This window comes from Tessaracoccus yangjingae (genome assembly GCF_055326235.1).
Genome location: NZ_JBUZNN010000014.1, coordinates 1 through 57671 on the forward strand (window position 1 = coordinate 1; position 57671 = coordinate 57671).

The window sequence follows — 57671 nt, forward strand, 5'->3', positions numbered from 1 at the left end:
CTGGTTGAGCCGGGCCGCAAGGAGCGAAGCGACGCGCGCCCGCGTCGAAACCGACGCGAGTTCGCCAGCGACTTGGTGGGCGGGGTCCTCGAACCGGGGTCAGCCGGCGGGATGGGCGTAGACGCTGCCGCCGATGAACTCCCGCAGGATCGAGTTGAACGGCACCCGCTCGGAGCCGATCGGCTCGAAGAAGGTCAACAGGTTGAGCAGCCGGTCCCGGGTGTCCATGCTCGGGCTGCCGTCGGGGATGGTCCTCAGGGCCGCCTCGGCGAAGGGGCGCAGCGCGTTCAGCTCGTAGAGCATGCTCGAGTTGAACATCACGTCGGCGTCCTCCTGGAACAGGAAGACATGGGCGTACTCGCCGCGGCGCACGCTGTCCCACTGGCCGATCGTCACCTCGGGGGAGATGCCCCGGTCACGATGGTCCCGCACGATGCGCCGCAGCAACCGCACCTCCGTCGTCGGCACCCGGTTCATCAGATCGATGTTGAGGCCGCCCAGCGCGCTGACGTACACCTTGAACACCGCGTTGCGCTTGATCCGCTCCATCAGCCGCGGGTTGAGGGCGTGGATGCCCTCGATCAGCAGGATCTCGGCGGGCCCCACCTGCACCCGGGTGGTGGTCGCGAGGCGGGTGCCGGTGACGAAGTCGAACGTCGGCGCCGCGATGGGCCGCCCGTCCACGAGTTCCGCCAGGTGGTGGGTGAGGAGGGGGAGGTCGAGCGCGTCGGGGCTCTCGAAGTCGTAGCGGCCGTCCTCGTCGACCGGGGTGAACGCCCGGTCCAGGAAGTAGTTGTCCAGCGACAGCGCCACTGGCTTGAGTCCGTTGACCTCGAGCTGGGTGGCGAGGCGCTGTGTCGTGGTGGTCTTCCCCGACGACGACGGGCCCGAGATGGCCAACACCCGCAGTGCCCTGCGCTCGGCGAGGATGACGTCGGCGATGTCGGAGAGACGCTTCTCGTGCAGCGCCTCCGCGATGTTGATGAGCTTCGTCGACCGTCCCGAGACGATGAAGGCGTTGACGTCGGCCACCACCTCGACGTCGATGCGGTCCAGCCACTCCTGGCTCTCGGCGTAGGCGGCGGACAGCCGCGTCGGCGGGATCAGCGGAGCGCCGTCGCCCTTGTCCACGTCGCCGAAGTCGACGATGAAGCCGTGCGCGAAGGGGATGACCTCGAACGGCTCCACCTGCGCCGGATCCATGATCACGGGGTAGACCACGCGGGCGACGAGGTCGCCGACCTGGTAGACGTGGTAGCCGCCGTCGCGGCCCAGGGACGTGATGCTGCTCGCCGGATCCGTGGCCCACTCCTTGAGCCGGGTGTCGATGAGCCGAACTTCCCGCGTCGAGAGGGCCGAGCCGACGAGGTTGCAGTAGACGCCCTCCAGGATGGAGTAGGAGGTCTTGAGCCGCTCGTCGGGGAACAGGTCGTGGATCACCTTGATCAGGCCCACCTTGACCGTCTGTCGTCCCTGGCGCAGATGTGTCTCGCGCATGGTGTCTCCCGTCGCTACCTCCGACGGTACTCGCGCGAGGGTGCGTCGCGGGGGCTTCGGTCGAGTCCTCGGACGATGTGCGGGAGGCTTCGACACCGCTGCGGGCGCTGCGCGCCGCGTCGGGCTCTTCGGACGTCCTCGGAGGCGAGCGCCCTATTTCGCTGGCGAGGTGTGAGGAGCGCTAGCGACGAGCCTCGAAGCCTCGGACGAGTGACGTTGTCAGCTTGCGTTTCTTAGGCTTCGAGGCCGCTTCGCGGCACCTCAGCCAGCGGGAAGGGGCGCTTCGCGGCACCTGAGCCGGTGGGAAGGGGCGCTTCGCGGCACCTGAGCCGGTGGGAAGGGGCGCTTCGCGGCACCTGAGCCGGTGGGAAGGGGCGCTTCGCGGCACCTGAGCCAGCGGGAAGGGGCGCTCCGCGGCACCTCAGCCAGCGGGGGAGGGGAGGGTGGCGCGGAAGGCGGCCAGCTCGTCGGCGTTGATGCCGTAGCAGTGCTCGGGCCCGGGATAGGAGCCGTCGCGGACCTCGGCGGCGTAGCGGCGCAAACCCTCCACCACCCGGCCGTGCACGTCCGCGAAGCGCTTGACGAAGCGCGCCGAACCGCCCGACGACATGCCCAGCAGGTCATGGAACACCAGCACCTGCCCATCGGTCGACGGACCGGCGCCGATCCCGATCACCACCGCGTCCATCGTCGGCATGATCGCCTCCGCCAGGGCCGCGGGGATGGCCTCGAACACCATCGAGAAGCACCCCGCCTCCTGCAGGGCGAGGGCCTCGTCGGCCACCCGTCGCGCCCCGGACGCGGTGCGGCCCTGGGCCTTGAATCCGCCCAGCTCGGCGGCGGTCTGCGGGGTGAGGCCCACATGACCCATGACGGGGATGCCTGCCGCGACAATGGCGCGCACCCGCGACACCGACGCCTCGCCGCCCCCCTCCAGCTTCACCGCGTCGCAGCCCGCCTCGTCGACGAAGCGCCGCGCCGTGGCGACCGCCTGCTCGTCGCTGTCCTCGTAGGAGCCGAAGGGCAGGTCTCCCACCAGCATCGGCGCGCCCAGCCCGCGCCGCACCGCCGCGGTCAGCATCAGCATCTCGTCCACCGACACCTCGTTGGTGCTGGGGTAGCCGAGCACCGTCATGGCGCCCGAGTCCCCCACGAGCACCACGTCCACCCCGGCCTCCTCCGCCGCGAGGGCGCCCGGGTAGTCGTACGCGGTCACCATGACGATGGCCTCCCCGGCCCGCTTCATCTCAGCTAGGACCGACGGCGTGACGCGGGCATCGGCTGCGGGGGCGCCTCCGTGCCGGGGCCTGGCGGACATCCAGGGCTCAGCGGGCGCCGGTGAGCAGGGTGGCCACCTCTGCGTCTACGTCCACGATGGCGTTGCTGCCGGCCTCCACGTGCACGACGACGGGCTCGTAGGTGACGAGCTCGGCGCGGTCGTACTGGGCGTAGGAGATGACGATGATGGTGTCGCCGCGATGCACGAGGCGCGCGGCGGCGCCGTTGACCTTCATCTGACCGGAGCCGCGCTCGCCAGCGATGGTGTAGGTCTCGAAGCGGGCGCCGTTGTCGACGTTCACCACGGCGACCTGCTCGTGTTCGAGGATGTCGGCGGCCTCGAGGAGGTCCGGGTCCACCGTGATGGAGCCGACGTAGTGCAGGTCCGCGTCCGTCACGGTGGCGCGGTGGATCTTGGACTTCAACATGGTGCGGTACATCAGCGGGCCTCCTGGCTGGCGTTCACGGGCGGGATGGGGAGGTTGTCGATGAGCCGGACGGCGCCCACGTGGGCGGCGACGACGGCGAGCGAGGGACGGGTCAGGTCCTCGGCGGGAGTGAAGGTGTGGGGGTCCACGACGGCGAGGTACTCGGGCTCGACGCCTCGGCTTCGCATGGCGCCCATGCCGACGCGCTCGGCGGCCCGGGCGTCCGCGCCGTCGGCGACAGCGGCAGCTGCGGCCTCCAGCCCGGCCTTCAGAGCCAGCGCGCGGGGCCGGTCCTCGGGGCCGAGGCGGATGTTGCGGCTGGACATCGCCAGGCCGTCGGGCTCGCGGACGGTGGCGCAGACCTCGATGTCCACGGGCAGCCCCAGGTCCGCCACGAGGCGCCGGACCACGGCCACCTGCTGCGCGTCCTTCTGGCCGAAGAAGGCCACATGCGGCGCCACCGCGATGAGGAGCTTGGCCACCACGGTGGCCACCCCGTCGAAGTGCGAGGCGCCGCGGTGCGCGCCCTCCAGCGGCTCGCTGACGCCCCGCACGCTGACGGTGGTGGCGTAGCCCGCCGGGTACATCTCCTCGACGGCGGGGACGAACAGCAGGTCCGCGCCGGCCCCCTCGGCGAGGTGGGCGTCGCGGGCCTCGTCGCGAGGGTAGGCCGCGAGGTCTGCCGTGTCGTTGAACTGCGTGGGGTTGACGAAGACCGAGGCCACCACCGTGTCGCAGGCGCCTCTGGCGGCGGAGATCAGCGTCAGGTGCCCCTCGTGGAGGGCGCCCATGGTGGGCACCAGACCAACCCGCCCGGCGTCGGCCAGCGCCTCGCGCAGCTCTGCGACACTCCGTACGATCCTCATGCGCGTGCCCTCTCAGCGAGCCGCCCCGTGGCGGCGACCATGGCGTCGAACAGGTCCAGATCCGCCGGGCTGAGCCGCTCGACGGCGGCGCGCTGCCTGGCGACGGTGTGGTGGTCGCCGCGTGCCACGGGCCCCGTCAGCACGGGTGCCGCGCCGTGGGCCGCCCAGTTGTCGACGGTGGCGCGGACCATCGGCACCAGGCGCTCGCGAGGTACGCCCGCCGAGGCGGCGAGGCGCTCCGCGAGGTCCTCGAGCGTGAGGAGGAAGTTGGACGCCACGGACGCCGCGGCGTGGTAGGCCGGGCGGGCATCGTCGTCCACCTCGACGGGGGACATCCCCAGCGACCTGGCAAGGGCTCCGGCCGCCACGAGCGCCCGCGTGCTGGTGCCGGCGACCGCGGCCGTCGCGCCTTCGAACGAGGTGGGGCCGCCCGCGGGGACAGTCATGAGTGGGTGCAGGCCGAAGGCCTCATGCGGTGCGAGGGGAGCAAGGGTGGTGGCCCCTGAGCAGTGGCCGATCAGGAGGCCGGGACGTGGGCTGATCGCGGCGGCGGCGACGCCGATCTGGGAGTCCGGCACGCACAGCAGCACCACATCGCAGTCCCGAGGGTCCGCGCCCCTGCCGAGCGGGCCGAGGAGGTCCCACCCGGCCCCTTGGAGCGCCTCGCTCAGGGCCGTGCCCAGACGGCCGCCACCCACGACGGCGACGCGCGGGCGCGTCGGGGCATCGTGCATCGGGGCTCCTCGGGCAGGTGGCGGTATGGGTGCAGCAACTGTAGACGAGGTTGCCGGAAAGCCCGCTGCCGTGCCCGGGTGCTGGGCCCCGAAACCGGGCATAAGTACGACGGAGTGTAGTACATGGTTGGACTGCATTTTGGCTCACCAAGAAACATCATCGGAGCGCTTGAGTGCCGCTCCGGCCTTGACACGCCGCCCGGGGGCGGGCCGTCGCCCAGTCATCATGCCTAGTCAGCGAGATTCGACGAAGGGTGAAGAGGCCGGCCCGGGGTCCACGGCGGTCATTCAGAAGTCCTGCCGAAAGTGAGCCTTGTGGACCCCAACGGGCCAGGCCTAGCGTCCGAAGCGTTCGTCCTCGCCCGATTCGCCCAGCCAAGGGGGTGCCATGGACGCGGAGCGCTCTGCTTCGACCACCCATCCGGGTGATCGTCGCGGCTCCGCCACGGCCTGGAGCCGGGGACATCGCGCCATCGGGCTGGCGACCTCGCTGACACTCGTCTTCGGCCTTACGGTCTTCATGCCGCAGCAGGCCGCCGCCGAGCCGCCCGCGCCCCCACCGCCGGTCACCGAACCGGCCACCGAATCAGGATCCGCGTCACCGCTATCTGACGCCCCCCGCAGGGTGACGCGGATCCTCAGGCTCCCCGACTCCACCACCGTCGTGGTCCTCCCCGCCGACGAAGCCCGGGCGCGGCTCGACGAGGCACTCGCCGAACTCGAGGCGCAGGTGGAGCAGGCCAGGAGGGTTGAGCAGGAACAGCGGGCCCGCCAGATCCAGGTCCAGCAGCAGGTGGTCCGCCAGCAGCAGGCCCAGCAACAGGTGCGGGCCCAGGCCCAGGCGATCTCGAAGGCGGAGGCCGCCAAGGCCGAGGCCGACGCCAGGCTCCAGGAGGCGCTCGCCGCGCTTGCCAAGGCGCTCTCCACCAGCCAGTGCACCACCGTCGGCGGCACGAACGGACAACAGGCGTCCATCTCCTGCCCCATGGCGGACGGCAGCGAAGCCACCGTCTCGGGTGACGACAACGTCCAGGTGACCGTCCCCAGCGCGTCGCCCCAACCCACGAACTCCGCCCCGCCGGCACCCGCCCCTGACCCGGCCGACGCCGGCGACGCGGCCGAGGAGCCCGAGGGGATGACCGCCTCCAGCCTGCCCAGTGACCCCGTCACGGAGTCGCTGAGCTCGGGTGAGCTCGCGTCTGCGCTGTCCCAGGCCAAGTCCGAATGGGAGTCCGCCGGAGCGGACACGTCGGGCATCTCCGCCTCGGTGGGGGACCTGTCGGGGCAGGGGCTGGGATCGGCGTCCGGCAGCTCGATCACGGTCGACGCCGACGCCGCCGGATGGGGCTGGTCGCGGATGAGCCTGATCACCGTGGTGCGCCACGAGGTGGGCCACGCGCTGGGCCTCGGTCACAGCTCGGGCCTGATGGACGACACCCTGGAGCCGGGCGAGAGCCACGGTGTGAGCGCCTCGTACCTCCCCGAGCCCGAGCCGGAACCCGCGCCCGAACCCGCCCCCGAGCCTGCGCCCGCTCCTGAACCCGCCCCGGCCCCTGAGCCTGAGCCCGCCCCGGCCCCTGAGCCTGAGCCCGCCCCGGCCCCTGCGCCTGAGCCCGCCCCGGCCCCTGAGCCTGAGCCCGCCCCGGCCCCTGAGCCTGAGCCCGCCCCGGCCCCTGCGCCTGAGCCCGCCCCGGCCCCTGCGCCTGAGGCTCCCGGCGATCCCGCGGTGGAGGCCCCGGCCGACCCCGTCGCGGATGCGGCGGCCACCGACGCGGCCGCCACTGACGCCCCGTCCGCCGACGACGCAGCTGCGGTCGGCGACCCCACAGAGCCCACCGCCGTCGAGGGCGGCACCGTGACTCCGGCCGAGGCCGTCGAGTCCGGAGAACCCACCGGCCCCACCCTCGCCTCGGAGACCGCCGCCGACGAGACCACCGCCGACGAGACCACTGCGACGGCTGCCGCATCCCCGGCCGCCGGCTGGAGCGTCACCGGCACCACCGCGACCCTCGAGGGCTCCGGCGGCACACTCGGCGTCGATGCCGAGACGGGTCACCTGCTCTTCATCGACGAGGACGGCACCGCGCACGCGGTCCCCACCGCCGGGCTGGTCACCATCATCGTCAACGCGGCCGGCGGCACCGTCGTCATCACGGGCGAGATCCGGATGACCGACTCCGGCGCCGAACTGACCATCCGGGCGCGGCAGATCACCGTCACGCCCGGCACCGTCGTGGACACCGGCTCCGGCGCCATCACCCTGAGCGCCTCCGACGAGCGCGAGTCGGGGGCCACCGCCTCCGTCCTGGTCACCGACGCGACACTCTCCGGCGGCGCGATCATGCTCGAGGCGCACGCCCGGGCGCTCGGCGCGCTGGTGGCCTCGTCGTCCGCTGCCGTCCTGGTCCGCGACTCGCGCCTCCTCGCCGACGGCGACGTGACCCTCTCGGTCTCCTCGGACGCCCGGGTGGTCTCCGCGACCACCGACGGCTCGCGCCGAGAGGTGGATGCTTCCCTCATGGCCGCGTCCAGCTCGGCCCGCGCGGGCATCGACGGCGGCTCGGTGCAGACCCTCGGGCAGCTCGCGCTGCTCGCCCGCAACAACGCCGAGCTGGCCGGTGCCGCCGTCGCGGCCGCCGGACGCATCGACCGCGACACCTCCGCCTGGGTGGACGGCGCCGACGTCGACGCCGCCGGCGTGACGGTGGACGCCCTCGCCACCGGGACCCTCTCGGTGGACGCCATGCCCGGCCTGCCCACCGCCGCCAGCCTGTCCGCGGCCGGCCTGTCCGCCGCCCAGATCGCCGCGCTCACCAGGGCCGCGCAGGGCCCGGGCGCCGTCGCCCTCGGCCTCCTCCGGAGCCTCACCCAGGCATCCGTCGCCCGCGGCACCTGGAACCTGGCCGGCAACCTCGCCGTCGGCGCCACCTCATCCGATCGTTCCTCCGTCCGGGCCGACGGCGGCACCAACCGGGGGATCGCGGTCCTGCTCGCGGACTCCAGCACCCAGGCCGAGCTATCCGACGCCACCGTCAACGGCGCCGTCGACGTGAGCGTGGAGGCCGGAAGCACCGAGACCCGGGCCGTCACCGTCCTCGGCGCCGGTGGGCTCGCCCTGCTGGTGTCCAACGCCGCCACCGCGTCGACGATCGGCGCCGGCGCCCCGCTGTCGGCCACCGGCGACGTGCTGGTCGCGGCACGCCAGGCCATCGACGCCTCGGCGACGGCAGACGGCATGGCCCTGATCCTCGGCGCCCACACGGTCGACGCCCGGGTGCTGCGGGCACTCCTCGCCGGCTCGATCGACATCAGCGCCCTCGACGGCTCCGTGGTGCGCGCCACCTCCCGCCCCGTCGTGCTCGTCACGGTCCCCACGCTCATCGACGCGCTGACGCTGGCGGGCGCGCCCGCGGCCGCGACGGCAGGCCTGGCTGTCGCAGTCGGCGCAGTGCCGCTGTCCTCGTTCGCGGCGACGGTGCTCGTCACCCGCGTCGACACCGTCGTCCCCCCGGCCGCCCCCCTGACCTCCGACGGCCCCATCAGCGTGACCGCCGTCACAGCGGGCAGCGCCTCGGCCACCGTCCACAGCGTCGAGAAGGCAGCCACCGGCCCGGTGCTCTCGCTCACCTTCGCCCGCCTCACCGCCGCCGTGCGCGTGCGCTCCACCGTCATCACCGACGAAGACCTCGAGGTCTACGCGGGCCGCGGACCCCCGGCCGCATACGCGACCTCAAGCACCTCCATCGCCCCCAGCCTCCGCGGCACCGCAGTCGATCTCGTCACCTACACCGCCACCGTCGAGCAGACGGACGCAGCTCCGGTCATCACCGTCGAGCAGCCCGCAGCTCCGGTCACCCCCACCACCGTCGAAGCCCCGGCCGGCGCGGTCCTCGTCACCGCAGCCCTGGGCGGCACCCTCACCGCGGGAGCCGCGACCCTCACCTTCGCCCCCGGCTCCCTCCGCGCAGACGCCTGGGTCACCATCACCCCCCGCAGCGCCGCCGTCGCCGGCCTCCGCACCGCATCGCTGGTCTACGACCTGCGCGCCATCGACGCCCGCACCGGCGAGGAGATCACCACCTTCCTGATCCACCCAGTGCTCACCGTGGCCGTCGCCGACGACGCGGCCCGCATCTGGTACGTCGCCCCCGACGGCTCCGTGCAGGCCATCGCCACCACCCGGAACGCGGCCACCGGCACCATCACCGCGGAGCTCCCGCACTTCTCCGACTATGTCGCTGGGTCGCCGTTGGCCACCGTGGTGGACCACATCGCCGCGATCCTCCAGCAGTACCTCGCAGACGCCGGCCCCATCAACCACGTGTTCGGCGACCTCGTGCTCGGCGACGCTCTTAAGCTCACCGGGTGGACGCTCAGCTTCACCGTCCCCACCATCGCGGGCGCGGGCGTCTACGACGGCTCGGTGTCCCTGACCGGAGCGCTGGCGCTGGACCTCACCGTCGGCTCCTGGCGGATCACCGCGTCCGCGACGCTGGCCGGCACCTACGTCCTCACGGCCGACGCCCTCGACGCCGGCGCCCTGACGCTCGCCGTCACGGGCCTCGCCGTCACCGTCTACTCCGGCGGCACCGAGGTGGCCTCCTTCGCCGCCGCCGCCGCGACCGTCAGTCAGTCGGGCGCGGACGTCACCATCACCGCCAGCACCATCACCGGCAGCTTCGGTGGGGGCGACGAGCTGACCATCGCCGCGACCTCCCTCGCCGTGATCTCGCACGACGACACCGGCGACGTGTCCCTCAGCCTCACCGGCGCCTCCGTCACCGTCGGCGGCAGCACCGGCGTCAGCCTCACCAACGCCAGCGTCGCCTACGACGGGACCTCCGGGCTGACGGTCGACGCCGACCTGGCCGTCGCCGTCGGCGCCCTGAACCTCACCGGCTCCGTCCGGATCACCCACGCCGACGACGTCCTCACCCTGGCCGTCACCGACCTGGCCGCGAGCATCGTCACCACCGGCCAGAGCGTGGTCGTCTCCGGCGGGTCCGGCACCCTCGTCCTCGGCACCGAGGTGAGCGGCACCCTCACCGCGACCCTCGTGGCCTCCGGCTACATCGACGCCAGCCTCGCCGGCACCGTCACCTTCGGCGGCGGCACGGTCCGCGCCGTGCTGGCCGCCCGCAACCTGGTGCTCGACCTCGACGGTGGGCTCACCGTCAGCGACGCCGTCGTCGGCCTGGTCCTCGAGGTCACCGACACCGACACCGCCTACGCGCTCGACGCCCGCGGCACCGTGGCGCTGACCGGCTACGCCGACGTGGCCCTCGCCGGCGCCTTCACCGTGCGCGTCAACTCCTTCGAGGCCGCCGTCGAGGAGACGGTCGCGTTCGCCGACGGCTCCGGCGACGTCACCATCGAGTTCGCCGCCCCCGACGAGGTGAGCGACGGGACCGACCCGTACCTGGCGTTCAGCGGCATCGGGCTCACCATCAGCGTGCTGGGCCAGCAGCTCACCGCCGACCTGGCATTCACCGAGACCTCCACTGGGTTCACCGTCACGGTGGCCAACCTGAGCCTGCTCTTCACCGACGGCGGCGCCCCGATCGCGTCCTTCACGGGCGGCGCGGGGTCGCTCACCTTCGTCGAGACCAGCAGCTCGATGACCGCCACCCTGTCCGGCAACCTCAGCATCACGGTGCCTGGGCTCGCCTTCTCCGGCGCCCTGAGCCTGGGGCTGAGCACGGTGGCCGGCAGCGAGTACGTCCGGGTCACCGGCGGCCCGCTCAGCCTCACCGTCGGGGGCCAGTCGGTCAGCTTCACCAGCATCGAGGTGGCCCGGGTCACCGTCGACGGCGTGACCTCCACCCGCATCCAGGCCTCCGGCGGCACGCTCGCCCTCACGGCGTCCGGCCCGACGAACCTCCTGACCGCCACCGGCATCTCGGGCGATCTCACCATCACCGCTGCCGGCGTGGCCGGGCGCCTCGAGGTCACCACCCTGACCACCGCCATCACCGGGCTGGCGTTCAGCGGAACGCTGCGCCTCGCCGTCAACACCGGCGCGGCCGCCGTCGGCGACCTGCCCGCCGGGCCGTACCTGCGCGTCGAGGCAGGCGCCACCCTCACCGTCGCCGGGCAGAGCCTCTCCGCCGCCGTGACGTTCGAGCGCGGCGTCGACTCCACCGGGGCCGTCGTGGTCCGCGCCGGCCTGGCGAACGGGTCGCTCACCTTCGTCGCCGGCACCACCACGGTGCTGGCCGTCAGCAACGCGAGCGGCGCGCTGCTGGTGACCTCCGCCGGCTTCGCGGCCAGCCTCGCCGGCACCGTCGCCGTCGGCCTCACCGGCGTGTCGCTCACCGGCACCCTCAGCGTGCAGATCAAGAACTTCGCCGCCGCCGTCGACACCACCGTCTCCGTGGGCGGCACCGACCAGTCGATCGTCCTTCCCACCGGCACCTACCTGCGGGTCCGCGGCGAGAACGTCGTCCTCGAGGTGGCCGGGCAGAAGATCTCCGGCACCATCACCGTCACCCGCGCCACGGACGTCACCGTCGCCGTCGAGGGCGGATCGCTCAACTTCGGCGACGGCGCCGTCACCCTCACCGGCATCACCGCGACGCTCACCGCCGGGCAGACCGGCATCTGGGGCAGCTTCACCGGCACCCCGTCGCTGAACCTCCCAGGCCTCTCCATCACGGCCACCTCGCTGACCGTCGAGTTGAACACCGACACCCTCACCACGCAGGGCGGCATCGCGCCGGACACCGTGCGCGTGGGCGCCACCGGTCTCGCGGTCGCGTTCGCCGGCGTCAGCATCACCGGCGGCATCTGGGTGGAGAGCAGCGCCGGCGTGCTCACCGTCGAGATCAGCGGCGGCACGGCCTCCCTCGGGCCCGTGACGCTGGCCTCGGTCAACGGCTCCCTCGTCGTGGCCCCCGACGGCGTCGCGGGCGTGCTCAGCGCCACCGTCACGCTGCCCACCATCACGGGGATCACCTTCGGCACCCCGAGCTTCACCGTCCAGGTCAACACCGCGCCGTCGCCGCGCAGCGTCGCCGCCGTGGATCTTCCCGCCGGCCCGTACCTGCGCGCGTACATGACCGGGCTCGTGGTCACCGTCGGCTCCGAGGGGTCGTTCACCGCCGACGTCGCGATCACCCGCTCCGGCACAGGCCCCACGGCGGAGACCGTCATCGCGGCCACCAACGTGACCGCGACCATCGGCGGCGACGGGCTCTACGAGGGCCAGGGCGCCCTGATCATCCGCGCTGCCGGCATCGCGGGCTTCGTGTCCGGCCAGGCATCGGCCGGCGGCTCCGGGGTCAGCATCGAGGGCTCCGTCCTCCTCCAGATCAACACCATGACCACCGCGATCGACACCGTCGTCGACGTCGGCGGCACCGACGTGGTGATCAAGATCGCCGCAGCCCCCGCGGCCAACGACCCGTTCTTCAGCCTGACGGCCTCCGACGTCACCGTCACCATCGGCGACTTCATCACCATCGAGGGCAGCGTCACCTACAGCGACGCCGTCGTGGGCGGCGCCCCCGCGCAGGTGTTCGCCGGCAGCGGCCTCTCGATCTTCCTCGGCCGCGGCCCCGCCTACACCGCCGACGGCGCCATCAACCCGCTCGCCGTCGGCGTGCTGCTCACCGACGCGACCATCGGCGTCGTCTCGATCGGCACCGGCCACGCGTTCGTGGCCACCGGCACCGTCAGCCTCATCGGCGTCCCCGGCGTGACCGTCACCGGCACCACCAGCGTCCGGATCAACACCACCGGCCAGGCCGTCAACCACATCATCGAGATCCCCGGCAGCACGGAGCCCGGCGTGGCCGTGGTCTTCGCCACCGCGGCCGAGGTCAAGCAGTTCCAGGTCTCGAACGCGACCCTCGCGTTCGCGGGCCAGTCGCTCACCGGCACCTTCTCCTTCGGGCGCACCCCCGAGGAGATCACCCTCGGCGTGACCGGGGGCGCCATCGCGCTCGGCGATGCCGTCACCCTCGGCGCCATCAGCGGCGGCCTCGTCATCCGTCCCGGCGGCATCGCCGGCACGCTCAGCGCCAGCCTCAGCGTCCCCGCCGTCGGCCTCACCGTCGCCTCCGCCGGCGTCGCGGTCAACACCACCGCCGCCGAGGCACTCGTGGACGGCGTCACTCTGCCGGCCGGCCCGTACCTGCGCGTCGCGCTCACCGGCGTGACCCTCACCATCGCCGGCCAGAGCCTCCAGGCCGACGTCGCGCTCGAGCGCCGCACCTCCGGCGGCGTGGCCACCACGGTCATCGGCCTCGCCAACGTGGCCCTGTTCCTCGGTGACGACCGCGGCACCACCAGCGGCAGCCAGGCGGACCTCGACGACGACCGGGGCGTCCGGCTGACCGAGGGCTCCGGCCTCATCGTGCTCACCGGCACCGGCGTCGCGGCCCGCATCGAGGGCACGCTCGATGTCCAGCTCGGGGACGTCGCGGAGCTCGACGGCACCCTCAGCCTCGCCATCAACACCACCAACGCCCGGGTCACCGCCTCCGTGCTGGTGGGCACCGAGACCCGCACCCTCGACGTGGCCGCCGGGCCGTACTTCCGCTTCGAGGGCACCGGGCTCGCGCTCACCGTCCTCGACGACTACGTGATCAGCGGCAACGTCTCGATCGAGCGCGTCACCCCGCTCAACGCCTCCGGCGTGCCGGACACGGCACGCCCGATGCTGCGGATCGCGGCCACGGACGTCTCGCTGGACCTCGACGGCGTCGCCACCCTCTCGGGCGGCACCGCCCTCCTGCTGCTCAGCTCGGCCGGGTTCGCCGGCCGAATCAGCGGCACCATCGCGCTCGACGTGCCGCAAGTGAGCCTCTCGGGCGGCATCGCCGTCGAGATCAACACCACCGCGGCCGCAGTCGACGAGTCCTTCACCATCGGCGGCGAGACCCTCACCCTCGAGCTCCCCGAAGGCGGCGCCACCGGCTACGTGCGCCTCGCCGGCACCGGCATCACGCTCACGATCGCAGGCCAGAGCCTCACCGCCGACGTCATCGTCGTGAAGAACGGAAGCACCACCCAGCTCGAGGTCCGCAACGCCGGCCTCGTCCTCGGCGGCGACACCCCGCTGGTCACGCTTGCGCAGCCCACCGCCGGCAACCCCGGGGCCCTGGCCCAGATCACCCTCACCTCCGCCGGCATGTACGGGGCCATCGCCGTCAACGTCACGGTCGCGGTCCCCGGCGTGTCGATCACGGGCACCGTCACCATCGCCTTCAACACCACCGCCTCGGCACAGGCCGTCGACGGCTGGGCGTCGCTGCCGGCCGGCCTGCTCCGCCTCGGCGGCCAGAACCTCACCGTCTCCGTGCTCGGCCAGAGCCTCACCGCCGATGTCACCCTCGAGCGCCGCACCACCGCAGCCGGTGCCGTCGTCACCCGGATCGGCATCGACAACGTGGAACTGGTCCTCGGCCCACTCACGGTCACCGACGGCAGCGGCCTGTTCATCGTCACCGACGCGGGCGTCGCGGGCACGCTCACCCTCACCATCCAAGCGATCAGCACGCCGTTCAGCCTCTCGGGCACCCTCGACCTGCTGGTCAACACCACCGCCTCCCGTGTCACCGAGACGCTGGCCGTGGGCGCCGGGACCGTCTCCATCGACGTGCCCGCCGGCCCCTACCTGCGGATCGCGGGTACCGGAGTCACGGTCGGCATCCTGGGGCAGAGCCTCCGCGGCGACATCGCCATCGAGCGCGTCACCGCCGCCAGCGGCACCATCACCCGCATCGCGGTGGCCAACGCCGAGCTGGCCATCGCGGCCGGCAGCGCCCGTCTGGCCCTGACCGGCGGCACCGCGCTCTTCGTCCTGCCGGCCGCCGGTGGCATGGCCGGCCGCGTCTCCGGCACGGTCGCCTTCAGCGGCGTCCCCGGTGTCGCGGTCTCCGGGGCACTCGCGCTGGAGATCAACACCACCGCCGGGCCGATCACGGAGACCATGGGCGTGGGCGCCGGCAGCGTCACGGTCAGCCTCCCCGCCGGGGGAACGGGCGGCTACCTCCGCTTCGTGGGCACCGGCATCTCCATCGTGATCGCCGGGCAGAGCCTCGCCGCCGATCTCACCATCGTGAAGGCAGACACCACCCTCACCGTGACGGTGGCCAACGGATCCCTCTCCTTCGGACCTGCCGGATCCCCGCTGGTCAGCGCCACCGGCATCAACGGCACCCTCACGGCCGCCCCCACCGGCCTCACCGGGTCCCTCGCCGCGACGCTCCAGGTCACCATCCCCAGCGTCTCCCTGACGGGGACTGTCGCTGTCGCGGTGGACTCCGCGGCGGGCACCCTCGCCGTCGACCTGACGGCAGTGAACCTCACCATCGCCGGCCAGTCGCTCGGCGCCACCCGGGTCAGCGTCCGGAAGGCCGCCAACGGCGACGTGTCGCTGGTCGTCGACAACCTGACCCTCAGCCTGGGCACCTTCGTCTCGGTCACCACCTCGCACAACTGGGACGGCGCGCTGCTCGTCACCGCACAGGGCGTCGCGGGCTCCTTCAGCGGCAGCATCACCGGCGTGTTCGACCTTCCGGGCATCACCGTCGCCGGGAACGTCCGGTTCGCCGTCAACACCATCCCGTCGGCCGTCCGCCGCCCGGACCTCGGCATCGACGTGCCCGCCGGCACCTTCCTGCACGTCGAGATCGCCGGAGGTTCGCTGACGATCGCCGGCGGCCCGGTCTTCTCGGGCAGCTTCCTGATCAGCCGCACCGGCACCGACACCGTCATCGCCTTCACCGGCGTCTCGGTGACACTCGGCAGCGGCAACGACGGCTTCAGCGTCACCGACGGCCAGGGCGCCTTCCTGCTGCTGGCCGGCACCGGGCTCACCGGTGGCATCGCGGGCCTCTTCACGGGCGCCGTCGCGGTATCCGGGGGCGCGTTTGAGGCCGGCGCGGAGATCAGCGTTCGCTACAACGGCACCAATCAGGCCATCAACCGGACCATCACGGTGGCCGGCGTCGACATCCCGATCGTCTTCACCGCCGCCCAGGTGGCGGACGCCGCCGGCCCGTACGTCAACGCCGCCATTTCCGGGGCCCTGAAGATCGGCGACTTCGTCGAGATCTCCGGCACCGTCGAGTTCGACTCCGCCGGTGGCACCGTCTCGGTGTCGAACCTCACCGTCTTCGTCGGCCAAGGCCCCGGCTTCATGGAGGACGGCACCACGCTCAACCCGCTGGCCAAGGGCCTGCTGCTCACCGGCGTGAGCGGCCTCATCAAGGGCAACGCCACCACCGGGCGCGTCATCGCGATCAGCGGCACCGTGCAGCTGATCGGCTTCACCGGCCTCACGCTCGCGGGCACGCTTCAGGTCCTGTACAACGAGACCACCACAGAGCAGGTTCTCGGGTCCGGCGACGACGCCGTCACCCTCGCCGAGGGCACCGCGCTCGCGCCCTTCATCCTCGTGGTCGGCGACCTCGACCTCGGCATCGCCGGGCAGACGCTCACGGGCTCGTTCGCGTTCGAGACCTTCACCGGCGGCGGGCTGCGGATGAAGTTCGGCACCTCCGCGCGCGACGGCGGCACCCCGCTCACCCTCAGCCTCGGCGACGGCGTCGTCGTGGCCACCGTGGCCTCCGGCGAGCTGGAGCTCACCCCGGCCGGCGTGGCCACCGTCCTCGTGGCCACCCTCGCCCTCAACGCGGGCGACGCGTTCGAGCTCACCGGCACCATCGGCCTGCAGATCAACACCACCACGGCCGTGCGCACCATCGGCGGCGTGGCGCTGGCGCCCAGCTCCCTGCGCGTCCAGGTCGGCACCCTCGCCACCCCCGCTGTGCTCACGGTCAGCGGCCAGGAGCTCAGCGGCGTGTTCCTGTTCACCCAGATCCTCGGCCCCGTCGCCCCCGGAGCTCCCGCTGGCACCGTCCCGCCGAGCAAGGCCATCATTGTGGCCTCCGCCCTGACCCTGACCATCGGCACCCCGACGGCCGGCGTGCAACTCACCGACGGCTCGGCGTTCTTCGTGGTCACGGAGGCCGGCGTGGCAGGGCGCGTCAGCGGCACCGTCACGTTCCTCATCCCCGCAGGGATCGTGAAGTTCAGCGGCACCTTCACGGTGGCCGTGAACTCGGGTGCCGCCGTCGACGAGACCATTACCCTCGACGGCACCACCGTCGTCCTCGACCTCCCCATCGGCCCGTACCTGCGCGTCGAGGGCACCGGGGTCGCGCTCGAGGTGGCCGGGCAGCGGATCACCGGCGACTTCACCTTCACGCGGCAGGGCACCTCGCCCAACTTCACCACGCAGATCACGCTCGCCAACGCCCGCGCCGCGTTCGGCGACGGCACCACCGAGTTCGCAGTGTTCACCATCACGGCCGGCTCGTTCACCATCGACGCCTCCGGCGTCACCGGGTCCGTCACCGGGACCGCCGCGCTCACAGTGCCCGGCGTCGACCTCACCGGCAACTTCACCATCACGCTGGCCGCGGCGACGAGCAGCCTCTCGGTGACCGTCACCTCGCTGCAGCTCACCGTCGGCGGGTTCGTGCTCAGCGGCGGCAGCCTGACCTTCTCGCAGACGACGGTCGGCGGCGCCAAGGTCATCAACGTGGCCGTCACCGGCCTCACCGCGAGCTTCGGCGCCCCCATCGGCACGCTCACCTTCAACGGCGCGTTCCTCATCGGGCCCGCAGGATTCGCCGGAAAGCTCTCGCTGACCGACACCAACATCCAGCTGGGCGGCGGCTACTCCGTGGCCGCGGCGAACCTGCGCCTCGAGATCAACCGCGCCACGCAGGCCGTGACGCTGGCAGACGGCAGCACGCTCCAGGCCGGCCCGTACCTCCGCATCGTCGGCGAGGGCATCGTCGTGCAGCTCGGCGACATCAGGCTCACCGCCTCCCTGGCCTTCCAGCAGGCCACGAACTCGGCGGGCCTCACCCGCACGGTCGTCGCGGTGGCCGGCGGCAGCGTGCAGCTGGGCGAGGACGCCGCGATCCTCACCGGCGTCGACGGCCTCATCGTGCTGACCTCCGCCGGCATGGCCATGAGCCTCGCGGGAACGCTGAACCTCGGCTCGCTGCTGCCCTCGGGCGTGACGGTCTCGGGCGCGTTCTTCCTCCAGATGAACCAGGCGACGGTGCGGGTGACGGAATCCGTCACGCTGGGGGGCCGCACCGTCGCCCTCGACCTCAAGGCCGGCCCGTACGTGCGCGTCGGCGGCACCGGCATCACGCTGGCGATCGCCGGCCAGTCCCTCACGGGCGACGTGGCGTTCGAGCGCTCCGGCACCACCACCACGATCGTCCTCGCCAACATCGGCCTGAGCCTCGGCGACGGCGTCCTCACCCTGAGCGGCGGCGCGGGCACCCTCACCCTGGCCCCCGGAGGCATGTCGACGACTGCCGCGGGCATCGTGGGCACCGTCTCCCTCAACGTGCCCGGCGTCGCGCTGACCGCCGAGATGAAGCTCGTCATCAACACCGCCACGTCCACGCTCGAGATCAGCGCCAACGCGCTCACCCTGGACATCGCCGGCCAGCGGCTGAGCGGCAACTTCACCTTCGCCCAGACCGGCGTCGGCGCCGCCCGCGTGGTCAAGGTGACGGCCTCCAACGTCGCGCTCTTCCTGGGCGACAACAAGGGCACCACGGCCCCCGACGACGACACCGGCCTGCGCCTCACTGGCGGCTCCGGCGTGCTCCTGCTGACGTCCGCGGGGATGGCCGTCGACATCGAGGCGACCGTCAACCTCGTGGGCCTCGGCGACATCCCGATCAGCCTCGGCACCGGCCTGACCTTCCGGCTGCAGATCAACACCGCCCCCACGCCCGTGAGCACCACGCTCGGCGCCACCGTCATCGCGCTGCCAGCCGGCCGCTTCGTGCGCGTCTCGGTGACCGGCGACATCACGGTGTTCGGCCAGGAGATCGGCGGCACCTTCCAGTTCGAGCAGGTCGCCAGCGCCGGAGCCGACCGCCGCCTCGGCACCACCGACGACGTGTCCAGCCTCAAGATCGCCGCGACCGGCGTGCACCTGTTCGTCGGCGACGACGGCGGCACCGAGGTCGAGACCGACGACGTCGGGCTCAGGCTCAGCGGCGGCACCGCCCTGCTGCTGCTCACCCGCGAGGGCATCGCAGGCTCCATCTCCGCCACCGCCGCGATCCGGCTCGGCGAAGGCATCGAGGCGTCGGCCACGGTGGCCGTCGAGATCAGCGACATGCGCCGCACCGTCGCCGCCAAGGTCGTCGGCGTCGCCGTCGACGAGACCTTCGAGGTGGCGGGGGAGACCCTCCAGCTCAGTCTGCCCGCCGGGCCGTATCTCAAGGTCTCCGCGACCGCCGTCACCCTGTCCATCGCCGGCCAGGTGCTCACCGCCGACCTCTCCTTCGAGAAGTCCACCACCCCGGGCGCCGACGGCACCCTCAGCACCACCGGCGACAACATCACCTCCACCAAGATCCGCTTCGCCAACGTGGGCCTCCGGCTCGGCACCCCCGACCGCGACATCGTCGTGGTGCGCGACGGCTCCGGCGCCTTCGACATCGTCTCGGCGGCCCAGGCCACCGCGGCCGGCGCCGGCACCAAGGCGGGCATCGCGGGCATGATCTCGGCCACCGTCGAGCTCTACATTCCGGGCGTGTCCTTCTCCGGCACCCTCGGGGTCCGGGTCAACACCCTCACCGGCAGCTGGGACGTCGACGGCGTGACGCTGACCCCCGGCATCGCGGTGGCGGCCGACGACATCTCGCTCGAGGTCATGGGCCAGAAGCTCACCGGCGACTTCGCCTTCCAGAAGAACGGGACCACCGGCGAGATCACCCTGGCGCTCAACGACGTGTCCCTGCAGCTGGGCGACGGCACCACCACCTTCGTCACCGCCACCGTGGCCACCGGCATCATCATCGTCACCCGCACCGGCATCGCCGGCGCGCTCGTGGCCGGCATCACCGTCAACCCCGACGCGGTGCCGGGCGCGGTCATCGATGTCGACGCCGTGATCCAGATCAACAACACGCCCACCCAGGTCACCCGGCCGAACGTCATCGTGGGCGGCGTCTCCCGGACCATCGACCTGGCACCCATGAGCCTGCTCGTGCAGGTGGGCCTGCCCGGCGACCCGTTCGAGATCGAGATCTTCGGCCAGAAGCTCTCCGGCGTCGCCGTCTTCGAGCAGCGCAGGACCGCGGCCGGCGCCAAGATCGTCCGCATCGCGTTCACCGAGGTCTCCCTCTTCATCGGCGACGACGGCGGCACCGATGCCGACACCACCGACGACACGGGCCTCGTGCTCACCGACGGCCAGGGCGCGTTCATCATCACCCCCAACGGCACCGCGGGCGAGGTCTCCGGCACCGTCGAGCTCGTCGGGCTGCCGCTGCGGATCGAGGCCCAGCTCACGCTGCAGCTGAACTCCATCCAGGTGGGCGGCCAGGGCGTCGTCGTCACCGAGGTGTTCCAGTTCGCCGGCGTCAACGTGCTGACCACCGTGCAGGGCACGGGCCTGCTCAACGAGGTCCAGCGGATCGACGTGCAGGCGCCGTCGGGCACCTTCACGCTGGCCATCGACGTGAACCTCAACGGCCGCATCGACACCGCCGAGATCAGCGCCCCCATCGCGGTGGGCGCGGCGGGCAGCGTGGTGGAGGCCGCACTGGACGCGCTGATCGGCGGCGCCGGCGTCGATGTCGCCGAGATCCCCGACGGCACCGACGTCGTCGGCTACACCGTCACCTGGGCGAGCACCGGCAACAAGGCTGCGATCCAGGCCAACGTGCGGCTGCTCACCCTGCCGAAGGGCCCGTTCCTGAGGGTCGCGGCCGAGAACATCGAGATCGAGTTCGTCATCGATGAGGCGCCCGACCCCGACGACACGTTCCTCATCACCGCGGACTTCGTGTTCGAGCGCCTCGGCAGCGGCCCCACCGCCATCACCCGCATCGCGCTGGCCAACCTCACCATGGGCGAGGGCCAGGCGATCGGTGACGTCGACGCGGCCGACAATCCGGGCATCGTGTCGGGCAGCGGCTTCATCGTGATCTTCCCTGCCGGGGCCGTCACCAAGCCGGCGACCACCAGCCCCGTGGCACCTGCGGTCACCACCGCCACCGGCGGCGTGGCGGGCATCATCACCGGCCAGGCCAAGATCACCGTCCCGGGCTTCACCGGCGGCGCGTCCATCGGCTTCAAGTTCAACACCACCGGCGAGGTCGTGTCCCAGTCCATCGTGGTCGACGGCGAGACCATCAGCCTCGACGTGCGCGCCCCCAGCGCCAGCGAACTCACCGGCGTGTTCGAGTTCGTCGTGCAGGACCTCGACTTCAGCTTCGGCGATCCGCCCGTCCTGGAGATCCGCGCCGGCGAGTTCAGCATCTCCGGCGGCGCGTTCGACGGCACCGGCCTCGAGATCTTCGTCGGCTCCGGCCCCTCGAAGGTCGGCGGCGCCGTCAACCCCAAGGCCATCGGCGTGCTGATCAGCAACGCCTCCGTCTCCTTCCGCACCGACGCCAGCGGCTGGGCCATGCGCGTCAGCGGCACCTTCGGCCTGCTCGGCCTCGACGGCCTCAGCCTCACCGGCCTGGTCCAGTTCCAGGTCAACACCTCGAGCACCAACCGCTTCACCAGCCTGCAGAGCGTCGGCACCATGACCGGCGTCAACGGCGTGGATCCCGACACCTTCAACTTCGCCGTCAACAACGCCGTGCTCACCGCCGGCGACATCGTCACCCTCGGCGGCAGCCTCCGCATCACCCGCCAGTCCACCGGCGCCCTCGACGTGTCGCTGTGGAACGCCACCGCGCTGATCACCGTCGGCGGCACCGATGTGGTGCGGCTGCGCGGCTTCGCCACCTTCTCGATCTCGCCCGCGACAGGCTTCCAGCTCGGCGTCTTCAAGGTCACCGACTTCAGCATCTTCCCCCAGGACGCCACCACCCTGCCGACCCCTGCCGACCCGCCCGCGATCATCACCGGCGACCTGGTGACCCCGCGCGCCAACATCGTCTACCAGGCCACCGGGCTGGCGACGCTCGAGGTGGCCTTCCGCACCACCGAGGGCACCATCAACGCGCTGAGCGTCACGGACTCCGACGCGGAGTTCACGGTCACCATCGGCGGCGTCGAGTGGACCCCGTCCAACCCCGTCGCGGTCTCCGGGAAGGTCAACACCTGGAGCTACACCCTCACCGCGCCCAGCGGCGCGAACCTGCCGAGCTCCGGCATCGTCGTGGTCCGGTTCATAGACGGCCGGGTCACCGCGACCACCTCCGGCGCCGACGCTCTGCTGCAGGCCGAGGAGGAGCGCTTCTACCTCTTCCGTCCCGCCACCGGCGGCCAGCTGCCCGGACCGGTGGCCACCATGACAGTGACCACCATCAGCCTCGCGCAACTCAACGCCCAGGGCTACGTGGACATCACCTACACCTCGCTGCCCGCCACCACGGGCGCCACCCCGCTGCCCATCAACAAGTCCTCGATCGAGTCCGCGACGGTGGCGCCGTTCACGATCAGCGGCCAGATCGGCGACCTCGAGGTCATCGCGGGCGTGCCGACACTCATCGGCGCCCCCCTGCTGATCAGCGGCAAGGCCGCCGACGCCACCTCCGTCACCTACCGCTACTACCTCAAGGACAAGAACCGGAACAACACGCTCGGCCTGTTCACCGGCACCGGCCCCGTCCTCTTCCAGCTTCAGGCCGACAAGGTAAGCAGCGGGTCCGGGATCACGCTCGCCAACAACACCGCGCAGACGCTGACCCTCAACGTCAGCGCCAGCCCCATCGGTGAGGCCACCACCGGTGGGTCCATCGCGCTCGGCCCGCTGACGCTCCAGGGTCCCACCGTCGGGCTCGGCGGCTTCGGCTTCGCCGACGGCAAGCTCGTGCTGTCCGTCATCCTCGGCGTGCAGCGCGCCTCGCTGGCCTTCGGCGGCAATCCCACCACCGGCGCCCAGTCCGCGGCCCAGACCGATTCCGGCGTCACCGTCGACCTCATCGGCCTGATCGGTTCCTTCGAGCTGGCCGTCGACGTGTTCGGTCTGCTCGGCGGCAACGTCGACATCCAGGCCACCGGCAAGTGGGGCATCCAGATCGCGTCGCTGGACGCGCAGATCCCGAACGTCGCCCGGATCCAGGCCACCGGCATCCGGTTCGGCTACGACCCCAAGGGCGCGGCCGACCAGGAGATCATGCGGATCAACACCGCCACCATCACCTTCCCGTCGTTCGGTGTCACGGGCAGCCTCCGGCCCTACGACCCGGCGCTCAGCTCCAACATCACGCGCAACAACGACCAGGCGCTCAGCACCGGCCAGATCCCGGGCCTCACTATCTACGGCAACGGCTTCCGGCTCGGCACCGCCGAGCTGGCCTACGGCCTGCCGCCCACCGCCGGCCCCGTCGACCCCGGCAACGCCATCACCGCCACCGCCGCCGACAAGAAGATCACGCTCGGCAGCATCCTCGAACTCGACGACATCCGCATCGGCATCTCCGGTCTCGACGTCCGCTTCCCCGTGGCCGGACTCCCCACCCCCGGCGGCCTCGCGGGCTTCACCGGCCAGATCTACATCGCCACCGGCGGCGCGAAGCTGTTCCCCGGGAAGTCCTTCGGCGCCACGCTGAGCGACCGCGTCACCGCGGACGACAAGCGGCCCGACGGCACCATGGACGACGAGGCCTTCCGCATCGCCCTGACGTTCGCCGGCGGCAAGGTCCAGGCCTTCCAGCTCACCGTCGACACCCTGGAGATCCGCCTCGGCACCTTCGTCACCCTCACCGCGCGCGACTTCCGCCTCGACACCGGCGCAACCGGGTCGGCCCTCATGGCCAGCTTCGGCGCCGTCGGCGCCAAGGTGACCATCGGCTCGCTGGTCCTGGCCGGCGAGGGCCGCAACTTCGCCATCACCGGCGACGGCTCCTTCAAGGCCCTGCCCGGGTTCGGCGTATTCCTGTCCATCGGCTCCGCCACCGGCGACAGCTTCAAGTGGCCCTCCTTCCTGCCCGTGCGCATCGACGCCATCGGCATCCAGTGGGACGACGTGGAGAACGCGCCCGAGGACTTCGTGCTCATCCTGTCCGCCAGCGTCACCGGCATCCAGGGCCTCCAGGGCCTGCAGATCACCGGCTCCATCCAGGGGATCCGGATCCAGCCGTCGCTGCTGGCCGAGGGCAAGTTCCCGATCATCGGCCTCGACGCCCTGGGCGTCAGCGTCAAGGGCAAGATGTTCGGCGGCGAGGTGTCCGCCAGCCTCGTGGGCGGCATCCTCAAGCTCGACTCGGCCTACGACATCATCGGCGTGTTCGACACGACGACCCCGGTGGAAAGGCGCGTCTTCTACTTCGGCCTCGAGGGCACCATCTCCATCGCCGGGCTCGCCGGCTTCGGCATCCGCCTCGGTCTCTCCGAACTCGGCCCGCTCCAGGTCTTCCTGTCCGCCAACGTGCCGGGCGGCATCCTGCTCGAGCCCAACTCCGGCCTGTCCATCAACGACTTCTTCGGCGGCGTCGAGTTCTTCACCACCCTCCCGACGATCGATGACCCCTTCGCGCTGCGCTCGTCGGCCTTCCAGCTGCCCACCACTCTGACGGCAGACCAGTGGCTGGCCCAGCTTCAGACGCAGGTGGCCAACCAGGTCAAGGCCATCGCGGCGGACCCCGGCAAGAGTGGCTTCGCGGCCGCGTTCACCTCCCCGATGGTGATCACCGGCTCGGCCAAGATCTTCTCGATCTACACCTCGCAGGCCGTGTTCAACGGCCAGGTGATCGTCAAGATCTCCACCGACGGCAAGATCCTCATCATCGGCAAGCTCAACTTCGCCGCGGACAACATCTCCATCAGCGGCCGCCTGTACGCAGACCTGTCGAAGGTGGCCACCGGCAACGTCACCATCCTGTTCCTGGCCGACATCCCGGACCAGGTGCGCCTGCTCACCCTCTACGGCAAGCTCAAGATGGGCTTCAAGAACTCCTCCGGCCAGGAGGTCACCTTCGACGTGGCCGACCTGCCAGATCCGGCGGCCACCGCCACCGCGCCCACCGTCACCCTCGGCGCCCCCAGCTCGTCCGGCGGAACCGTGCAGTCCACCGTCATCAACCAGACCGGCACCAAGTACGTCGACGTGGTCTACACCCCGCCGCCGGGTGCAAGCCTGGACCTCACCACCATCCTCGGGGCCACCGGCGAGTTCACCCTCACCGGCCCCGGCGCCGCCCGCACCGTCGGCGCGCCCGTGCCGATCCTCGCGATCACCACCGAGACCGGCATCGAGTTCCTCGCCATCACCATGCTGGTCGACGCCACCGGCGCGTACTACATGAGGGGCGGCACCCGCGTCGACGTCCTCCCGAAGACCGACGGGATGACCGACGATCAGCTCAAGCTCGCCGCGCTCCGCGCCCTGGGCATCACCAGGTTCCGCTACGACATCGGCGCCGCGGACCTCGCCATGGGCACCTGGACGCTGACCTTCGCCGCCGACGCGGTGAAGAACGCCTCCGTCACCACCGACGCCGGCACCACTCCAGGCGCCGGCAACGCGCCCACCGCGCTGACCTTCACGGTGGTCGGCACCACCGCCACGGTCTCCAACCCCACGCCCGGCGCCTCCATCGACATCAACGTGCTCAACGGCCGCGGCTGGATCGACGTCACCTTCACCAAGCCCACCTTCTACTCCATCGATCCGGCCTCCATCACGGACCTTGCGGCCGAGTTCTCCCTCGGCGGCGCGGGCCTCGGCACCGTGCAGCTCGAGGGCGCGCTCGCCCCCTCGCTCGTGACCAGCACCTCCACCACCATGACCTACCGCTACTGGCTGACCGGCCGGTTCGCGGCCAGTGGCGCGGTGACCGTCACGTTCCTCGCCGGCTCCTGGTCCTACCTGCTCAGCGTCACCGCACCGCTCGTGGTCACCGACGCGCCCACCGAGCGCGGCGCGGGCAGCGTCGCCGTCGTGTTCCCGACCGGCGGCCAGTACGGCATCCCGGCCGGCTTCACCGTCGACCCCGACTCGGTGATCAGGCGGCTGAGCGGCCTCACCTTCAGCGCCGGCGCCTGGACCGTCGTGATCGACACCACCTCCCCGATCACCGCCACCGGCGCCCCGGGCGAGTTCCGGATCCCGGTACTGGTCACGGGCTCCACCGACACCCCGCAGACCGTCACCGCCAACCTCACCGCGGCCCCTCTCGGCTTCATCGGCGCCGTCTCGGCCGGCACCCAGACCGGCGTGGTCACCATCACCCCGCGGTCCTTCATCGACGTCGACTTCACCCTCCCCACCGCCTCCGGCGTGACGCTCGACATCGCCTCGATCCTCGACCTGGCGGCCGAGTTCGAGCTCTACGGCGAGGGCCTGGGCTCCATCCAGCTCGACGCCACCCGCGCGCCCGTCCAGCTCACCTCCGGGGTGCCGTCCACGGTGCTGCGGTTCCGCTACTGGCTCACCGGCCAGTACGAGGCGGGCCTCCTGGTGACCCTCACCGCGATCGCGGGCAGCTGGTCCTACCGCCTCGCGGTGGGTGCGCTCACCACCACCTCCGGGGTGAACCTGGCCATCAACGTGGGCAGCGTCACCACGACACTGACCGTGACCCTGCCGTCGATCCCGGCCGGGTACAGCCTGGACGAGGCCGCCGTCGAGAGCGCCGCCTTCCTCAGCGGCCTGACCTTCACCGCCGGGGCCGGGTGGACCGTCATCGTCGATCCGAGCCGTTCCATCACCGTGGGCGCCACCACGCTCGAGATCCCGGTGCACGTCTTCCGCGACACCGCCGACGCCGCCGGCTCCACCACCGTTCAGCTCGGCGCCTTCAGCCTGCCGCTGCTGGCCACCGGCACCGGTGACCTGCCCACCAGCACGTTCACCGCCCCCGCGCGCACATTCGTCGACGTGCCGCTCAGCGCCCCCACCGGCCTCACCATCGACCCCGCCAGCATCGGCACCGACGACATCACGCTCACGATCAACGGCGTCGCGGTCACCATCACCGGCTTCCAGATCCTCGCCACCGTCGACGGCGTCACCTGGGTGCGCTACACGTTCGCCACCGCGATCGTGGCCGGCGACACCGTCGTGGTCACCGCCACCGGCGACTGGACCCTGCTCACCTCCACCGGCACCACCTACACCGGTGAGCCCGGCGTCGGCACCGAGCCGGGCGTCGAGGTGGGCGTCACGTTCGGCGCCGGCCCCGGCACCGCCGTCGTCGCCAGCCGGACGCAGAGCTACCTCGACGTCACCTACATCCCGCCGGTCAACCCCGACACCTCACCCGGGCAGCTCCCGTTCGGCATCAACTCCGGCTCGATCGACCTCGACGAGTTCACGCTCAGCGGCGCCGGCACAGGCTCGGGCATCCAGATCCTCCAGGCTGTGTTCATGGGGGGCACCACCTGGCGCTACCTGCTCTCCGGATCCTTCGTGGCCGGCGCGGTGGTGATCACGTTCGACCTGCACAACGTCACCGACACCTCCGGGCGTGGACCTCCGCCGGCAGGGACGCTGCTCGCCCAGACCTTCACGGTCGTCGGCGCCACCGCCGACGTGGTCCTCACCGTCCCCGTCGCCGACGATCCCGGGACCCCGCTCGACGAGACCGGCGAGGCCATCGTTCCCCTGTCCGGCGCCACCGTCGGCCGCGACCTCCTCAACCAGCTCAAGTACCTCGAGATCCGCTTCACCGGCACCTCGGGCTTCGGCATCGACCACACCACCATCGGCGGCGGAGAGATCGAGTTCCGCGGCCCCGACGGCACCCTGATCGCCCTCGGCGCCCCCGTCCGGGTGGGCACCTCCGACATCTACCGCTTCAGCTTCACCGCGACCCTGGCCGCCGGCACCTACACCATCACGTTCCTCGCCGGCCGCTTCGCGGACCTGGGCGGCAACCTCAACGCCGCCGAGACCGAGACCCTGTACGTCACCTCGCCCACCTCGTCGATCACCAACCCGGGCGCCGGCTCCGTCGTCGACGCCAAGGAGTTCACGGGTCGCGGCTGGATCGACATCACGTTCGCCGACTTCGGCGCCGCCGGGCTGCTGCTCGACCGCACCTCCATCACCGACGCGGGCGCCGAGTTCACCCTCAGCGACGGCGTGGGCGAGCTCGTCGTCATCGGCTCCGGCGTGCTGGTCAGCGGCAACGTCTACCGCTACTACTTCTCCGGCTACACCTCCGGCACGCTGACGATCGCCTTCCTCGACGGCAGCTGGCAGAGCGCCAACGGCACGCTCTTCGTCGCCGCCACCCACGGCCTGCCCGGTGCCGAGACGCTCACCGAGACCGTCATCAAGCAGCGCACCTGGCTGGCCGTCCGGCTCACCCCCACCTTCGGGTCCTCCGTCAACACCGGCACCCTCGGCTCCAACGACCTCGCCCTCACCGGAGCCGGCGCCGAGAGCCTCACCTGGAACCACGTCCGGTTCGTGGCTGACGGCGCCAACGGCAGCGGCATCGCGTTCTACGGCTACACGTTCCCCTCCGGCGGGCAGCTCACCGCCGGCACCCTCACCGTCACCTTCGCCGCCGGCGGTTGGGCCGACACCGCGGGCAACCTCTCCGCGGCCGGCACCCAGGCCGTGCGCGTCATCGTGCAGGGCACCTCGTTCTACATCGAGCTCTCCGGCGGCATCATGCTGAGCGCCGGCGACTTCCTCCCCGAGCCGCTGCTGCATATCACCGCCGAGGTGGTCCTCGAGATCGACTTCGCGCGCACCGCGTTCATCCTCACCTTCCAGGGCCAGATCCAGGTTTACGGCCTGGGGACCATCGGCGCCACCGCCGGCCGCTTCGTGCTGGTCATGGGCGACGAGAACACCAACCCGATGTACCCCGTGCCGCAGCTGTGGGGCGTGGCGTCCATCGAGACCAACTTCGAGGCCCTCGAGGAGTACGGCCTCTACCTGAGCGGCTCCGCCCAGCTGCGGATCAACCTCACCAACGAGGTCAAGACCGAGACCCTGACCCTCAAGGGCGTGGGCCCCGGCGGCACCGACCTGACCGACACCTTCGTGCTGCAGCCCTTCAGCTTCGGCTTCCAGATCGTCGGCCAGGCAGTCGTCGCGCCCGGAGGCACCGAGCTCATGCGGGTCCAGGGCGGCCTGTACCTCAACATCTCCATGAACCCGCCCACGCCGTCGATGGACCTGTTCCTCACCGGCACCCTGTCCTTCGGCTCCGGCTCCGCGCGCCTCGAGTACGGCTCGGTCACCGGCGTGCTGATGATCTCCACCGAGACCACCGGCGGCGCCATCCCGGGCGTGGCGGGCAGCATCCGCGTGTCCACCGGCGTCGGCATCGGCCTGCCGAACATCGGCTCCCTGTTCTCCGCCACCGGTTCGGTCTCGGTGATCTTCAACACCACGCTGGTCGAGCAGTCCTTCACCGTGCCGACGGCGTTCCTGCCGCTGCTGCTGCCCGGCCAGTCGCCCACGTTCGTCATCCCCGCCTCGGCACCCGGCATCGACGGCTCCCCGATCCCCGGCGCGCTGCCCGCCATCTACATCACCGCGGTGATCGAGGCCGAGCTGACCATCGGCGGCGCGTTCACGCTCACCGGCATGCTCAGCATCACAGCCGGCGTGGACGTGGGCGGCACCGCGTTCCTGCAGGTCAACGGCATCGTCGGCACCACCATCCCGTTCCTCGGCGCGCTCACCGGCAGCCTCAACCTCGCGGTCTACGTGGGCGCCCAGACGGGCGTCGTCGGCCGCGTGCAGCTCACTCTCGGCGCCAACTCCATCCCGGGCGTCAGCCTCAACGGCCAGTTCCTGCTCGAGATCAACACGTTCGCCAGCGTCAAGACCGTCCAGACCTATAAGGTCAACATGGCCAAGGTGTTCGAGGATACCTCCAACGAGCGTCAGGTATTCGGCGGCTTCGCGCGCGACGGCCAGAACCGGCTCATCGTCGAGAACGCCCCGATCAACGTCGTCGCGGGCTTCCGGCTGGAGATGTACGGCTCGCTGGTGGTCAGCAACGTGCTGGACATCTTCGGCCATGTGGTGCTCTCCATCGGTGCTGACGGCATCACGCTGGTGGTCAACGGCCGCGCCGCGCTGGATCCCTTCGGCGAGGTCACCATCGTCGACTCCGGCTTCTCCATCACCAGCGCCGGCCTGGTGGCCCGGATCGACATCGGCCTGGACGCCAACTTCGGCGGCGACATCGGCCTCAGCTTCAACGCCTCCGCGCTGCTCGAGCTCAACACCACCGGCGCCAACGCCGTGCTCGGCTCCACCACGGTGACGCCCGGCTTCAAGCTGCGCATCGACGGCTCGATCAGCTTCCTCGGCTTCGCCAAGGGCAGCGGCTACGCCGAGATCCGCATCGGCGGCGGTGCGTTCGTCATGAAGTTCGGCGTCTCCTTCGACCTGGCCGGCCTGAAGTTCATGGCCGACGGCGTGGCCGGGATCTACGACGACGGCCTGGTCATGCGCGTGAGCGTCAGCGTGTCCGCCGACGCGTTCGTGTTCAGCCTCAGCGCCACCGGTCTGCTCTCGCTCAACACCACCCCCGAGGTGCGCGAGGGCGTGGACCGCGGCTTCAAGCTGCAGCTCACCGGCTCCGTCACGCTGCTGAAGCTGTTCAGCTTCAACGCCGGCTTCACCATCGAGGTGGGCAAGGCCAACCCGAACGCCAGCGGCTTCACCGAGGGCGACTGGTACCTGGACGCGTACGCCAGCCTCAGCTTCTTCGGCTTCAACCTCAGCGGCGACATCTTCTTGAGCTCCGACGGCAGCTTCAGCCTCAAGCTGTCGGGCCGGATGCAGCTCGGCGGCAGCTTCATGGGCATCCGCGGCAGCTTCAGCCTGGAGGTCTCGTTCCTCAAGAACACCGACGCGTGGGGCATCACGTACTACACGCTGTTCATCGGCGGCTCCGCGAGCGTCGAGGTGTACTTCGACTTCAAGCTGTTCGAGATCAGCCTCGGCGTGGGCCTGGCGCTGTCGGTCTCCGCCGACTCCCGCGACGCGGACATCAACGGCGACGTGCCGCTGAAGTTCCGGATCACCGTGCGGTTCAAGGTGCTGGGCAGTTGGTACTCGCGCAGCGACACCTTCACCATCGGCACCGTCCGGTTCCCGGTGATCCCCTACCTGGCGAGCAACGGCCGCACCGACTATGCGAACGACCCCAACACCTCCGGCACCTACCGCAACCTGCGCGCCTGGGAGCCCACGGACACGCAGCTGTTCCTCAACGTCGGCGCCCTGCCGCAGCGCACCGCCCGCAACGTCTCCGGCACGGTGGAGAACGAAACCGTCCTGATCGAGCAGATCGGCCCGCTGGACGGCAACGGTCGCGCCACCATCAAGGTCACCGCGTTCGGCCACGTCAACACCTATGAGCATGTGGCGCGCATCTACGGCTACTTCGGCAGCAACGTCGACACGGTGACCGTGGACCCGAGCGTCAAGATCCCCGTGGTGCTCGACGGCGGCGCCGGCAACGACCGGATCACCCTCGAGGGCTCCCCGGCCGCCCTCCCGGTCGCCACCGATTCGACGCTCTGCACCGCCTACAGCCCGGCCAGCCCCGCCACCTTCTCCGGGAGCATCCTCTGCGGTGGCGACAACGACGACACCATCCTCGTCACCAACGCGGCCTCCGCGGTGGTGCATGGCGGCGGCGGCGCGGACACCATCCGGCACACCGGCAGCGGCACCGTGCGGTTCTACGGCGGCACCGGCAACGACCTGCTCGTCGGCAACGCTGCCAACGCCAAGCTGTACGGCGAGGGCGACAACGACACCCTCCAGGGCCCCGCGGCGCTGTACGACGGCGGCTCCGGCGACGACCTGATCCGCGCCACGTCGGCCATCTTCCTCAGCCCCGAGGCCACCCCCGTGGTCGGCGGCGGCGGCACCGACACCCTCGAGCTGATCCTCACCGGCGACGGCGACGACTACACCGTCAGCAACCCGTCCGCCGGCGTGCTCACCCACCTCCTCGGATCGGCGTCGAAGAACTCCTCCGGCATCGAGAAGCTCGTCGTCGACGCGGCCGCCGGCTCCGACCGGATCACGCTGGACCACATCACCGGCAACGGCTCCGGCCTCACCGACATCGACATCGCGCTCGGCACCGGCGGCACCGACGTGGTCACCGTCCTCGGCTCGCTCACCGGCGCCGACACGTTCACCGTCGCCACCATCGCCTCGCCCACCCGCACCACCGTCACCAGGGCCGGACCCACCGGCGGCTACACCGTCCGGATCGCCGGCGGCGTGCGCATCCAGGGCGACGCACTGTTCATCAACGGCCGCGGCGGCGCCGACACGATCGACGCGTCCGCCACCACCGCGGACCAGCTCGCGCTCACCCTCATCGGCGGCGACGGCGCCGACCGGATCATCGGCTCCCGCTACGACGACATCCTCGACCTCGGCGCGGGCGACGACACCGCCACCGGCGGCCTCGGCCGCGACACCTTCATCGACGACGGCGGCACCAACACGCTGGTGGAGTCGTTCGAGGGCGTGGACTTCGGCCTCTACGACAACCTGTTCGTCGTCGGGTTGGCCGTCGGGCTCAACTTCGGCGTCGGCTCCGTCGCCGAGAACCTGCTCGACATCTTCGCCATCGCGCGCCTCACCTCCACCGGCAACCGGGCCACCACCATGCTCGTCGGCGACTTCGACGGCACTGTCATGGTGGCCGGGCTGACGCTCGCCGCGGACCCCTGGACCGGCACCGCCTACCTCGACGCCGGCCCCGGCGACGACCTGGTGCGCGTCGAGCTCACCCGCTCCACCGGCATCGCCGTCCACGTCCTCGACACCTCCGGCAGCGACAAGCTCGTCGTCCAGGGCAGCACCGCGCCCGACGACCTGATCCTCGACACCGTCGCCTCCCCGCCCACCGACACGGGCGCCAACCGGATCCGTCGCGTCTCCTTCACGTCCGCAGGCGCCATGACGTTGCTCGGCACCGTCACCCACTCCGGTGTGGAGCTCGTGGAGATCAACACGCTCACCGGCGGCGACCGGATCGCCGTGCGCGCCCTCCAGGTGGAGACCCGCATCGCCACCGGCGAGCACACCGACCGCATCGCGGTTGGCTCCAACGCCGCGGACACCGGCACCACCGACACCGTCTGGACGAACACCGGCGGCACCGTCAACGCCATCGCCGCCAAGCTCACCGTCGTGGGCGGCACCGGTCCCGGCGCGATCACCGGCAACGACCTGCTCGCCGTCGACGACACCGGCGACGCCTCGGCCAACACCGGCGAGCTCACCTTCGACTGGCTCACCGGCCTCGGCATGGGCGTGGGCATCACCTACAGCGGGTTCGAGTTCCTCACCATCGACACGGGTTCCGGTGCCGACACCTTCACCATCCACAGCACTCACGCCGGCAACACCGCGCTCACCACCCACGCCGTCAACACGCCGGCCGCGGCCACCGACGGCGCCGACACCGTCATCGTGCGCAGCATCTCCGGCGTCACCTCCGTGGCCACCGGCGCCGGGAACGACACCGTGCGGATCTCCTCGACCCTCACCGGCATCGGCGGCACCCTCGTCGGCATCGCTGCCCCGCTCAGCATCACCGGCGGTGCGGGCACCGACGTCCTGTACCTCGACGACGCCGCCACTGTCCTCGACCGCATCGGCGTGGTCACCGGCACCAGCGTCTCCGGCCTCGGCATGACCGGCGGCGCGCCCAAGCCCAGCCTCGTCCAGGTGGTCACTGTGCTCGGCGCCACCGATGGCCGATTCGCGCTCGCGGTCTCCGGGCTCGGCACCACCGGCCAGCTCGCCTTCGACACCTCGGCCGCCCGCATGCAGCAGCTGCTCGAGGTGCTCGTGGGCGTCGGGAATGTCCTGGTGACCAAGGCCGGCGGGCGCTGGACCGTCGCGTGGACCGGGGCGCTCGCCGGTGCCGCCGGCTGGGCCCGCACCCTGAGCATCGTCGCGGTGCCCGGCTACGCGCTCACCGGCTCCGGCGTCACCACCGACGTCCTCGCCATGACCGACGGGCGGGTCGACTACACGCTCTTCGAGACCCTCGACCTCATCCTCGGCTCTGGCGACGACGTGCTCAACATCGACTCGACGCACACCGGGCTCACCGCGGTCCACGCGGCCGACGGCGACGACCGCGTCAACGTCGAGGCGCTGTCCGGCACCACCACCATCGAGGGCCAGGCCGGCAACGACTGGCTCCTGGTCAACCCGATCCCGGGCCCGGCCTCCAACGCCATGGACGGCCAGCGCCTCACCCTCGACGGCGGCGCGAACTCCGACACCTACGTCGTCGAGATGTTCGGCGTCGGCAACAGCCGCATCGACATCGTCGACGTGACCGACGGTGGCACCAACGTGCTCGGCGTGGGCGGATCGGCCGGCGACGACACCTTCCTGCTGCGCCGCGGCATGATCGCCCAGCTCTCCGACAAGGCGCCGTCCGGGCTGTTCCAGGACGCCGAGGTGGTCACCTACGGGCCCACCATCACCGGTGGCGTGATCCTCGACGGCCGTGCGGGCAACGACACCTTCGCCTTCGACGACACCTCGTCGATCGTCACCGTGCTCGGCGGCACCGGCGACGACGCCTTCCGCTTCGGCCAGCTCTACACCGCCTACACGGCCCCCGCCCCGGCCGCCGGCAGCGTGCAGGAGCATCTGGGCTTCGGTGACTTCGCGCTGCCCACCTCCGAGGCCGATCCCGACTTCCCCGGCGCCTTCTTCGACTCCAGCCGCGGCTGGCTCACCAACGGCGTCTCCTACACCGCCTACATCTACGGCGGCGAGGGCAACGACCGGTTCGACGTGTTCCGCAACGTGGCCACGCTCCACCTGTTCGGCGAGGCCGGCGACGACACGTTCATCGTGCGCTCGTTCATCGCCGAGTCCCAGGTGGCCCTCCTCAACGCCGGCACCGGCAGCGACTACATCGAGTACGCCGCCAACGCGCCCGTCAACATCGACGGCGGCGACGGCAACGACATCGTCATCGTCATCGGCACCGAGGCCCCCGACACCTACGTCATCACCGCCGACGGCGTCTTCGGCGCAGGCCGCGTGGTCCGCTACGTCAACGTCGAGAACGTGTCCCTCTACGGGATGGAGGGCGACGACGTCTTCCACGTGCTCTCCACCAACCCCGCCATCCAGCTCAACATCTACGGCGGCCTCGGCTCCGACCGCGTCGAGGTGGGCGGCCAGGCGCCGTTCGTCCAGGCCAACGACCTGCTCGGCCACACCGGCCTCGCCCGCCACTCCGTCGAGAGCACCGTCGGCGCCTGGGACGGCGTGCCCGTCGACGGCATCGCCGCCGAGATCATGGACGACGACGAGCCCACCGTCGTGCTCGCCCCCGTAGGCGGCTCGCTCGTGCTCCTCGAGGGAGGAGCGTCCGGCCAGGTGTCCGTGCGACTGACCTTCGCTCCCACCACCACCGTGACGGTGACGCTCACCGGCCCGCCGGCCAACCCGCTCTCCGGCAGCCGCGCGGCCGCCCTTGAGTTCTGGAACGGCAGCACGTGGGAGACCTCCATCACGCTCACGTTCCTCGCCGGCGACACCGCCCAGCGCCTCGTCACCGTGCGCGCCGCGGCCGACCTCGCTGCAGAGGGTGAGCGGATGCACGGCATCGACGCCATCGTGGCGGGCGGCACCTACGAGCGCGCGCTCGTGGCCACCCTGTTCGTCCGCGTCCTCGACGACGAGGCCCCCGCGGTCAACGTCGTCGTGCCCGACGGCGGCGTCAGCGTGGTCGAGCCGAGCACCGGCGGCGGCACCACTGCCACCTTCACCGTCAGCCTCACCCGCGCCCCCGCGGGCACCGTCAGCGTCCTCGTCACGGCGCCCACCGGCCTGCTGCTGTCCGTCAACGGGACCGACTGGCACCAGTCGCTGACCATCCAGTTCAACGGCGCCACCTCGCGGACCCTCTACGTCTCCGCCGTCGACGACTCCGCCGTCGAGGGCCAGCAGGTGGCCAGGATCACCGCCCGCATCACGACTGCGGACGCCATCTCCGGCACCGTCACAGGTCCGGGCGGGCTGCCCACCGAGTTCGCCGTCTCCACGCCGCTCACGCCCGGTGCCCTCAAGGGCCACCTCGTCGCGGTCACCGACGGCTTCGGCGACGTGCAGATCCGGCGCATCTGGAACAACACCGCCACCATGATCGAGATCGAGGGGGAGTGGAACACCGCTCCGGTGGCCGGCAACGCGTTCGTCGTGCTCGGCTACACCGACGTCTCGGTCAACGCAGCCGGAATCGCGGTCGCGCCGGTCACCGTGCTCGTGCACGACGGCGACACCCCCGCCGTGGTCATCGCCCCCGTCGGCGGCCCCATCCGCCTCGTCGAGGGCGCCGCCGCAGGCCAGTTCGGCACCAGCGGCCAGTACACCGTGCGCCTCACCCAGGCGCCGACGGCGGACGTCCACGTGGTCCTCACCGCGCTGGTCACCCGCACCCTCAGCGCCACCGGCACCTGCGGCTACGCCGCGGGCGGCTGCAACACCTTCCCGCAGGTGGAGTTCTGGAACGGGTCCGCGTGGGTCGCTTCGCTGACGCTGACCTTCACCGCCGCGCACTGGAGCACGGCGCAGACCGTGACCATCCGCGCCATCCAGGACGGACGGATCGACGGCAGCCTGGTGCAGGAGTTCGCCGACTCGGCGCGCCGCACCCACCTCATCCAGGGCCCGCTGTTCGTCTCCGGCGGCGAGGACGAGGACCCGCCCGAGGCCATCTACCTCGACGAGTACCTGCCCATCGCCATGCCCGGCGAGACCTCCGGGCATCCGCTGGGCGTCACCGCCACCACCTCCGAGGCCATCGAGTCCGCGCAGATCGACACCCTCATCGTCCACAACGAGGACAGCCCCGCCAACGAGACCGGCACCCTGACCTCCACCCGGATCACGGGCCTCGGCATGGCGCCCACCGGCATCGAGTACGCGCTGTTCGAGGACCTGCAGATTCTGCTCGGCTACGGCAACGACACGTTCACCGTCGAGACCACGCACGCCGGCACCACGACGATCAACGCCGGGCTGGGCAGCGACACGGTCACCGTCCTGACCATCGACGGGCACACGCGGGTCATCGGCGGGCCCGATGCGCTCGGCCTCGGCCGGCCCGACAATGACACGTTCATCGTCGGCACCGCTGACGGCCTGCTCGATCTGCTGCGCGCGCTGCTCGTCCTCGAGGGTGGCGTCGGCACCGACGTGGCCACCCTGCGCGACTTCGGCGACGACAACCACAACCTCGGCTGGCTCACCCAGGACTCCGTCACCGGCCTCGACATGACCCCGCGCACCGACGTCGACGAGGTGGGCCGCCCGCTCGACCGCCTGTACTCGGTCACCCCGCTCGCCGGCGCCACCCAGTTCACGATCATGCTGTCGCAGGTCGTGGGCGGCGTCGCCGAGGGCATCGGCGCGGTGACGTTCGCCGTCACCGCCACCGCCGAGCAGGTCCGCGCGGCGCTCCAGACGCTGCTGTTCCCGCCGAAGGCCGGGTTCGCGGGTCGATGCGGTGAGGACGACGAGACCGCATGCGCGCTGAGCGTCTACGTCTGGAAGGTCGGAGGCACGTTCCTCATCGGCTTCCGCGGCGAGGTCAACGAGTCCACCACCTTGCCGGTCACCATCCAGCTCACGGCCCTCGGCGCCGGCGCGGCCGCCGTCGACGCCGATTCCCGCGCGGGCATCCGCTACCTCGGGCTTGAGACGCTGAACCTGCAGCTCGGCTCCGGCGACGACGTGCTGAACATCCGCGGCACGCTGCCCATCACCAACGTCTCGTTCGGCAGCGGCGACGACCGCGTCTACATCTCGTCTCGCGCCGACGTCGGCCTCACCGAGAAGCCCGAGTTCCTGGCGGGTCACCTCGACGACATCGACGGCACCCTCAACCTCGACCTCGGCACAGGCCGCCACACGCTGCTGCTGAGCGACGAGGACGCGGGCACCGGCGACGGCACCGTCGCCACGCCGGTCCTCATCACCGACGCAGTCGCCGCCGCCCAGGCGCGCGACGCGGCGCTTGCCGCCAACGGCGAGATCTTCGTCGTCGGCCTGGCCCCGGCGGGCATCTCCTGGCGCGCCTCCAGCACGGGCACCTTCGCCGACGGCATCCGGATCTGGACCTCCGGGTTCGCCGACCGGATCGTCATCGACGGCACCCACGAGCGCGCGGGTGTGCGCACCACCACCTGGCTCAACACCGGCCTCGGCAACGACCACGTGACGGTCAACCTGACCGCGGGCCAGGACGGCTTCTTCGTCCTCAACACGCAGGGCCAGAACGACAACCTGCTCGATCTCGCCGCAGATCTCGACGATGGCGACGGCGTGGTGGATGACCACGTCGAGTCCACGGAGGATCGGGACATCGGCGAGGATCGGGTCTTCAGCGTGTTCGTCAACGGCCAGGAAGTTGATCCGGCCCGCTACAGCGTCAGCTCGCGCCTCGACCTCATCGGCCTGTTCGACTCGCTGGTGCCCGGTGACTCCGTCGTGGTGACCCTGCACCTGGCCTCGTGGACCGTCCAGAGCAGCGGCTCGTTCGACCTCGTCAACGACTCCGACGTCGAGGGCTACCGCGTCTGGGTCAACGGTCGCCTGCTGGATCCCAGCGAGATCACGAAGGTCGGGACGCTGCTCACGTTCGCCACTCCGAACCAGCGCGCGAGCGAGGGCGTCGTGGTGCCCGCGCACGTCGTCGTCGAGGTGACCCGCGAGTCCACCCAGACCTTCGTGATGCCCGCCTCCGGCGCCATCCTGCCGATCGGCGTGACCGACGACGACACCGTCATCGGCACCGGCTCCACGCTGCCGCTCATCGTCTTCGGCGGCTACGGCAGCGACGACCTCCGCGGCGGCGAGGGCGCCGACGTGATCTTCGGCGACCGCGGCCTGGTGCAGTGGCACAGCGGCGGCGTGCTGGTGGCGCAGTCCGGCAACGGCGGCGTGGACGACTTCACCGACGGCGTCGTCCGCCCGAGCACGCTGATCACCGTCCGCGACAACCACCTCGGCGGCAACGACACCATCCGCGGCCTCGGCGGCGAGGACATCCTCATTGGCGGCACGGCGGACGACCGGATCGACGGCAACGACGGCCGCGACCTGATCTTCGGCGACAACGTGTCCCTCGACCGCATCACCACCCTCGGCAACCACACCAACCCCCGGTTCCGGGTGCTGACCGGCACGCAGATCTACTCCACCGACGGCGCCCCCACCAACGGTGCCGCCCAGATCACGGGCGCCTGGCAGAACGACCCGGCCGGCGCGACCGCGTGGAGCGACTTCCGGATCACGCTGCTCGACCATGCCGACGACACCGCAGCCGACCGCTTCGGCGACGACTACCTCGCCGGCGGCGCGCACGACGACGTCATCTTCGGCCAGCTCGGCAATGACGTCGTCCAGGGCGACGGCTCCATCGACCTCACGGTGAGCGCCGGGCGCAACACCGCGGGCGACCTCGTGGTGGCACCCTCTCAGGAGAACGCGGACACGGATGGCGACGACTACATCGAGGGCGGCGGCGGCACCGACACCATCTTCGGCAACCTCGGCCGCGACGACATCATCGGCGGCAGCTCCAGCCTGTTCTCGCTGACCACACCGGCTGCCCGTCCGGATGCGGCCGACCTGATCTTCGGCGGCGCGGGCACCGACATCGGCCGCAACGACGACACGCTGGGCCACGGCCGCGACTCCGACACCATCGTCGGCGACAACGGCAACATCTACCGGATCGTCGTCGCGGGCGGCACCGCCTACCGCACGTTCACCTACGACAACTACGGCGGCCCCGCCAACGAGCGGCTCGTCCCGCGCGCCGTCGACCTGCTCGACTACACCCCCGGCGGCCCGGACTTCCTGCCTGCGGCGCTGACCACCGACATCTACGGCGCCGACGAGATCCACGGCGAGTCCGGCGACGACACCGTCTACGCCGGCGCCGGCGACGACGTCATCTTCGGCGACGCCGGCGACGACGACCTCATCGGCGGCTGGGGCCACGACTGGATCTCCGGCGGCACCGGCATCGACGGCATCCTCGGCGACGACGGCCGGATCTTCACCAGCCGCAACGGCGCCACCGAGCAGCTCAACGGCGTCACGGTGGTGAACGCGCAGGTCGAGATCACCACGCCGGGCCGCGTCCAGGTCGCGATCCTGTTCCCGGCTGGCAAGCTCACCAAGACCGTCGACCTGACCCCGTTCGCGGCCGACGGCGACTGGGCGGACCCGCTCAACGAGATCCTCCATGCCAACGACGTCATCTTCGGCGGCTGGGACGACGACTTCATCCACGGCGGCTCCGGCGACGACGCCATCTCCGGCGCCGAGGCCCTTGTCACTGGTTACGGCGTGGGCGGGGTCCGCAGCGACTTCACCAGGCCCTTCAACGATGGCACGCTCCTGGGCTTCGACACCGCCACCGGCATGTTCGAGCTGTACGACGAGTACAACCCGATGGTGAAGATCATGGTGGGCGGCGGCGAGTGGTTCCTCAACTTCAGCCACACCGAGGGTCGACCCGTCACCGGTTGCTCGGCCGTGTCCAACAACGGCACGTGCACCGCCACGTCCACAGTGCAGTCCGACGGCGACGACGTGGTCTTCGGCGACCACGGCAACGACTGGCTAGTCGGCGGCACCGGCCGCGACACCCTGTGGGGCGGCTGGGGCAACGACCTCATGAACGCCGACGACGTGCTCACCACCAACGGCGGCCTCAACAACCAGCCCGACACGCATGCCAGCTACGAGGACCGCGCGGTCGGCGGCGCCGGGCTCGACGTGCTCATCGCCAACACCGGCGGCGACCGCCTGATCGACTGGGTGGGCGAGTTCAACAGCTACCTCGTGCCGTTCGCGCCGTTCGGCCTCGGCACGGTCAGCCGCCAGGTGCCCCCGGCCCTGTTCGAGTTCCTGTACAGGCTTTCGGCCGCGCAGGGCGCCGACTTCACCGTCGCGCAGTTGGCCGGGCAGATGAGCGCCGCCCGCAACGGCGAGCCGTACGGCGAGATCGGCCTGGTCACGCAGAAGGACGACTTCTGGCAGGACCAGACCGGCGGCCCGCGCGACCCGCAGCCCGGCAACGTGCCCGGCGGCAAGCGCGATGTCCTCCGCTCCGCCGACTTCAACACCGGGGCGCAGGCGTTCTACGCCGACTCCGGCGTGTTCGCGGCCCAGGGCGGGACGCTCAACGTGACCGCCACGTCGACCGGCGGCGACGCCGTCGCGGTGTACTACATCGACCAGTACCTGCCGATCTACTACGAGATCCACGCGCAGGTCTACCTCACCAAGCCCACGGGCGGCTGGAAGGCCAACGCCTACGTCATCTTCGACTACTTCAGCCCCACCGACTTCAAGTTCGCGGGCGTCGATCAGTCCACCAACAAGCTCGTCATGGGCCGCCGCACGGCGGCGGGCTGGATCGTCGACGTGCAGAGCTCGATCTCGGGCGGCGTGAAGTTCAACACCTGGTACACGATGCTCGTTGCCATCAACGGCACCACCGTGACGGTGCTGCTCGGCGGGACGGTGGCGTTCACCCACACCTTCGCGCCGCGGATCATCGACGGTGAGTCGGTCGGCCTGAACAAGGGGTTCGTGGGGGTGGGGTCCAACCAGGCGCGGGGCAAGTTCGACAACATCGCCGTGCAGGTCCTGCCGCCGCAGATCACGCTGGATGTCACCGAGTCGTTCGACGACGGCGCCGGCCTGGCCGGCGACACGCAGCAGGGCACGTGGGTCGCGTCGGGCGGGTCGCTCACCGGCACCGCAACCTCCCCGGCCGCCCCCGCCGTCACGCTGCTCGACCTCGGCGACCCGATCGAGGCCAACGCCTTCCTGGAGATCACCACGACACTGCGCCTCGTTGCCGGCGGCATCGCGGGTCTGGTCTATGACTTCTACAGCCTCACCGAGTACAAGTTCATCGTCCTCGACATCGTGGCGCAGGCTGTCGTGTTCGGCCATGTGATCCACGGGCGCGTGGTCGTGGACCAGACGGTCAGCCGGACGCTGGTCGCCGGCCGCGACTACACGATGATGGTCACGCTCAAGGGCGCGTCGGTGTCGCTGGTCCTCGACGGCGCGTTCATCGCATCGCGGGCCTACAACGCGGCGCTGGCCGACGGCGGCATCGGCCTCCTGGTCCGCTCCGGCTCGGCGTCCTACGGCTCCGTCCGGGTGCGCACGGACGGGTGGAGTCCGCCCGTGGCCGCCCTCGCTGAGCCAACCCCGACGGAACCGGCGCCGACGGAACCGGCGCCGACCGAACCCGCGCCGACGGAACCGGCCCCGACGGAACCCGCGCCGCCGACGGAACCGGCCCCGACCGAGCCGGCACCCACCGAGCCCGCCCCGACAGAACCCGCCCCGACGGAACCGGCCCCGACTCCCGCCCCGACCAAGCCCGGCAAGAAGAAGTAGGCCTAGACGCGGGCGCGCGTCGCTTCGCTCCTCGCGGCCCGGCTCTACCACTCCGCTGGTTGAGCCGCGCCGAGCCGCCTGCGGCTCAGCGCGTGTCGACTTGGGTTGAGCCGGGCAAAGCCGCGAAGCGGCGCAGCCCGCGCCGAAACCACCCACCTGCACACGGTTCAAGGACCTGTGCAAAGACCTGGCGGAGGTCCGAGGGGACAGTCGCGTCGGTTTCGACGCGGGCGCGCGTCGCTTCGCTCCTTGCGGCCCGGTGCTTGCGGCCCGGCTCAACCAGCGGTGGAGAGGCCCGGCTCAACCATTCCGCTGGGTGAGCCGGTCGGGCGCGAAGCGCCACCGACCGCGTCGAAGCCTCTCGCGCCCGGTTCGAGGACCTGGCGAAAGTCCGAGGGGAGAGTCGCGTCGGTTTCGACGCGGGCGCGCGTCGCTTCGCTCCTTGCGGCCCGGCTCAACCAGCGGTGGGGCGGCCCGGCTCAACCCAACCGCGCCGACACCCAGACTCACCTTCCGCGTCAGCCGTCCGTCCACAGCACAAGAGCCGTGTGGGAGATCGCTGCCGGCCATCACGACCATCAGGGCATGCCATTCACCTACATGCTCGAATGCAGCGACGGGAGCTTCTACGTGGGTTCAACCTGGGACCTGGGCGAACGAGTCAGCCAGCACATGGCCGGCCGCGGCGCGACGTACACGAGCCGACGGCGTCCCGTGCGTCTGGTCTGGGCTGAGGAGTTCGAGCGGGTGGACGAGGCCTACGCGATGGAGAAGCGCGTGCAGGGCTGGGGCCGCGAGAAGAGGATCGCCCTGATCGAGGGACGCTACGACGACCTGCCGACGCTGGCCAGGAAGGGCCGCCGGGCCGCCGGGTGCGAGATCTCCCCGGAAGCGAGAGAGCGGTTGGACCAGCCCTGAGCCCCCGCGGCCCCCGCCGCCCACCACCGTCAGCGATGTCCTGATACATGAACCGTCAGCGATGTCCTGAGACACAACTGTCAGCGATGTCTTGAGACATCACATCTGGGCCATGAACCTGGGCCAGGTCCTTGAACCGGGCGCGGGTCGGTGGTTTCGGCGCGGGCTGCGTCGCTTCGCGGCTCTGCCCGGCTCAACCCAAGTCGACACGCGCTGAGCCGCAGGCGGCTCGGCGCGGCTCAACCAGCGGTGGAGGCCCATCTGGAAGGGTCGGAACCGTCGCTACCTCGCGGGACTGGTTGTAGCGTGGGCGCATGAAGGCCCTGGGACTGGCATCGTCGCTTGTCGTGTCGTGTCTCCTCGTGGCCTGCTCCGCGACGCCCGCCGCGACCCCACCGCCGTCGCCCACCCCCTCCGCGTCGCCGTCGGCGTGGCCCGAGTCTCAATGCCGGAGCCTGGCCGCGACCGTCGGCGCAGCCCTCCAAGGCGTGGTCGACTCCTACGAGGAAGCCGCGGGCCCGCAGTCCACCGCGACACCCACCCCCACCGCGACACCTTCAGCCAGCGCCGCCCCCACCGTCGACGGCAACTCCGACACCATCCAGGATGCGCTCGAGGAAGTGCGCGGCGCCGTCGAGGCACTCAGGTGCGGCGCCGAGCAGATGCGCCGGGACGTCGACGACGGCATCGACGACGTCCGCGCCGAGAGCCCCGTGGCGGAGGCCGTGCGGGCGCGCCTCGTCGCCGGGCTGGACGGGCGCATCCCCGAACTTCCCGTCCGGCTGGCCGTCTTCCCTGACGACGACCTCGCCACGGCTGTCGCGGAGGCACCCTCAGGCTCCACCCTGCTGCTGAGCGAGGGGGAGTGGGACCTCACCCAGCCGCTGGTCCTCCTCAGCGCCATCACCATCGAGGGGAAGGGGGCCGGGGCCACCCTCCTCGAATCCAGCGCCCCTGAGGCCGCCGTCCTGGTGGCGACGGCGGAGCCGGTGGCCCTCCAGTCGCTGAGCCTCGCCCGCGACACCACCGTCCCGGGCTCCGGCGTCGTCGCCGGCGGCGCCGCGACACTCGTCCTCAACCAGCTCGAGATCAGTGGCGGCCGGCCCGACGACACCGGGGGAGGTGCCGGGCTGATGCTCGTCGGCGAGGACCTGGCCGCTGATCGCCGCACGTCGATGGAGGCCACCGACGTCGTCTTCCGCGACAACGGCTGGGCCGGCCTCGCCGTCGCGGGCACGCACCGGGTGAGCATCGCATCGGCCACTTTCAGCGGCAACGGCGAGTGCGGCCTGTGCTTCCTCGGGGACGCCGACGGGTCGCTGACCACGGCGTCGTTCGACGGGAACAAGGTGGGCGTCGCGGTGGCCGAGGGGGCTCGCCCCACCCTGATGGGGCTGACCATCGCCGGCGGTGAGGTGGGGCTCCAGGTGGAGGGGTCGGCGGCCCCCATCGTCGACGGCGCCATCATCTCCGGCTCAACCCGGGCCGCGGTCATCGTCGGAGGGACGGCGACGGGGGCGCTGGCGTCTGTGGTGTGCGAGGACGTGGACTACGGCATCGTGGTCACCGACACCGCCGCCCCCACCCTGACCGGCAACACCTGCGCCCTGGCCAGGGGAAGCATCGGCTCACCCTCACCCTCACCGTCCCCAGGGGGATAGGCCCCGCATACCGTCTCAGGCATCGCGGGACCTGAGGGTCAGCGGGAGGACCATCCACAGCAGGAGGAACACCACGACGGCGGCGCCCGCGCCCAGCAGCCCCCACTCGTGCCCGAGGACGAAGCCGAACGTCAGCCACGACACCGCCACGATGGTCACCGCCAGCAGCCCGAGACCGATCTTCGCCATGACGTGCCCGGCCGCCACGATGGTGTCCTTGCGGTGCTCCTGGAACAGGTGCCGGTGCAGCACCACCGGTCCGACGACGAGCGCTGTGGCCAGCGTCGCCGTCGCGACGGCCACCAGGAACACCGTCAGCAGGGTGGACGAGAGGTCGGCGAACCGGTTCTGGAACGGCAACGTCAGCAGGAAGCCGGAGAGGAGCTGGAGGCCGGTCTGGGTGACCCTCAGCTCCTGGAGGAGTTCGTTCCACTGCCTGTCGAGGCGCTCCCCGGGCGTCTCGTCGCGCTCGCCGGTATCGGTGCCGTCGGCATCGGCATAGCGGGAGGTGGCGGCGCGGGGTGTGTCGTCGTGGTCGCTCATGCCCCTTACGTACCCACCGTCGGGGTGATCCACACCGGCCAGGTGGGTGCAGTTGAGCCGATGGATGGGTTCGCGACACCTCCCACGCTCGGACTACGCGGGGCGGGGACCGCGAACCCATCCATCGGCTCAACGCCGAACCCGCGCCGAACCCGCGCCGAACCCGCCGAACCCGCGCCGAACGCGCGCCGCCCCGCCGCCGCGCCTCCCCTTGCAGGGTGCCCGGAGGTCAGTCAGAGTAGTGAGATGCCCTACATCGAGGAGATCCCCGCCGCGACGTCCATCCCGCCGCTGCCCACCTCCGTGACGGGCCTCGTCGGCGCCTGCGGCCAGGGTCCGATCGGCACCCCCGTCATCGTCACCAGCGCAGGCGAGTACCACGCCATCTTCGGGCCCAGCCTCGACGCGGCCCAGCCGCTCGGCCACGCCGTCGACCTGTTCTTCGCCAACGGCGGCACCCGGGCGGTGGTCGTCAGGGCGGCCGGTCCCACCCCCGACGAGCTCGTCCCGTCCGACGGCGAGGCCGGCCTCCGCGCCCTCGAGAAGTCGGGCGTCACGGTGCTCGTTGTCCCCGGTCTCACCGCCGCCCACGCGCCGCAGGTGAGCCGCGCCCTCGCCTTCTGCGCCGCGCACCGGGCCGTGCTGCTCCTCGACCTGCCCCCGGGCCCCTTCACGGCGGGCACGAGGACGACGGTGCAGCAGACGGGCCCGCACCGGGAGAGGGTCGCGGCCTACCACCCGTGGGTCACGGTGGGTGGGGTCGCGGTCCCGCCGTCGGGCGCCGTCGCCGGGGCGATCGCCCGGACCGACGCGGCCCGCGGCGTCTGGAAGGCGCCAGCCAACGTCGAACTGCGCGGCATCGACGGGCTCACCGAGGCACTCGACGACGCCGCCAACGAGGCGCTGATCCAGGACGGCGTCAACGCGCTGCGCGAGTTCGCGGGTCGCGGCCGGCTGATCTGGGGGGCCCGCACGCTGGCCGGCGCGGAGAGCACCGAGCCGGCATCGCGCTACCTTCCAGTCCGCCGACTCACCGACCACATCGTCGGATCGCTGACAGCGGGACTGGGGTTCGTCGTGTTCGAGCCCAACGATGAACCGCTCTGGCTGCGGGTGCGGGCCCTGGCGGAGAACTTCCTGGACGGCCTCTGGCGCGCAGGCGCGTTCCAGGGCGACAAGGCCGAGCACGCCTACGGGGCGCGGTGCGGGCTCGCCGTCACCATGACCCAGGCGGACGTGGATGCCGGGCGCCTCATCCTCGAGGTGTTCTTCGCCGCCGTGCGCCCGGCCGAGTTCGAGGTTCAGCGATTGACGCTGCAGACCCAGGCGCCCGACGCCGCCCCGGCCGACGGTGATGCCCGGCCCCTGCGGCTGGACGGCCGCCTGCTCCGCCCGCGGACGCTGCGCACCGTCGACCTCTCGCAGGTGGTGTCGCGCTACATCGGCGAGACCGAGAAGAACCTGGCCGAGCTGTTCGACGCCGCGGAGAGCAGCGGTGCGGTGCTGCTCTTCGACGAGGCCGACGCGCTGTTCGGCAGGCGCACCGGCGTCCGAGACGCCCACGACCGGTACGCCGACCAGGGGATCCGTCGCCTCATCGAACGGCTGTCGAAGGAGCGCGGCGTCGAGGTGCGCTGGACCCCGCCAAGCACCTAGTACAAGAGGCGCCGGCGGCCCTAGCATGAGCCATGCCCTACCCGTCGCAGCAGGACGTCGCGGCGATCGTCGCGATCACGGACCCGGTGGTCCGCAACGCGGCCATCACCGCCTGCTACCGCGACCTCTCGCTCGCCTTCGCCGACCTCCTCGGCCGGGTCGACGTCAACTGGCTCGCCTTCGGCGCGTGGGCCAGCGGGTCGGCGGGGCGGGTGATCCGCGGCGAGGGCCTGCCCCTGAACCTGGACCTCGGCACCTCAGCGGCGGTGGGTGAGGGCAACCGCGCCATCATCGCCGACGTCGGGCCGAGGTTCGTCCGCTGGCTCGACGAGGTGGCCCGCGCCGGCGGCCCCACCCGGATGGCGCTGGAGGTGGCCGTCGCCGATCCGCTGTTCGAGGGGGCTCCTGACCTGGCCGCAGGCTTGGCGGCCTATCAGACCGCGCTCGAGCTGCGTTCCCTCAGCGCGCAGGCCGAGCTCGACGACGAGGCGGACCGCGCCGTCGCCGAGTTGATGCTGCTGGGGAACGTGAGGATCGCGGCGCATGAGCAGTGGATCGCGGACGCGATGATCGACCGGGCCATGCCGCTGGGCGGGCTGTTCGGGCGCCTCGCCACCAGGTTCGTCGAGGTCTACACCCCCGACGGTCCGGTGGACGTGTGCCGGGAGGTGCCATGTCCGTCGTATCTGGGCGGCCCGAGGTTCCCCGCGGTGCTCGACCACCTCACCCAGGCAGACCTGTGCGGCCTGGCCGAGCGGTTCGATCACGCGCTGACCGTCGACGTGACCGACAGCGCGGCCACCACCTGGGAGTGCTTCGACGAGCGGATGGGCTTCATCTTCGCCTTCTTCCGCGCGTACGCCCGCGACGCCCGGTTCTTCGACGCGCCCACCCTCGCTGGTTGAGCCGGGCCGCAAGGAGCGACGCGACGCGCGCGCGTGTCGAAACCGACGTGAGTTCACCAGCGACGCGGTGGGCACGGTCCTCGAACCGTGCGCGGGTCGGTTTCGACACGCGCTGAGCCGCGGGCGGCTCGGCGCGGCTCAACCAGCGGAGAAGGGGTCGGTTAGCTCAGAGGGCCTCTCCGTTCGACGCCGCGACCGTTCCCAGCCACGCCAGGCTGGGCTTCGGGTGGCGGGCGAAGTCGGTGGCGCGGTCCACCGCGATCAGGCCGAACGTCGGCGCCCAGCTGCCCCACTCGTAGTTGTCCAGCAGCGACCAGTGGCAGTAGCCGCGCACGTCCACGCCGTCGGCCACCGCGTCGATCATGCCCCGCAGCGCGCCCCGCGTGTACTCGATGCGGCGGGTGTCGTCGGTGGTGGCGATGCCGTTCTCGGTGACCAGCAGCGGGATGCCGTACATCTCCCACACGCGGCGCAGGTTGATGCCCAGCGCGTCGGGGCGGTAGGCCCAGCCGGTGAGCGTGTTGTCCGGGCTGTCCGGGTGGGGGACCACGCCGTCGGGGCCGACGTCCTGGCTGGTGTAGCTCTGGATGCCGACGAAGTCGTCGCCGGCGCTGCCCTCGTAGTACACGCCCTCCCACTGGTGGAAGACCTTCTCCCAGACCGCCTCGTTCCCGGGCGTGGGCATGAACGCCTGGGCCGCGACCGCCCAGCCCACCTTCGCCGACGTCGTGCGCCGCAGCACCTCGACGGCGGCGCGATGCATGGCGGTGATCGCGGCGGCCAGCTCGTAGGGCGGCATGGGCATGGCGGCCATGTCGACGGTCGGCTGGCCCGCCTCGCGGCCGGGGGTGGCCTCGGCGGACTCGCCGGCGCCGGCTGCGGCCGCCTCCTGCGCCCGCTGCTGCATCAGTTGGCCGAGGCCGAACAGCGCGAGGATGTTGGGCTCGTTGATAGTGACCACCCAGCCCACGTCGTGGAGGATCTCGCTGACGAACTCCGTGTACGCGGCGAACCGCTGCGCCGCGTCGGGGCGGAGCGAGCCGCCGCCCGCCGCGAACCACTGCGGGTAGGTGAAGTGGTGCAGGGTGACGACGGGGGTCACGCCGTGCTCGTGGCAGGCGTCGATCATGTCGCGGTAGTGCAGCAGCGCGGCGCGGCTGAACAGCCCGTCGGCGGGCTCGATGCGGGCCCACTCGATGCTGAACCGGTACGTGCTGAGCCCACCCTCGGCCAGCAGCCGGATGTCGTCGCGGTAGCGGTGCCAGGAGTCGCAGGCGGAGCCGCTGGGCTCCTGCAGGTGGGGCGCCAGGCCGGAGTGCTCGGCAGCCCAGAAGTCGGAGTTGTAGTTGTCGCCCTCGATCTGGTGGGCGGCGGTGGCCGCGCCCCAGAGGAAGTCGGGTCGAAGTGTGGTCATGGTCTCTCTCGTCGGTGAGGGGGTCGGGATCAGGGCCAGGCGACGAGGCCCTCGTGGGCCACGAGCCAGGTGCCGTCGTCGGGGATGCCGGGCATCGGAGGGCCGCCCTCCCAGCCGGCCACCATGAGCGACACGGCCGCCAGCAGCCCGCCGTTGCCGGGCAGGTAGAGGGGGAGGAAGGAGCCCATGGCCGGGTTGTGGCCAGCGGGGTCGTAGCGGTTCTTGACGCCCTCGCGGAGCAGGAGCTCGACGGCGGCGTCACCGTCGAGCAGGCGCGCGGCCGTCATGGCCATGGTGGCGTAGTCCCAGCCCCAGGCGGAGTCCCACTCCCAGGCACCGCGGACCCAGCCGAGGGTGTCGCGCATCACGGCGGCGTCGATCAGCGGCGTCTCCGGCAGGAAGCCGAGGGCCAGCAGCATGGAGGGGTGGTCGTCGGTGCGCGACTCCCCGCCCCCCGCGACGGCCGCGTAGTGGCCGCCGTCGAGCGACGGGTGAGCGAGCCCGGCCCGCACCCGGTCCCAGGCGGGCACCCGCTCCAGGCCGCGACGCTCGCGGAAGCGCTGCGCCAACTCCAGGCCGAACCACCAGTAGGCCAGCTCGAACGTGGGGTCCTCGGTCTCGGCCGCCTTGTAGAACTCCTGCGCGGGCATCACGGGCGGGCCGAGGTGGAACACGCCGTCCACCTCGTCGGCGAAGTCCGCCATGAAGTGGGCGGTGTCGTCGAGCAGCGGGCCGAGGCGCTCCAGCAGCGCCTCCGCCGCGGGCGCGTCGACGGCGCGGCTGAGCAGGTCCGCGAAGTACAGGAGGTGCGGCTGCTGCCACACCAGCAGCGAGCCGATGTCGGAAGGTGACTCCCGCCCGTCCGGCCCGATCTGCTTCGGCCACCGGGCGCCGGCGTAGCCCTGCTGCGCGGCGGTCTCCCGGGCGCGCGCGTGCACGGACTCGTACCAGCCGAGGCTGCGCTCGAGAAGCTCGGGCCTGCCCCAGGCGGGGAAGTGCGCGGCGTGCCACCAGTGCATCTCGAGGTGGAACTTGCCGGACCAGGAGTTGGTGACGAAGCCGGTCTCCTGCGGCGGGGTGAGCCCGCCGCCGTGGACGCGGGTGAGGTACTGCGACAGCACCACCCGGCGCTCCAGCTCGTGGGCGCGCGGGTCCGAGGAGCCGGCGAAGTCCACCGCGGCGCCGGAGCTCCAGAACTGCTCCCAGAACGCGGCCGCGGAGGCCAGGACGCCGTCGACGGTGCCCTCGGGGCGCGGGTCGCGCGGGCCGAGCTCGCTGCCGGGGCCGGCCACCGGCACGAAGGACGCCACCACGTCGAGCGCCTCGCCGGTGGCGGTGAGCTCGACGGCGTGGCCGTCCAGCGCGCCGAGCGAGGCGTCGGTCCAGGCGAGCGCGACGTCGTAGGCGGTGTCGTCGAGCCGGCGACGGATGGTGGCCGATCCCTCGGCCGCGTCGGCCACCTCGGTGACGTGCGCCTCCGGCTTGGTCCAGTCCGCGGCGGGCGTGAAGCTGGGGTTGGGGGAGGGGAAGGCGAGGCGTACGCGCACCTGCCCGGTGGCCAGCAGCGGCGACACCACCCGCGTGCCCACCACCGACGCGTCCCCGTGCGCCGCCGTCGTCACCTCGACCGGCCGGCCCAGGTACCGGAACCGGCTGACGATCCGGCCGTGCCACAGGTCCAGCCGGACCTCGAGGTCCGTCAGCGCCGAGGGGTCGGTCTCCGGCTCCGCGTCGGCGGTGGGGCGCAGGGCGAGGCCGAGGCGGCCGAGGTCTATCCGCTGGGGGTTGTTGATCAGCCACATGCCGGCGAGATCGGCCCGGTCCGGGGTCTTGCCGGCCATCAGGTCGTGCATCGACGGCCGGTCCGGGTAGCGCACGGGGCCGCGGCGGGTCTCGTACGGGCTCATCGCGTCGTCGAGCACGTAGTCGTCAGGGTTGGGGTAGGCGTGCCAGCCCCAGCTGCTCATGGTGCAGGTCTCGGTGGTCCGCGCGCCCCGCGGGTCGGTCATGTCCGCCCCGCGGGCGAGGCGGGGGGTGTGGAAGTCGGTGAACGTCTGGAGGCCGGTGACGTCGGCCGTGAAGCCGAAGTCGCCGTTGCCCACGCTCAGCACCACCCCGGGATCCGCCGAGGTGAGGACCACGTCATGGCGGCCGACCAGTGCGCTGCGGTCGATCACGCCTGGGCTCCCTCAGAGCTGTACGTGAAGCGACGGCACCGCGCCGTCCCCGCCACCGCGGCCACGCCGACCATGCGCCCGGTGAAGCCGCCGGCCACCTCGGTGGACACGTAGCGGCCGTCGATCTCGGCCAGCTCCTCCCAACCGTCGTCGGTGAGCGCGGACAGGGTGATGACGTCCGGCTGGCTGGCGGGCCATCCCCCGACCAGCGCGGGGATCGCGGCGGAGAGCCGCAGGGTGACCGACGGCGTCGTTCGGGCGCACGAGCCCAGCACCTGCCGCACGGGGCCGATCTGGGCGACGGTCGAGACGGACTCGGGGCCGGCCTCGACGGCGTACCAGTGGGCATCGTCGAGCCAGACCATCAGCCGGCCCTCGCCCTCGATCTCGGCGGTGGCGCTCCAGCTGTGGTCCATGAGGCGCATGAACACCGGCCGGGCGCCCGCACCCGCGTCGAGGGTGAGGCCGTCGGCGCCGGTGGCGACGCCGCGACGGTCCCCCGACGGCGAGACCCAGCGGGCGTGCAGGGCGCCGGTGAAGTCGTCGTCGACGCCGTGGTCGCGCGCCGGGTAGTCCTCGGCCGGGTCCACGAACACCGGCCAGCCGTCCACCCACTCGACGGGGGACAGGAACGTCTCGCGGCCCAGCACGTGGAACTCGGGGAACCCGCCGTGGGGGCGGGTGCCGTGGTAGACGGCGAACCACTGGCCGCCCGGGCCCTCGACGAGGTCCGCGTGGCCCGTGCTCTGCACGGGGTGGTCGGTGGAGCGGTGCGTGAGGATGGGATTGGCGGGGTTGCCCTCGAAGGGGCCGAGGGGCGAGCGGCCGCGCGCCACGCTCACGCTGTGCCCGCGGTCGGTGCCGCCCTCGGCGATCAGCAGGTACCACCAGCCGCCCACCCGGTAGAGGTGCGGCCCCTCAGGGTTGCGCATGCCGGTGCCGTTCCAGAGCGGCCGGGGCCCGTCGAGGACCTCGCCGGTGGCGGGGTTCACCGTCACCTGCTGTATCCCGTCCGGGAAGCCGCACCACGTGACCAGGCAGGTGCCGTCCTCATCCCAGGCGATGTCCGGATCGATGCCCACGACGGGGATCCGCACCGGATCCGACCACGGCCCCTCCAGGCTGTCGGCCGTGAAGAGGTGCTGGCCGGAGCCGATCTCCACCATGTTGGTGGTGATGAACCAGAACTTCCCGTCGTGGTGGCGCAGCGTGGAGCCGTAGATGCCCGACGACGCCCCGCCGGTGGTGAGGTCCGCCTGCTCCGGGCGCGTGACCACGTTGCCCACCTGCTCCCACTCCACCAGGTCCGTGCTGCGGTGGACCGGCGCGCCCGGGAAGTACTCGAAGCTCGAGTGCGCCAGCGCGTACCCGTCGGGGGTCCGGCAGACCGTGGGGTCCGACCAGAAGCCGGGCAGGACGGGGACGGTGTTGCGGTGGCTCATGGTGTCCTTTCGACGACGGTGTCGCGTGTGGGTGGGGGTGGGGGTCAGATGCGGGCCAGAAGGTCCTCGACGGCCTGGCGCGCCTCCATGGCCGCCTGTCCGCTGATCTCGCGGAAGGCGCGCAGGATGGAATCGGCCAGGTCGAAGTCCCGCCTGATCAGCCACTGCTGCTGGAGGCCGTCCCAGACGGCGACGAACATCCGGGCCATCTCGAGCGGGTCCCGGTCCGGGTGCGCCCGGCCGGATTCCTGCATGGAGGAGATGACGCTGGTCATCCCCTCCAGCGCCTGATCGTAGTGGCGCTGGTAGTACTCGTGCGCGGGGTGGGCCGGGTCCTGGGCGGCCGCGGCGAGCGCAACCTGGAGCTGGAGCCGCCGGTCGTCGGCCTGGGCCCGCGCCGCCAGCTCTTCGATGACCGCCTCAAGGCCGTCGGCGGTCCGGGGGAGGTTCGTTCGCGACGTGGTCATGGTGCGGTCGAAGTGCTCGACGGCGGCCACCAGCAGGTGGTCCCGGGAGGGGAAGTGGTAGAGCATGGTGCGCTCGCTGATGCCGGCCCGTTCCGCCACGGCCGCCGTCGTGAGGCTGGGGTGCCCCACCTCCATCACGATCTCGTAGGCCGCCTCCGCGATCTGGGCGCGCCGCTCCGCAGTCTTTGCGTAGGGCCCCCGCGGGCCACGTGGTGCTGTCGTCATCGGTCAACCTCCGAGCCCTAATCTACAGCAGGTTTCCAAATTTGTCTCGCCGCAGGGTTGACGTTCCGTCTAAATTGGGTGTGTACTTCATATTGAATCGGAGTCAACGACGACAGGAAGACCACTGATGTCCACCTCAACCCTCACCCGCGCCGAACGACGCACCGCGAAACGCTCCGCCCCCGACTACGTGGGCGCGGTCAAGACCTTCGGATGGTCGTCGCGCGGCTTCTCGCTGGCGGCGAACTTCATCGTGCTGGGGTACTTCACCCTCTACGCCACCGACACCCTCGGCCTGTCCGCAGGCCTCGTCGGCACCCTCCTGCTGGTGAGCAAGATCTTCGACGGCTTCACCGACCTGGTCGCGGGCTATGTCGTCGACCGCACCAGGACGCGGTGGGGCCGAGCCCGTCCGTACGAGTGGGCGATCGTCGGGGTGTGGGCCTGCAACTGGCTCCTGTTCTCCGTCCCGGACCTGGGCACGGTGGGCAAGGCGATCTGGATCTTCGTCACCTACACCTTCGTGAACTCGATCTTCGCCACGCTGTGCTACGCCAACCAGACCCTGTACATGGCGCGGGCGTTCAACTCGCGCGGGGCCTACGCCAAGCTCAACGCCGCGCAGGGCGTCATCATCACCGTCGGCGCCATGATCCTCAGCATCGCCCTGCCGATGATCCTCAACTGGGCCGGCAAGGACCCGGGCCGCTGGTCCAACGCCATGCTGCTGATCTCGATCCCGATCGTCATCATCGGGCTCGGGCGCTTCTTCCTGGTCAAGGAGATCTACGAGACCGAGGCCACCGACGAGAAGATCCGCTGGTCCGACATCAAGACGGTGCTGGGCGACAACAGGTGGATCTGGATGCTCGGCGGGCTCGGGCTGCTGAGCAACATCCCCACCAACACCGGCGCCGCCGGCTACTACTTCCGCTACATCGTCGGCGACCTCGGCGCCCTGTCGGTGGTGCTCTTCGCCGGCATTCTTGCGCTGCCGGCCGTGCTGTTCATCCCCAGGATGATGCGCCGCTTCACGCTCTCGCGCCTGATCATGATCGGCCAGGCGCTGGCGATCGTGGGCGCAGCCATCGCCACCTTCGCTGGCGCGAGCATCCCGCTGCTGGCTGTCGCGGCCGTCATCGGAGGCATCGGCGTGCTGCCCGTCTCGTACATGGTGGGCGTCCTGCTCATCGACGCCGCCACCTACAACGAGTGGCGGGGCAACCGTCGCCTCGAGTCCACGCTGAGCTCCATCCACGGCTTCGCGTCGAAGATCGGCCAGGGCTTCGCGCTCGCCGGCGCCGGCCTGTTCCTCGGCGCGTTCGGCTACGACGGCACCGCCGAGACCCAGTCCGATTCCGCCCTCTTCGCCATCCACGCCCTCTACACCTGGATCCCCGCCGTCGTGGCGCTGGCCGCGATCGTGCTGCTGAAGTTCTACAAGCTCGACGCCATGCTGCCCCAGATCCACGCGGACCTGGAGGCCCGCGGCGGCGAGACCGCCCCCGCCGAGCCCTTCGGCGCCGAGGCCGCCAAGTCCGAGGGCGTCATCACCCTTGCCGACGAGTTGAAGGAGGGCGACCACCGATGAGCCGCACCCTGTTCGATCACGGGTGGGAGTGGACCCGCGCCGACGCCGCCTCCTGGCGGGGCGTCGACCTCCCCCACGACGCGATGCTGCACGAGCAGCGCAACGCCACCTCGGACAACGGCAGCCACACCGGGTGGTTCCCCGGCGGGACCTACGTCTACCGCAGGACGTGGCGCGCGCCGGCCGACCCGGGCCGCGTGAGCCTGTTCTTCGAGGGCGTCTACCGGAAGGCGCGCGTGCTCGTCAACGGCACCGAGGCCGGGGGCTGCCTGGGTGGCTACACCGAGTTCGAGGTGCGCATCGACCACCTGATCGAACGGGGATCCAACAACCTCATCGAGGTGCACGTCGACAACTCCGAGGAACCCAACAGCCGCTGGTACTCCGGCTCCGGCATCTACCGCCACGTGTGGCTGCTGGAGCAGGGCCCGGTCCGCATCCGTCCCGGAGGCGTGCATCTGGTCACCCGCTCGCTCGGCGCCACCGCGACCGTGGCGGCGACGGTGGAGCTCGACAACGACGAGCGCCGCCCCGTCGAGGTGGCCGTGTCGCTGCGGCGGGAGGGCTCCCGGGCCGAGGCGTCGGCGCATGTCGACGGCGCCGCCGTCGCCCTGGAGCTCCAGGTGCCCGACGCCCGGCCGTGGTCGGCCGAGCGCCCGGACCTGTACGACGTGACCGTCGAGGTCATCGCCGACGGCGAGGTCCTTGACCGCCAGGAGCTGCGGACCGGCCTGCGCACCATCGAGGTCGACGCCGCCCGCGGGCTGCGGATCAACGGCGTCACCACCCTGCTGCGCGGGGCCTGTGTTCACCACGACTCCGGCGTCCTGGGCGGGGCCACGTTCCGCGCGGCCGAGTTCCGGCGCGCCCGGATCCTCAAGGAGCAGGGCTTCAACGCCATCCGCAGCTCCCACAACCCGCTCTCCCGCGACTTTCTGGACGCGTGCGACGAGGTGGGCCTCTACGTCATGGACGAGTCCACCGACGTGTGGTTCCGCACCAAGACCGCCCACGACGCCGCCCTCCACTTCGCAGAGACATGGGAGGCGGAGCTCGAGTCGATGGTCCGGAAGGACCGCTGCCACCCGTCGGTGATCATGTATTCGGTCGGCAACGAGGTGGCCGAGAGCGGCACCCCCGAGGGCATCGAGGCGGCGCGCCTCATGGTGGCGCACGTCAAGAAGTTCGACGACTCCGTGCCGGTGACCGCCGGCATCAACCTCATGCTCAACATGTCCGCGGCTAAGGGCAAGGACGTCTTCGAGGGCCACGAGAAGCAGAACGAGAAGAACAAGCAGGGTGCCGCGGCGGCCAAGCCGAGGCGCAACGCGCTCACCAGCACCGGCTACAACCTGCTCGTCAGCAAGATGGGCTCGCTGATGGCGAAGGCCGCGGCGCTGCCCGCGGCGGACAAGGCGAGCCGCGGGGTCTTCGACGTCCTGGACGTGGCCGGCTACAACTACGCGCACGCCCGCTACCGCAAGGACGGCAAGCTCCACCCCCGTCGCGTCATCGTCGGCACCGAGACCATGCCGTTCCACATCGCCGGCAACTGGGCGATGGTCAAGGAGCTGCCCTACGTCGTCGGTGACTTCATGTGGACCGGCTGGGACTACCTCGGCGAGGCGGGCATCGGCACCTGGACCTACGGCGACGAGTCGAGCGCGTTCGCCAAGCCGTACCCGTACCTGGCGGCCGGCCCCGGCGCCATCGACATCACGGGCGTCCCCGGGGCGCCCATGGCGCTGGCCCGGGCCGTGTGGGAACAGACCGACGAGCCCGCGATCTTCGTCCGCCCGCTCGACCGCGACACCCGTCGCACCAACCGCGCCGCCTGGCGCGCCACCGACGCGGTGGCCAGCTGGGCCTGGCCGGCCGGCGACGGCCGGCGGGCCGAGATCGAGGTCTACTCCGCCGCAGACGAGGTGGAGCTCCTCCTCAACGGCAGGTCGCTCGGCGTCAAGCGCGCCGGCCGCCGGGCGGGGTTCGTGGCCAGGTTCCGCACCCCCTATGAGCGGGGCACCCTCGAGGCGGTCGCCCGCAGGCAGGGCCGGGAGGTCGGCCGCTCCGCGCTCGCCTCCTCCTCCGGCTCGCTTCGGCTGCGGGTCCAGCCCGACAGGAGCGTCCTCGACGCCGACGGGCAGGACCTCGCGCACCTGGCCATCGAGCTCGTCGACGGCGCGGGCACCGTCGTGATGCTGAGCGGCGAGGAGGTGGAGGTCGTCGTCGACGGCCCCGCGACCCTGGCCGGCCTCGGCAGCGCCGACCCCGCGCCGTTGGGCTCCTACACGGACCCCCGCGACCAGCTGTTCCGCGGCCGCGCCCTGGCGGTCATCCGCGCCACCACCGAGCCCGGCGACGTGCGGGTGAGCGTCCGCTCCCGCGCCCACGGCGAGGCCGTCGCCACCCTCACCACCACCGTCCCCACCCCCCGAGGAGTACTGACCCATGCCTGAGTTCGCCTACCAGGACCCGACGCTGCCCGTCG

General features: G+C 71.4%; 18 protein-coding genes (1 of these 18 running past the window's edge). 8 read left to right on the top strand and 10 right to left on the bottom strand.

Features of this window, described 5'->3' with window-relative positions:
* Positions 1–99: 99 nt before the first annotated feature.
* The 5 genes from ACZK5D_RS15265 to ACZK5D_RS15285 all read right to left on the bottom strand — a co-directional run bounded on the left by ACZK5D_RS15265 (position 100) and on the right by ACZK5D_RS15285 (position 4803).
* A complete protein-coding gene (locus ACZK5D_RS15265) occupies positions 100–1497 on the bottom strand; it encodes a uridine kinase family protein (RefSeq protein WP_463665406.1) in 1398 nt (465 codons plus the stop codon).
* A gap of 421 nt (positions 1498–1918) precedes the next feature.
* Positions 1919–2815, bottom strand: coding sequence for a 3-methyl-2-oxobutanoate hydroxymethyltransferase (gene panB / locus ACZK5D_RS15270; protein WP_463665895.1), 897 nt, complete (start codon positions 2813–2815; stop codon positions 1919–1921).
* A gap of 7 nt (positions 2816–2822) precedes the next feature.
* Positions 2823–3215 carry an aspartate 1-decarboxylase gene (gene panD / locus ACZK5D_RS15275; RefSeq protein WP_463665896.1) on the bottom strand — a complete coding sequence of 131 codons (393 nt, stop codon included), beginning with the start codon at positions 3213–3215 and terminating at the stop codon, positions 2823–2825.
* Positions 3215–4069 (bottom strand): pantoate--beta-alanine ligase, encoded by an 855-nt coding sequence (gene panC, locus ACZK5D_RS15280; protein WP_463665897.1) that lies wholly within the window; start codon positions 4067–4069, stop codon positions 3215–3217. The genes panD and panC overlap by 1 nt, the downstream gene beginning before the upstream one ends.
* Positions 4066–4803 carry a DUF2520 domain-containing protein gene (locus ACZK5D_RS15285; RefSeq protein WP_463665898.1) on the bottom strand — a complete coding sequence of 246 codons (738 nt, stop codon included), beginning with the start codon at positions 4801–4803 and terminating at the stop codon, positions 4066–4068. Before ACZK5D_RS15285 ends, panC begins: the two co-directional genes overlap by 4 nt.
* 388 nt (positions 4804–5191) lie before the next feature.
* Here ACZK5D_RS15285 and ACZK5D_RS15290 point away from each other — a divergent pair, with 388 nt between their 5' ends.
* From ACZK5D_RS15290 to ACZK5D_RS15300, 3 genes are all read left to right on the top strand, one after another.
* Positions 5192–42184, top strand: coding sequence for a hypothetical protein (locus ACZK5D_RS15290; RefSeq protein WP_463665899.1), 36993 nt, complete (start codon positions 5192–5194; stop codon positions 42182–42184).
* Between the two features lie 585 nt (positions 42185–42769).
* On the top strand, positions 42770–43102 hold the full coding sequence (locus ACZK5D_RS15295; RefSeq protein WP_458995699.1) for a GIY-YIG nuclease family protein: 333 nt from the start codon (positions 42770–42772) through the stop codon (positions 43100–43102).
* A 314-nt stretch (positions 43103–43416) separates the two neighbouring features.
* The gene (locus tag ACZK5D_RS15300) at positions 43417–44763 is read left to right on the top strand and encodes a right-handed parallel beta-helix repeat-containing protein (protein ID WP_463665900.1); all 1347 of its coding nucleotides are present in this window, start codon (positions 43417–43419) and stop codon (positions 44761–44763) included.
* A gap of 15 nt (positions 44764–44778) precedes the next feature.
* Here the strand turns inward: ACZK5D_RS15300 and ACZK5D_RS15305 are convergent, their stop codons facing one another.
* Positions 44779–45306 carry a DUF6328 family protein gene (locus tag ACZK5D_RS15305; protein WP_463665901.1) on the bottom strand — a complete coding sequence of 176 codons (528 nt, stop codon included), beginning with the start codon at positions 45304–45306 and terminating at the stop codon, positions 44779–44781.
* Between the two features lie 246 nt (positions 45307–45552).
* On the opposite strand from ACZK5D_RS15305, the gene ACZK5D_RS15310 reads away from it, so the two are divergent.
* Positions 45553–46962, top strand: coding sequence for a phage tail sheath family protein (locus tag ACZK5D_RS15310; protein WP_458995702.1), 1410 nt, complete (start codon positions 45553–45555; stop codon positions 46960–46962).
* A gap of 32 nt (positions 46963–46994) precedes the next feature.
* Complete coding sequence (locus ACZK5D_RS15315; protein ID WP_458995703.1) at positions 46995–47867, top strand: hypothetical protein; 873 nt, start codon at positions 46995–46997, stop codon at positions 47865–47867.
* A gap of 166 nt (positions 47868–48033) precedes the next feature.
* On the opposite strand, the gene ACZK5D_RS15320 is transcribed toward ACZK5D_RS15315, so the two are convergent.
* The 4 genes from ACZK5D_RS15320 to ACZK5D_RS15335 are packed head-to-tail and all read right to left on the bottom strand — an operon-like array spanning position 48034 to position 53592.
* Entirely contained in the window at positions 48034–49281 is a 1248-nt protein-coding gene (locus ACZK5D_RS15320) for a glycoside hydrolase family 1 protein (protein ID WP_463665902.1), read from the bottom strand.
* A 29-nt stretch (positions 49282–49310) separates the two neighbouring features.
* A complete protein-coding gene (locus tag ACZK5D_RS15325; protein WP_463665903.1) occupies positions 49311–51458 on the bottom strand; it encodes a hypothetical protein in 2148 nt (715 codons plus the stop codon).
* Positions 51455–52900, bottom strand: a complete 1446-nt coding sequence (locus ACZK5D_RS15330) for a glycoside hydrolase family 43 protein (RefSeq protein WP_463665904.1) — start codon at positions 52898–52900, stop codon at positions 51455–51457. The genes ACZK5D_RS15325 and ACZK5D_RS15330 overlap by 4 nt, the downstream gene beginning before the upstream one ends.
* Before the next feature lie 44 nt (positions 52901–52944).
* On the bottom strand, positions 52945–53592 hold the full coding sequence (locus tag ACZK5D_RS15335; protein WP_463665905.1) for a TetR/AcrR family transcriptional regulator: 648 nt from the start codon (positions 53590–53592) through the stop codon (positions 52945–52947).
* Positions 53593–53719: 127 nt separating this feature from the next.
* Here ACZK5D_RS15335 and ACZK5D_RS15340 point away from each other — a divergent pair, with 127 nt between their 5' ends.
* The 3 genes in view from ACZK5D_RS15340 to ACZK5D_RS15350 are tightly spaced (each overlapping or abutting the next) and all read left to right on the top strand, a layout consistent with a single transcriptional unit that may run on beyond the window.
* Positions 53720–55183: an MFS transporter gene (locus tag ACZK5D_RS15340; RefSeq protein WP_463665906.1), complete on the top strand. Its 1464-nt coding sequence runs from the start codon at positions 53720–53722 to the stop codon at positions 55181–55183.
* Positions 55180–57639, top strand: a complete 2460-nt coding sequence (locus ACZK5D_RS15345; RefSeq protein WP_463665907.1) for a glycoside hydrolase family 2 TIM barrel-domain containing protein — start codon at positions 55180–55182, stop codon at positions 57637–57639. Before ACZK5D_RS15340 ends, ACZK5D_RS15345 begins: the two co-directional genes overlap by 4 nt.
* Positions 57632–57671, top strand: the 5' end (the start) of a protein-coding gene (locus ACZK5D_RS15350) for a glycoside hydrolase family 3 N-terminal domain-containing protein (protein WP_463665908.1). It continues 2234 nt past the right edge of the window; the window shows 40 of its 2274 coding nt (coding positions 1–40); the start codon lies at positions 57632–57634; its stop codon lies off the right edge, out of view. Before ACZK5D_RS15345 ends, ACZK5D_RS15350 begins: the two co-directional genes overlap by 8 nt.

What these genes read in the sequence shown, in the direction of transcription:
- ACZK5D_RS15335 (WP_463665905.1), bottom strand. Translation starts at nt 53,592, where the DNA reads ATGACGACAGCACCACGTGGCCCGCGGGGGCCCTACGCAAAGACTGCG.
- panB (WP_463665895.1), bottom strand. Translation starts at nt 2,815, where the DNA reads ATGTCCGCCAGGCCCCGGCACGGAGGCGCCCCCGCAGCCGATGCCCGC.
- ACZK5D_RS15290 (WP_463665899.1), top strand. Translation starts at nt 5,192, where the DNA reads ATGGACGCGGAGCGCTCTGCTTCGACCACCCATCCGGGTGATCGTCGC.
- panC (WP_463665897.1), bottom strand. Translation starts at nt 4,069, where the DNA reads ATGAGGATCGTACGGAGTGTCGCAGAGCTGCGCGAGGCGCTGGCCGAC.
- ACZK5D_RS15295 (WP_458995699.1), top strand. Translation starts at nt 42,770, where the DNA reads ATGCCATTCACCTACATGCTCGAATGCAGCGACGGGAGCTTCTACGTG.
- ACZK5D_RS15265 (WP_463665406.1), bottom strand. Translation starts at nt 1,497, where the DNA reads ATGCGCGAGACACATCTGCGCCAGGGACGACAGACGGTCAAGGTGGGC.
- ACZK5D_RS15285 (WP_463665898.1), bottom strand. Translation starts at nt 4,803, where the DNA reads ATGCACGATGCCCCGACGCGCCCGCGCGTCGCCGTCGTGGGTGGCGGC.
- ACZK5D_RS15300 (WP_463665900.1), top strand. Translation starts at nt 43,417, where the DNA reads ATGAAGGCCCTGGGACTGGCATCGTCGCTTGTCGTGTCGTGTCTCCTC.
- ACZK5D_RS15345 (WP_463665907.1), top strand. Translation starts at nt 55,180, where the DNA reads ATGAGCCGCACCCTGTTCGATCACGGGTGGGAGTGGACCCGCGCCGAC.
- ACZK5D_RS15340 (WP_463665906.1), top strand. Translation starts at nt 53,720, where the DNA reads ATGTCCACCTCAACCCTCACCCGCGCCGAACGACGCACCGCGAAACGC.
- ACZK5D_RS15305 (WP_463665901.1), bottom strand. Translation starts at nt 45,306, where the DNA reads ATGAGCGACCACGACGACACACCCCGCGCCGCCACCTCCCGCTATGCC.
- ACZK5D_RS15320 (WP_463665902.1), bottom strand. Translation starts at nt 49,281, where the DNA reads ATGACCACACTTCGACCCGACTTCCTCTGGGGCGCGGCCACCGCCGCC.
- panD (WP_463665896.1), bottom strand. Translation starts at nt 3,215, where the DNA reads ATGTACCGCACCATGTTGAAGTCCAAGATCCACCGCGCCACCGTGACG.
- ACZK5D_RS15315 (WP_458995703.1), top strand. Translation starts at nt 46,995, where the DNA reads ATGCCCTACCCGTCGCAGCAGGACGTCGCGGCGATCGTCGCGATCACG.
- ACZK5D_RS15310 (WP_458995702.1), top strand. Translation starts at nt 45,553, where the DNA reads ATGCCCTACATCGAGGAGATCCCCGCCGCGACGTCCATCCCGCCGCTG.
- ACZK5D_RS15330 (WP_463665904.1), bottom strand. Translation starts at nt 52,900, where the DNA reads ATGAGCCACCGCAACACCGTCCCCGTCCTGCCCGGCTTCTGGTCGGAC.